Raw genomic sequence first — 54245 nt, 5'->3', positions numbered from 1 at the left:
CCCTGAGTTCAGACTCAGGATGCCGTTGGCGTAGTCGATGGTGCCCAACGTGCCGCTGGCAGTCTTGAGCAGGCCCGCGTCGTCGAAGATCGTGATGCCGTCGGTGCCGATGGTCAGCGACCCCGGCAAACACCCCCCCGGCAGGTTGAACTTGATGCTGGTTGTCCAGGCGTGGCTGGCCGTGTAGCTGACCGGCACCGCGCCCGGCACAGGTAATCCTGCTGCGGCATACGGCGGCACGAAGGAAATGGGTGTCTCGGTTTGCGCGCTCGGCACCAACTGCGTGTAGATCGAGGTGCCCTTGATCGTGAAATCGCCGACTGCGGCGGCTTGCGTCAGCGGCACAACCCCGACGTAGGTTCCGGCGTCGGCCACGACCGTGTCCCTCACCTTGGTGCTGTTAGTGGCGCGGGTGAACGTGCGCGTCGCGGGCGAACCCGTGAAGTCGTAGCGCAGGGCGTCGCTGATATCGACGGTGACGACGCTGGCTTTGTAGTCCTGGTCGTTGTTGTAGGTGAAGGTGCGCTCGACCACCGAAACGGAGGTGGCCCGGATGTACTGCTCCTTCTGCGTGCCCAGACCCTCGTTCTCGATCAAGACCAAGGTCTGCCCGACGTTGGGGACGGTGTCGGTCGTGCGCTGAAAAAGCTGAATGACGCGCTGGCCCGCGATGTGGTTCTCGAACAGGTAGCCCGCCCACTCCGGGCCCTTGTTGAGGTAGGCCTCGATGCGGACTTGTGCCTGCTCGCGCGTGTCGAAAGTCTTCTCGGTGCTGAACAGCGTGACGCTGACCCGGGCATCCTGCGGCGGCTCGGCCACGATCACGTTGGCACCGAAGTAGGTGTCGGTGTCATCGGTCTGCACCGAGACGAAGGACTTGCGCAGGTTGACCCGACCCCCGGCGCGATCCAGCTCGGAGATGTCAGGAAAGATAGCATTGGAGACGCCGTCGGCAATGGTGGTTCCGGTCGGCGCGCCACCGCCCTCAGGCACGTCCGCCATCACAGCGGACTTCAGCAATTTCACGTCGCCGGATTGGATCGGCATGTCAGATCTCCAGGAATCGAAGGGTCAGGCGATAGAAATCGGTGTCGGCACGGGCCGGGATGCCCAGCACCGGCTCGGCTTCGATGGCCGTTTCCGCGTGCCGGAAGGCCACGGTGAAGGAGCGGCCATCTTTGAGGGTCAAGGCAAAGCGGCCAGTGCTATTGCCGACCGGAGTCGCAGCCCAGACGCGCAACTGCTCGACCATGGCGCGCGTGACCCAGGCCATATCGGGCGCGCCCACCAGCGTGATCGGGCGACCGGCCTGCCGTGTGGCGGACTGGATCAGCAAGGCTCCGGTGATGAGGTAGGAGGTGGTCGCCACGGCGGGCGACCACGCGTGCTCATCGCTCCACAGCAAATCGTCGGGCAGCAGCAAGGCCACCTCATCGGCGAGGTTCTTCAGTTGCATCGGAATGGACTCACACCGCCCGGGTTCGGGCAGCGTCAAGAAGTTGTAGAAGGCGCGATTCGTCGCGCGCATCAATAGAGGCATTGACCTTGCGGTCGCCCGAGGACAGTTCCACACGCACCGTGCGGCTGGGCCCGGCATCCGCTGCCAACACGGGGCGTGCCAGACGCGACCCGCTGGGTTGCACCAAGCCGCCCGTGGCGAAGCCCTGAACGCCCGCCAGCGCGCGACCGGCTAGGGCTTGCGCCGGGGCGGACAGGTTGTTGATCGCTTCGAAGAAGCCAGCGCCGTACCGGGACACAGCATCCTTGTTCACGACAAACTCGCCCGGCGTGAGCATCGCCGGGACGGTGTCGGACTTGGCCATGCCACCGCGCCGGTAGAACTCACCCTGGTTCTGCTCCATGTAGTCGATCAGTTCGCGCTCCAGGTCTTTGCCCCAGAGCAGCGGCTGGGCCATCGCCTGCCGCCACGTCTGTTTGATGCGCTCCAGGCTCTGGCGCTCGTTGCCGGTGAGCGTCTTGCGACTGATGAAGTCTTCCAGTGCGCTCCGATCCTGCTGGGCCTGCTTGCCGTAGCCGTCCATCGTCTTGCTGCGCATATCCAGGCTGACCGAAGCACCGTAGTTCCACTGCAGCCAGTTGGTGTACTCGTTCATCCCCTGCAGGCCGAGGTCGATCATCTTCATCGCCTCGACCGCTTCGCGGTTCTTTTTCGGGGTAGTGGGCTTGTTGTCTGAGTTGCCAGCTCCGGAATCACCGTTGCCGGAAGTCAGCACGCGGCCGCCGACGGCAAACCGTGCGACGCCATTGGCCAGCCGCGACAGCGCGCCGCCGCCGTACTTCTGCACCGCTGACTTGCGTATCACAAAGGCCCCGGCGTCCAATGTGCGTGGCACCGTGTCGTGGTGGCCAGAACCGGGAACCGATCCACCGCTCATCCGGGGAAAGGCCGGGGCCACCGCGCCACCGTCGGCGTATCGGCGCACGCCACCACCGACCAGACCGCCGGTGGCATTTGTCTCCACCTTCGTCACGTAGATCGTGTGCGTGCTCGAGGTGTTAGCCCCGTTCAGGCTCATGATCTCGGCGCGGGCCGCATCGGCGTTGGTGCTGACCTGATGGCGGGACTCGGTCTGGATGCGATCCAGCGCCTTGATCATCCCCTCGACATTGGTGATCGCGGCCTGCGCCTTCTCGGTCGCCACCTTCAGTTCGAACTGCGAGTTCTGGTCGGCGTAGATCTTGAGCTTGGCCAGCGCCTCCTTGGCTTTGGACACGTCGGCGTCGACCGGCAGCGTTTTGCCTTCTTTCAGCAGCTGCTCGTACTGCTGCAGCTTCTTCTCGGCCTCCTGCAAGTCGGCCTGAATCTTGAGCAGGTACTCTTTTTCCGCCAGGGCCTTGTCCAGATCGACGATGGCCTTGTCGAAGCGCGTCGTATCGGCGTCCAGCGTGACCTTCAGGCCATCCTTCAACTTGGCCGTGATTTGGTCGATCTGGGTCTCTGTCTGCGTCAGCGTCTGCTGGATCTGCTCGCGAGCAGTCAACGCAGCCTGTGCAGCCGTCTGGTGCGCCTTGGCTTCGGCATCCAGTGTCTTGTTGAGAATCTCCTCTGAATCGCGGATGCGCTGGATGGCCTGATTGACACCGTCCTTGCCCAGAGCAATCTGCGCATCTGCATCTTTGGTCTTCTGGGCCAGTTCGGCGCGCAACGCGTCTGCCTGACGCATCAGGGCTTCGGCCTGCGCGTATTCCTGCTTGCGGTAGGCGTCGCGTGACTGCGATTCCAGCTGGGTGACCTGAGACACCGCCTGCTCCGACTGCTTGCGGGCGTCCTCACCGCGCTTGGCCTCGCTGGTTTGCGAGCTGGCCACCTGTGAGGCCAAGTCCATCGCTTTCTGTGCCAATTGCCGGGCCTGCTCGAACTCACCGTTCGCCAGCGCCTCGCGGGCTTTCTCCTGGTATTCGGCGATCTGGCGCTTGCGATCCTCGGTCGCCTCGAAATCGGTCATGCTCTGGCGACGGATGTCGCGGACACGTTCCTCCGTCGTCATCGAGAGCTGGCGCTTCTCCTCCTCGATGCGCTTTATCTCGGCCAGATGTCGGTTGGCCTCGGCGTTGAGCGCGTCGATGTGCTGCCGATACTCGGCCAGCGCCTGTGTCATCGTCTGGCGCTTGGTGGCCAGGATTTCGCTCTCGACGCGGGTGACGTTGGCGGCGCGTTCGGCCTCGGTCTGCCCATCACGACGCGCCGCCTCGATCTTGGCCCGGGACTCGTCGTCGATCAGTTTCAACGCGTCCGTCGTAGCCTGCCGCCGCAGCGTGGTCTGCTGGGTCAGCGCCTCAGTCAGAAGCTGCGTCGACTTGGTGATCAGCGCGGCTTCGGACTGCTTCGAGAGTTCTAGCGCCGATTGTTCCTGCTGGTAGCGCGCCTTCACAGCCTCGATCTGGCGCTGCAGGTTGGCCTCGACGATGGACGTCAGGCCCTTGTACGCCTCGGCCATCTTGGCCGTGGCGTCGTTGACCGTCTGGTTGGCCTTGCCGACGGCCTGTTCGACCTCACCGAGGCGGGATTTCAGCTTCTCCAAGGCACCGTGGACGGCCTCGATGCCGCGCCCGACCGCTTCCTGGGTGCCCTGACGCACGGCTTCGAGCCGCTTGGCAATCTCTTCCGCAGCCGTCGCCGCCGTGTTCATCGCTCCCTTGGCGGCATCCGCTCCCTTGGTCGCGTCGGCGTACATCTGCGCGAAGATCTGGTTCATCTCCACAAGACGGGCTTCGTGGCGCTTGGTGGCCTGTTCGATGGTGTCGGAGGTGAATACCGCCTTGAATACTTCCCAGCGGTACTGCAACTGCTCGATGCCTTTCATCAGCACCTCGACCATGAAGATGCCCGCCTTGCGGACGATCTCGAATTTCTCCGACAGCCACGTGCCGATCTCCCAGCCGACGAGGAAGGCCCCCAATACGGCGAATGCCGTCTTGAGCACGCCGACGCTGGCCACGGCGGCGGACACCGACAGGTTGGCCGTCGTCCAGGCGGCAGCGGTGGCGCTGGCGGCCGTGACGGCGGCTGCACCGGCGGTCTGCCACGCGGTGATGAGTGCCGGGATCAGGCGGTAGATCAGCACGGCCAGACCGACCTCGGCGATACGCTTCAACCACTGCATCACCGTGTCGAGGTTCTGCGCCAGCCACGTCAGGGCCTCGGCCAGCTTCTTGGTCAGCCCGGTCGATTCGTCGACCCTGTTGATCCACTGCCCGAAAGCGTTGCGCAGCCGCTCGAAGGCTTGGCTCACCGTCTGCGGCAATTGCGCGTACTCGCTGGCCAGCTTGTCCTTCTGGCTCATCAGCGCATTGACCACCACATCGGCAGTCAGGCGGCCTTCCTCGGCCAGCTTGCGCAGCCGCCCGATGGGCACATTCAGTCCATCGGCCAGGGCCTGCGCTAGACGGGGGCTGTTTTCGACGACGGAGTTGAACTCCTCGCCCCGCAACACCCCGGAGGCGAGCGCCTGACCGAACTGCAGCAAGGAGGACTGCGCTTCGGTGGCCGAGGCACCCGACAGGCGCAGCGCCTGCGAGATGCTTTCGGTGATCGTCAGTGCGTCCTTCTGCTCGCCACCCAGCATCCGCACGGCCTGCTGGAGTTTGCCGTAGAGGGTGGCCGTTTCCTGAATCGGCACGCCGATGCGCTGGGCAATGTCGAACAGGGCCGCTTGCGCGGTCGTGAACTCACGCTGGCCCGCCGTCGCCAGCTTCAGGCGCGCGGACATCATGTTCCAGGCGTCGGCGATCTGGACGATCTCCTGCACCTTGCCAGCCGCCCAGTTGATCGACAGGAAGGCCAGCAACTGCGTCTTGGCTGTGGCCACCTGATCGCCGAAGGCCGACATCCCGGCCTTGACCTCGGCCATTCCGGCGGCAGCCTTGGCCCCGGCGGTCTTGGCAGTGGTCGACAGCTCACCGAGACTGCGCTCGGCGGATGTGATGGCGCGTTTGAGCCCGTCGTCGGCCCCTTCGAGCGCGACGAGGATGGAAATTCGCTTGGCCATGAATCAATCCACTGTGCTGATCTGCTTCTCGACCTCGGCCGCCAGACGCGGGATGCGACCCGCGACCAGACGTTCGACGTCGAGGCGCTTCCTGAGCGCGACCTTGGGCACCAGGACGGCGATGGGCACGTCCGCACCGCGCTTGATGCGCTTGATGCCCTCGGCCTTGCGGTAGCGGCGCTTGAAGCCCGCCAGTGGCCGGTCGTGCTCTTTGATGTTCTCGGCCATCAGGACGATGTTCCCCTTTGCGTTCTTGATGAAATAGGCATTGCCGCCGCGCATCAGCTCGGCGATCTGCGCCTTGAAGCGCTTGCGCCCAACCCGTCCGTGCAGCGGGATCAGCATTCGACCGGCGATCAGACCGCCGGTCTCGTGCATCCCCGACCACGGAATGCGCGAACCGACGTAGAGCGCGGGCAGCCGGTTCGGGTCTTTGTCCAGCACCTTGGCAGTGAAGCCCTTGAGGAAGGACTTCTTGACCACGGCCATCTGGCTTGCGACGTGGCTGCGCACGTCCTGCTTGAGTTCGACCGCTTCGCTGGCAATGGCGCGTGCTACCGCCTTCTTGACCTTGTCGCGGAACTCGCCGCCCCACCGCCGCAGTTGCGCCTGGGCGGCGGCGCTATCGATTTGGACGGAAATGCGCATGGTTGTCAGGCACGGTCGCTGGCCTTGTCGGTGAGGCGGTCGAGGGTCTGGTCGAGGTGGCGGGCATCGCCGCGCGTGCCGATGGCAATCACGGACAGCAGCCGCGCATCTCGGGCCGCGTCGGTGCGCGCCGTCGCCGCGACGAAGCCGCGCACCTGCGCCAGGGTGTAGCCGAGGATGTCGGGCAGGCGGTGGCCGCGCTCGATCAGGTGCTGGACGGCATCGAACCAGCCGCCGCTTTCACTGCCGGCGGCAGCTTCACTTGGCCGAACAGACCGTCGAGTTTCGGGATCACCGTCCGGGTAAAAAAATCGGCGTTCACCTTGATCACCTTGGCCGCCAGCAGGATCGCCTCGTCGGCGGCTAGCTCATCGACCCACGCGCGGGGTTTGCCGACCGCGATGGCGATGGCCGACAGCAGGTCGTCGCCACGCTCACCGAACAGCGCCAGCCAGTCGATGTCCGTGGCGGTGAGCTGCTGCATCACCGGCGAGATCGCCCGCAAGAAGCCGGGCATCTGCCCGACCTTCAGCGGTTTGATGGCCAGCGGCTCGCCATCGATGACCAGTTCGATACTTTGTGGAATCAGGGTTTCCAGATCACTCATGGCTCACCCCGATCAGAGCTGCACGATGCGGCCGAACTGGCCCAGCACCGCATCAAATGGCTTGGTGGTGTCGGCCAGCAGCGATCCCTCCAGCTCGAACTTGTTGTACTCGTCCGAGATGAAGGAAATTTCCTTCAGGGGATCGAAGGCCACGCGGTAGAGCTCGACCAGCACCTTGGCATTGCCCTGCGCGGTGTTGATGCCTTCGAGCCGCAGGAAGCGTTCCGGCAGTGCCTGCGTGAAGATGCCGATTTCGGTGGCCACGCCGTAGGCATAGCTGGCCTTGAACGGCGCGGTGAAGCCGGTGGTATCCAGAAACTGGATGGCACCGAAGTCCAGGTCGGCGGTGTAGTTCGTGCCCAAGACCAGGGTCGCGGGCGTGCCGGCAGAGTCCACCACGACGAGGGACGACACCTTCGGGTGGGCCAGGAAGTAGCGGTCGCCGGGGATCGGCGTGGTACCGCCCACCGGCTCGGCGGTGACCGTGCCCGGTGTGCCGACGACGTGGTTGCCGTAGAGGGCCAGCGCAAGGTTCTCCTTTGTGAATTCCTCGATGGTGAGATTCACGGTGGCGGACTTCTGCTTGACCATCCGGTGATCCAGCGAGCGCTGGCCGGTCTGGCTCTCGTAGTGCTCCAGCACGTCGGTCTTGAGGGAGAGCTTCAGTTCGGCGACGTTGCCGGGCGAACGCACTTCGATGGGAAGGCCGTCGATGTCGCGCTTGCCGAGGAAGACGCGGCCTTGAAAACTGGCATAGGTGCTCATTGCTTGGGTTCCTTGCGTTGGAGGGGTTTGGGTTCAGGGTCAGTGATGGGTTCAGGGGCTGGGACGGTCGGCTCCGGCGTGGCGATGCCGTGCGCGATCAGCCAGTCGGCTGATGTGGCGTCGATCTCGATCCGGTCACCGACGCCATACGTCTTGCCCGCGTGGGTATGCGGGCGTGTCAAGACAAGTTGGGTCATAGGGGTCATCCAAGGGTTGAAAGGTCATTGGCCAGCGTCCGGTACGTGATGCGGTAACGCGCCGGGAGAGCCACGGCCACCGCGTCGGCGTCCTCGACTTCCCACTCGCATTCCTGCTCCCGAATGCCGAGCGCCAAGCCACCGAGATTCCCGTCCGCCATCAAGGCAGCGTGGGCAGCGGTGAGCAAGCGGTCGGCCTCGGTTTCGGGGGATTCGGGTGGTACCGACCGCGCGAGCGCGACGACGCGGACAACCAGTTCGCGTGTGACGCGGTCGTTGGCGCGCTCGGCGATGGACTCCGACTCGGGAAACACCGCCAACGCGGGGCATTGCTCGCGGCTGATAGCCACCGTGGGCGAACGGTGCAGCGTGGCTCCGAGTCCCTCGGCCGCAGGACGGGCAGCCGCCATCACCGCCAGCAGAATCCGCTCGCGGATCGAGTTGTCAGCCATAGGGTTACAGCCGGGTCAGCTTGGCGCGGAGTTCGGAACCGTCGCCCACGGCACGGATGTCTCGCACCTGGAAGGTCGCTCCGCCGATCTCGACCACCTCACGCGCAGCGAGCCCCACCAGCGTAGTGGCTGGATAGGTCATCACGTACTCGGTGCTCAGGGTCAGGCCGTCGAGCAAGGTGTCATCAGGCGCGGAAAAGCCGACCTGATGCGTCCGCGACGGCGAGCCATCCGACGGTTGCCAGAGGCATTCCTTCAGCAGCCCAGCGTTCGCGGCCGACGCATAGATCTGCTCGACGAGGTTCATCACGCCACCGTCAGCTTGACCAGCACTCCAGGGCGATGGCACATCGGCAGCGGGTTGGACTGCGTATGCAGGTCGGTGCCCCGGTCGAACTTGCGCGGCTCCTGCTTGGCGTACAGCGGCTGACCTACCGTGTTGACGGTCTCATTGAAATCCGCAGGTGCGAAGTAGGTGCTGAAGGTGTCGATGGTGCCCAGCGGGAAGGCATGGGCTTCGCCAGCGGCGATGAAGCGGCGCGCCGTGCCGCTGGTATCGGTCGCCTGCCCCCGGTACTCCTCGAAGGTAATGCCGCCGTAGGTGAAGCCACGCCGTACGTCGTTGATGAGGATGGCCCCGTTCTGCCAGTTCTCGAAGGCCTTCTCGACCTTGGTGTGACCGGTGAGCGCGGCGAAGAACTCCGGCGAGCACAGGCAATGGACGCCGTTCATGAACTCGCCTTTGAGGTTCTCCTCGATAGTCGCCAGCACCGTGGTGCATTTGGCCTTGACGTTGGTTCCCGCCGTACCCAGCTCGAAGGCCACCGTTTGCTGGGCGATTTCGAAGGCGTCGAACAGGTCATAGAGCACCGAGCCGTCCGCGTCGAGGATCACACCCTTGAGCGCGCCCATGCGCAAGTGCTCCAGCGTGATCGCATGCTTGTTACGCATCGTCTCCAAATGGCGTGCGATCACGCCAGCGACCGTCTCTGTTTCGGTTTCCAAGCCGAAGGCGCGGATGCCTTGCACTTCTTCGGGCAGCACCACGTCGTCGTGCGGGATGTGCGGCACCACGAAAGAGCGCAGCTTGCGCTTGCCTCGCACGCCGACCGTGCCGGGCGAACCCGGTGGCAGCGTGGGCAGCAAATTGAGCACGCCGTTCATTTCCTCGACGACGACCTGGCGCTGGCGCACCGGCTTGGGCGGCATCAGGTTCAGATCTTCCAGACGCCCATAGCGGTTGGGCAGGATGTTGATGGCGGCGGTCAGCGCGGCCATCGAGAAGGCGGGATTGCTGAAGGGGTTGTTCATGGTCAGGCTCCTTGGCGGACGAGCACGCCCAGCGCCTTGAGCTGAGCGATGGCGGTGAGTTTTTCGGCGGTAGTGATGGCATCGGGCCACGCGAGCGCGTGGTGAGCGACGATGGCGTGGCGCGCGACGACAAGACCGTCATCACGGTCGATTGAGGTGGCATCGCAGGCCTGCAGCAGTACACCAGCGGCGACCTGCGTGCCGTCCTCTGCGGACGGGTCGATTTGTTTGAACCTGGCCGTCGCGGTGACGATGCCGACGACCGTGCCCAGCGGCAGGTTCTGACCCGATGCGACCGTGACGCGGTCGCGCGAGTAGAGGTTGGGCGCTTCATACTTGAGCAGGTCGCCCAGGTTCAGGGGTTCAGCGAGAACGGGCATCTCAGATCTCCTTCTTGGTGGATTGCGCGGCGATCCGCTTGGCTGCGTCGATCAGCGGACTGGTGGCCTCAGGGTGCGCGGCATCGGGCGCGATGCGGCTGGTGATCTCGGGACTGGCTTCGGCCTGCGCCGCGAGCAGTTGGCTGCGCACCTTGGCCGGTGAGGACTGGGCTTCGAGGAAGCCAGCGATCAGGTCGGTTCGCCCTGCCAGCGTGCAGGTCTGGGCGATTTCGACGGCGTCGGCCACGCTCAGCGCGGTGGCGGTGGAGGCGGCGGACGGTTGAGGAGAACTGCCAGCAAAATCAGCAAGAGGCCGATCAGGAGCAGCGGGGTCGGTTCGATCATTCATGGAAGACTCCATCTGGTGGTTGCGAAGAAAGCCCGCTTGGCTGGCCGGAGCCACCTGAGTCGGGAGTGAGGAAAGCGATTGCGAGAGCTGGGCGAGCGCGTCGTCGAAACAGCCGACGGCGTCGGCCAAACCGGTGGCGACGGCATCCGGGCCGAAGAAAAGGCCCGCTTCGGTGGCACGAACGGCGTCCGCGTCGAGGCCGCGATGGCGCGCGACGGTCTCGACGAACAGCTCGTAGACGCGATCCACTTCGGCCTTGAGAACCGTGTGCGCGGCGTCGGAGATCGGTTCGTGCGGGTTGAGGTCGTTCTTGCGTTCGCCCGCGAACACGGCTGTGTAACGAACACCGTCCTTGGCATCCTTGACGGATTGATCGATGTGCATGGCGATGACGCCGATCGAGCCGACGCCGCCAGTGCGCGCGACGAACACGCGGGTGGCGGCAGACGCCAGCGCATAGGCTGCAGAGAACGCCATGTCGTTGGCCACGGCCCAGACGGGCTTCACTTGCGACGCCGCGCGGATGCGGTCGGCCAGATCGAACACGCCGCCCGACTCGCCACCCGGGGAGTCGACGTCGAGCAGGATGGCGGCGACCTCCGGGCTGGCGAGCGCGGCGTCCAGTTGCGCGTTGATGCCGGTGTAGCTGGCGAGGCCCGATTCGGCTTCGAGCCCCGATGTGCGGCGTACCAGCGTGCCGTGAATCGGGATGATGGCAATCTTGCCGCTTGGAGGCCCAGGCACACGGGCCGCAGGCGTGTAGCCCACGGGTGCGGCGAGATCGGCGAGGCCGATGCGCGCACCGAGAACGGAGAGGATGACGTCGAGTTTCGGGCGATGGATCGCCAGCGGCACGCCGAACAGGCGCGCCGCCAGATGGGGCAGCACGGTCATGGGAATCCTTCGGAAAGGGCGGTCGGGCGACCGGTCAAGAATGCGGTTGGCCGCCGGTGGCGTCCGGAGCGATGGCGCTGCGATTGGGTTCAGCGCTGCCGCCGTCTTTGGACGTGTAGCGCGGGTCGGAGTCGAAGATCAGGCCAAGGTCGTCGGCGCGCTGGTTGTCGGCGGCGATCTCCCGGTCGACGTCCTCGGCGTCGTAGCCGTTGGCCGAGATTGCTTCCGAGCGGCTCATCAGGCCCGCCCGGATGGCCAGCAGCATTGCCTTGAACTCCTTCTCAGGGTCGACCCACTGCCAGCCCTGTGGAATCCACTTCACCTGCAGGTACTGGCGGCGACGGGCTGGGCCACCACGCGCAAAGCCGGGGGCTTCGATTGCACCGGCGAGCACGGCCTGCTTCATCCACGCGGCCCACACCGGACGGCACATCTGATGCACGAGCACACCGTGCTGCACCATCTCGCAGCGCCGACGGAACTCCAGCATCCCGGCGCGGATAGACGAGTAATTCACGCCTGTCAGGTCGCCGGTCAACTGCTCGTAGGTGACACCAATGGCAGCAGCGACCGCACGGAACTGCGTGCGCAGGAACTCGCCATACGAGCCGCCGACGTCGGCTGGGTCGGAGAACTTGATGTCCTCGCCGGGCTCCAGAATCTGCAAAGTGCCCGGTTCCAGCCCGGCGAGCGCGATTCCATCGCCATCGGCCGCGCCTTCGCCCATCAGGTTGTCCTCGGGGTTCTGCCGTGTCACGAACCCGGCGAACATCGCGGCGGTCTTCTTGCGTACCAGCTCGGCGTCGTCGTACTGGTCGAGTTCGTTGAGCTTGACCAGGGCCCGCGACAACCACGGCTCGCCCCGGATCTGGCCGGGACGCAGGACGCGGAACAGGTGGATGATTTCCTTCGCATCGATGCGCACCGTGTCCATGCCGCCCTGGCCGGACATCGGAGCCAGCCGACCGTCTTCGGGGTGCGAGCGGTACAGGTGGTAAGCGACGCGCCGCCCGAGGCTGTCGAATTCGATGCCAGAGCGCACCACGTTGCCCGAAGGCAGATCTAGGTTGAGGCTGATCGGCAGATGCTCGGGCTCCAGTAACTGAAGCTGCAGAGGAACGACCAGTCCGTCCTCCGGGCGGCGCGGGCGCAGCCGGATCAGGCATTCACCGCCTTCGAGCATCGCGCGACAGGCCAGTGCCTGCAGGCCGTAGAAGTCGGTCTGGCCTGCAGCGTCGGCTTCCTCCGTCCAGTCACGCCACAGCGCCTGCACGTCGGTCTTGAAGCGCTCGTCGGCAGCAAGACTCTGCGGCTTGATGCCGGTACCGACCGCATTGGCGACAAAGGCCTCAATCCCGGCCTGCGCCCAGGCATTGCGCCGGACAAGGTCACGGCTCTTGATACGCAGCTCGGTGTTGGTCGCCAGCATCGCGGCGACAGCCCCGGGATTTCCGGGCATCCACGCTAGCGAGCGGCGGCCACGGCCAGCCGCTTCGTGGATGGGTTGCTGGCCGAACAGGCTGCGGATCTTTGAATACCAGGCCATCAGAACCCCTTCGAGGTCGTGACCCGGATCTGGCGCGGCGCACCCGGCCATAGCCCGGTGGCGGCTGCCTGCTCCAGGATGCCGCGCTTGACTTCGCGGATCGCCGCCTTCAGCTCATCGACCGAGCGGTACTCGACGGTCTTGTCGCCGAAGCTGACGCGGTGTTCGCCCTTGGCGAGCGCTGTCTCCAATGCCTGGAGTTGGGCTTCTGTATAGGCCATCAGCGGTACACCACGAGGTTGATTTCAGAGGAGTCGTCAAACGACGACGCGGCCGTCGCACACGAGACGTCGACGTACTGCGCGGTCTTGAGGTCGGAGCTGGCACGCACCAGGGCCAAGCGCTGCTGGCCGGTGTTGGTGCTGCTACGCGCGAGTGCCGTCCAGCAGTAATTCGTATCCGGCATCGCCACAGCGAAATGCACGCGGTACCGGCCAGCCGCCGTGCGCACCACGCTGGCGACGTTGTGCGCGCTGGCGATCACGACCTGACCGCCCACATAGCCGAAGCTGACCCACACCCGTGCGATGCCGGGATGCGTGGCGTCGATCTTGGTTTTGACCTCGAAGCCGATGCGCGCCGCCAAGGCGGCGATGCTGGACGCAAGACTCATCAGGCCAGCGCCCCGTCGAAGATCACGACGAAGTCGGTATCGGTGTTGCCGACATCACTGGCGGCGACCGCACCGATGTTGGTGCGGGCCTGCAGTTGCTCGGCGACCGTCAGGGTTTGCGCCGCATCGAAGCGCACGCGCAGATTGACGGCACTCAGAATCGCATCCAGACCGCTGGTGCCGTTCTGCAGCAGTTGCTGGATTTCCACCAGAGTGTCGTAGGCGGCATCAGCACCACCCAGAATGTCGGCCTTGAGCGCGTCCAGCAGCGACACGATCTTGTTCGACGAGTAGGTGCTGGTGGTGGCGATCTGGTTGTCGTCGATGGCCATCGCAGACAAGACCGCCGCCTTGAGCTCGTTGATGGCGACGACCAGACTCGACTTGTCGTTGGTGGACAGGCTGGCCAGACTGCCTGCCGTCGCGCGGACGTCGTTGAACTCCTGGGCAACCCGGATGACCAGGCTCTCGATACGGGTGGCAAGACTCATGAAAACTCCTCTGAAAATCAGGACAACCAGCGGCTCTTGATGACGCGCCGCCGTGGTGGGGTTGCAGAAACAGAGAGGCCACCGCGTTGGGTGGCCTCATCTGGGTCGAATGCTTGAATCGGGGGCGGCTCATCCGGCGGCCGTTCCATCCCGAGTTGCCGCTCCAATTCGCGCCAGTGGCGTTCCTCGAAGCGATCCAGGCCCGCCGCCGATGCGGCCGCGCGGGCGTACACGTAGCAGTCGAGCGCTTCATTGCGCTCGCGCATCTTTTGCCACTCGCGCACCGGGAAGCCGTTGCGGTCGCGGCGGGTAATCAACTGTTCGGCGCAGAGCTGCTGGATGAACTCCGCGTCGATCTTGGGCAGGTGGACGAACCCCGTCGGGTAGACGGTGGTCACGCCGTCCTCGCTGACGTCCGCGCCCTTGCGCAGGTTGTTGTAGAACTCCAGCTTGGCGATGCCGACCGCCACCGAGAACACCTTGATGCCCCGGCGCAGCTTCTTGCCGCCTTGCGAAACATCGATGGCCGTCGGCGTGCCGATCAGGGCTGCGCCGCGCGGCACCCCCTTGACCGGCATCACGCGCGGGTCACGGCAGCCACGCACGAAGGCGTAGGCCTCCTGCGTCGCAAAGCCGGTGTCCAGGGCGAAACGGGCCAGCGGCATCGCCGCACCCGAGGCGTGCGTCCAGTTTTCGGCCAGCAGCTCAGCGAGCCGCTTCCACACCGCGTCGCGGGCGGTGTCACCCATCAGCACCCTGTGCTCCACCAGCCAAGACTCCTTGCCGCGCCCGAAGGCCCAGATAGACGCCTCGATGCGATCCTTCTGCACGTCGGCAGCGCCCACCAGGAGCAGCCCACCCGGCGGCACCGTGCCGACGCGGTAATCCTCACGGCGCTCGACCAGCCGTTGCCAATCGGGCGCTTCGCCTTCCTCGACCCAGGTCTCGCCCAGTTCGGTGTTCTTGAAGGTCTTGATGGCGGCCGCCGACCCCGATTCCTTGTTGACGGAGCTTTCCCACGCAGCGGCGATGTCACGCCATCTGCGCCGAGATGCGCGCGGGCCAGTTCAGCCACGCATCGCGCTCGGAGCGCGCCAGCTTGAAAACGTGGGCGATGGCCTGCGGTCGATCCACCAACTCGCCCTTCAGTCTGGCCAGACGCACCTTGTTGGTCTGCGCCTTGACCACCTCATTGACCGTGCGCGCCTGAAGCAAGGACGCACCGCCAGCGGGCAAGGCCGCAGGCCCGTCGCCACTGCCCTCCGGCACGGCAGCCTTCACCGCCTTGGCGCGCGTTCCAGTCTTGGGCGCATCGGAGTTACGCGCCCACTCGCGGTCAGCACGGTCGGCATCAATGGTGCCATCAGCCTCCGGCGTGATCCGACCTGCGCGAATGGCCTTGTGAACTGCGGTGTCGGTCACACCACGGTGACGGGCGTAAGCGCGAATCGAGATGCCCATTTTGAGAACCGGTTTCCCCTTCAATCATTTGTTCGTCATTCACTCGAAATCAGCTTGGCTTCTCTCTGGAACAGCGCGTTCATACGGACGTCATCAACACCATCGAAGGAAGCAGCAATGAGCAAGCTCGAACAACTCCTGACCCAGATCGCGCAAAGCAAGCTGGGCATCGAAACCCTGGAAACCCGCAAGTCCGACGGCCTCGATTTCCACGACGTGGCGGTCTGGTGCCTGCGCGACGCCCTCGAGGCCGCGTTCAACGCGGGTGTCGAGCAGGGCCGCAAGGCGGCGAACTCGGACAAGGCCAACAACTGACAAGAACCTGCGAAGCAAAGCAGATAGCGCTTGGCTTCACTCCCGAACAGCGCGTTCATCACGTCACCCCATCAACCCCTTACACATGGAGAAGCAAATGACCACCACCCAACTGACCCCGGCGCAGCACGCGATCCTGGCCTACGCCCTCGAACACACCGGCGGCAAGATCGACTGGTTCCCCGACAACATCAAAGGCGGCGCACGCAAGAAGGTGCTCGACGGCCTGTTCAACCGCGCCCTGGTCACCTCCGACGGCACCCACTGGTTCGTGGCCGCCGAGGGCTACGACGCGATGGGGCGCGCCCGGCCTGCGCCTGCGCCCTTGGAGGCAGACCCCGAAATCGAGGCCACCGTCGCGGCCGCAGAGGCCTCGTGGGCCAAGGAGCGCGCGGAGGCCAAGCCCCGCACCAGGGAGAACAGCAAGCAGGCCACCGTGATCCAGATGCTGCAGCGCCCCGAGGGCGCAACCGTGCAGCAGATCTGCCAGACCACCGGCTGGCAGGCGCACACGGTGCGCGGCACCTTTGCCGGGGCCTTCAAGAAGAAGCTCGGCCTGACCATCGTCTCGGACAAGGCCCAAGGTGGCGAGCGGGTCTACCGGATCGCCTGATCAGAAAGATCGAGAAAGAGGCGAAGAACAGCTTGGCTTCTCAATCGAACAGCGCGTTACTACGGGTGTCGCAACGATCAACCCCAAGGAGCCAGAGATGAACACCAACCAGCAAATGCCCGCCACCCAGAACGATGCCTGGGGCTTTTGGGGCACGATGAACGAACACGCCAGCGCAGCGTGGCCCTTGGCGATGACCGCCATCTCGGACGCCACCAGCCAGCCCCTCGAATCAGTCCGGGTCTTCCTCGACAGCCGCCACGGACGCCACTTCGCCGACGACGTCCGCAACCAACAGCACGCGGGCCACGCCCTGGCAGACGCCATCAACGCCGCCACCCAGCTGTGGATGGGCTGGACGATTGGACGCCTGACCAGCAAGCAATACGGCATCCCGCGCGACTTGCCTTACCTGACGGGCTTCGTGATTCATTGCGAGATCGCAGAAGAGTCGCTCGCCGCCTGATCATCGAACAGCGCGCCATCCGACTCACGGGTGGCTTGCTTGCCAGTCCATTCCTGCCAGCGGCGCACGATCACGTCCGCGTACTTCGGGTCGAGCTCGATCAGCCGTGCCAGCCGACCTGACTTCTCGGCGGCGATCAGCGTCGTGCCGGAGCCGCCGAACGGGTCGAGCACCACGTTGCCAGGGCGGCTTGAATTGCGGATCGCGCGTTCGACCAACTCGACCGGCTTCATCGTCGGGTGCAGGTCGTTCTTCTGCGGCTTCTTGATGTTCCAGACGTCGCCCTGGTCGCGGTCGCCGCACCAGTGACGCTGCGCGCCCTCGGGCCATCCGTACAGGATCGGCTCGTACTGGCGCTGGTAGTCGGCCCGGCCCAGCGTGAAGGTGTTCTTGGCCCAGATGATGAACGTCGACCACTTGCCACCGGCGGCGCGGAATGCGGCTTGCATCACGTCGAGTTCGCTGGACGACATCGCCACGTAGATACCGCCCCGGCAATGCGCGATGGTCGGCGTCAGCGCCGCCAGCAGGAAGTCGTAGAAGCCGTCGCCGAGGTTGTCGTTCAGGATCGCGCGATCCTTGCCACGCATCTTGTCCTTGGCGCTGTTGGCGTAATTCACGTTGTACGGCGGGTCAGTGAAGACCATGTCCACCTGCTCGCCATCGAGAAGCCTGTCGTAGCTTTCGGCCACGGTGGAGTCGCCGCACAGCAGCCGGTGGCCACCAAGCGACCAGACATCACCCGGACGAGAAATGGGCGTCTCCGACAACTCGGGCACGGCATCGTCATCGGTTTCGCCTTCGCCATCCGGCTCATCGCCCGCCATCAATTCGGCCAGCGCATCGGCATCGAAGCCGGTCAGCGACACATCAAAGTCGTCGTCCTGCAGTGATGCGATCTCGATGCGCAGCATCGCGTCGTCCCAGCCCGCGTTTTCGGCAATGCGGTTGTCTGCAATCACCAGTGCCCGGCGCTGAGTCGGGCTGAGATGGTCGAGCACGACCACCGGCACCACTTCCAGACCGAGCTTGTGAGCGGCGGCAAGCCGTCCGTGCCCGGCGACGATCACACCGTCGCTACCGGCGAGGATCGGATTGGTGAATCCGAACTCGGCAATCGACGCGGCGATCTGCGCCACCTGATCGTCCGAGTGGGTGCGCGCGTTGCGGGCATAGGGCAGCAGCTTGGCGGTCGGCCACTGTTCGATCTTGTCGGCAAACCAGGAGGCGGTCATTGCTCGGCCTCCGTGGTGGCCAGACGTTCATTGACCACCTCGTCGAAGGACTGGCCTGTCGCCAGCAGCATCACGGGCACGCCGGGGTGGTTCTGCTGGAAGCGCTTGATGGCAACATCCACGTACTGCGGCGCGATCTCCACGCTGCGGCACACACGACCCGTGCGCTGCGCGGCCAGCATCGTGGTGCCGCTGCCACCAAAGGGCTCGAACACAACGTCGCCAGTGTCCGAGTAGGCATCGATCACGAATTCCGGCAGCGCCACCGGGAACACGGCCGGGTGGTCGATGTCCTGACCGATCTTGCCCTTGTGGCGCATCACGCGGATCACCGAGTCGGGAATCCGGGTGTCCTGTGTCGGCTGGCCCTTGTGCGTCCAGCCGCCGACTTCGCCGTCCTTGCCGCGCATGGCCGTGGACGACCCGTCGGCGCGCAGGTGCGACTCCTGGCCCGCGTGCTTGCAGGGCACGATCTTGTTGGGCTTGCGGCTGGCTCGGTTGAAGTGAAAGACGAACTCGAAACTCGGCGCGAACCGACCCGCCCAGTCCCCGGGCATCCCAGGCCCTTGATCCCAGACGTACCAAGCGAAGCGCCGCCAGCCCTGCGTTCGCATCCAGCCAAGCCACGCATCCCAATACGGAATGACTTCGTTGTCTCGGTGGATCAGCCCGAGGTTGACCAGCACCTGCCCGTCGTCGGCCATCGGCACGTTGGCAAACACGCCGCGCATCAGGCCATCCCAATCCTTGACACCGCCGCTGGTGTAGTCACGCTGGTTGCCGTAGGGCGGCGAGGTGAAGCACAGCCGGGCCGCATCGCCCTGCATCAGCGAGGCGACGACCGTTGGTTCGGTGGCGTCGCCACAGATCAGACGGTGGGGCCCGATGGCCCAGACATCGCCGGTTCGGGACACCGACACCACAGGGGCATCCGGCACATCGTCAGCAGCGTCCGGCTCGTCGGCATCTGCCTCCTGGTCGGCGTCATCGGTTTCCACGTCGTCAGCGAGCAAGGCCTCGATCTCGGCATCCTCGAAGCCGGTCAACGCGAGGTCGTACCCGGCCTCAGACAACTCGGCTATCTCCAGCGCCAGCATCTCCTCGTTCCAACCGGCGTCGAGGGCCAGCCGGTTGTCGGAGATGACGTAGGCACGCTTCTGTGTGGGCGAGAGGTGTGCCAGTTCGATGACCGGCACCTGATCCAGCCCGAGCTTGCGCGCGGCGGCCAGACGACCGTGGCCCGCGATGATGCCGTTGTCGCCGTCCACCAGCACCGGATTCGTCCAACCGTACTCGACGATGCTGGCGGCGATCTTGGCCACCTGCTCATCCGTGTGCGTGCGCGGATTGCGGGCGTAGGGGATCAGCGCCTCGACCTTGCGGTACTCGACGTTGAGCGTGTTCAGAATCGGTTCCTCAAATAGAAAGCCCGCCGACGGAAAACCGTGGGCGGGCTCGTGATGGATGCGGACTGGGGCGGGTGCAAACTGCAAACCCTGCAAACCTTGGTTTGCAGTCGGACGCTAGGCGAATGCCGCGCTCGCGCCCCCCGCATTGCGATTGGGGAAGGAAGGACCCCTTTTGCCTGGGTGCTGGCTGAGCCGTCCCTTTAGGTCACACACCTCGTGCGACCATAGCCGTCACTGTATGCCCAAACGACCGGATATGTTGCAAGGGCAAAAGCCGCTCTGCTCCGCTGATTGACGCTGATTGCCGACCACGCGCGCCAAATCACGCCAAAACCCTACGCCGTGACCACGCCGTTGAGCTGGTCGGCGACCATCTGCAAGGCACGCTGCCAACGCCGCCATGCCGTCGTGCGGTCGCAGGCGAAGCGGATGGTGATGTCGCGCCAGCCGTAGCGCTTGGCCCGCATCCACACGAGGTGGCGCTGCTCGACCTCTAGCCACTGCACCCAGCGCATCGTCTCCAGCATCCGGTCGATGGCTTCTGGGCTGGGAGGGAAAGGGCGAAAGTCCTTCTCGTCCGCAGCGAATGACTCCCACTCCTTGCGCACGATCACGGGCCACGTGTTGAAGTAGCCCTGCACCCGGACGGGCGGGAGGCGTCGTCCAGTGCTGGCAGCCTCCTCGAAGCGAGCCGCCACATCCTCCATCGTCCATGCGGTTCGACGGTCAACCATGATGGACGCTTCCCTGTCCGTAGAGACGTTCACCGATGCGCCGCACGAACTCGCGCTCGATGAAGTCGAGGCGATCATCCGAGGCGTTGATCACGAGGATGTGCTGGTAGCGCCAGCCCCGTTGCTTCATCGCTTCGAGATCGGACGGCTCGGGCTGGATGCGGCCCAATGGGCAGCGATAGGTTGGCGCGGGGACCTTCATCTCACACCTCCTGTCCGAGATCGTGGTGCGCGATGGCCCAGTGCAGAAGCGCCAGCGCGTCGGCTTCGTTGTCGTCGCCGAGCTTGTGGCCGCGCGCGCTCATGGCCGCGATCACCTCGTCCTTGCTTGCGTTTCCCTTGCCGGTGGCGTGCTTCTTGATGGTGCCGACCGGCACGCCCTGGTATGGAATCTGGTGGTGCTCGCACCACGCCGTGAGCGTGGCGAGGAAGCCGCCGTAGGCGTGCGCCGCGTCGGTCGAGACGTGACGCCGAACCTCCTCGAAGTGCAGCGTATCAATGCCATCGGCCACGGTCTTTAGTTCCGTGAGCCATCGCTTGAAGCGCAGGAATCGCATGCCGCCGCCTTCGAAGCGTTGCGGACGGAAGCACTCGCTGCCGCTGGTGACACTGCCGTCGCTGCCGCGCAGCGCCCAGCCGGTGGTGGTGCCCAAGTCGAGGGCGAGGATGGTCGTGATCATGATTGAAGTCCTGGTTTCGGTTCGGACTGACGCATCGGACGGATCACATCGAAACTTCCATGGGGTGTGCGCACGCGCACACGCGCGGGAGGAGTTACGACGTAGTCCGTCAAATCCGTCAGTCGGGTGTGTCTGCATGGCGGTCAGTTGTCGGCGTATGGGGTGTAGGCGGGCGTGGGCGGGTGCTTGAGGCCCACACCACGAAAACCACGCAGACCCGTCGAGTTGCGCCACTTCTCGACGCCACGGGTGATGAGCAGATCGGAGAACCGTTTCTGCGAGCCTATGAACTCGCCAGCGGAGTCCGCCCATTGCTTCCAGTCGTTGAACAGTTCGGCGGTCAGCGACTTGGCGTTGACCTCGCACACGCAGCGTTCGTCGAGCCAGCGACCCAGTGCATCCTCGGCCTCGAAATACTCCTCGGTCGCTTCGAGCACCTGCTGCGGCGGATCGAGCCGACCCAGACGCTGCCAGTCCAGACAGCCCTGTACCGCCCACGCCAAGACGCCGTCGCGTTCGGCCAGCAGCTTCTGCTGCAGATGCTTGTCGCGGCGCTCAGCTGGTACGGTGATCGTGAACGGGATCAAGTGCAGCCGCCGCTTCATCGCCTCGTCGATGTTGCGAATGGCGGGCTTGTGGTTGCCCGCCACGACGAGCTTGAACTGCGGGAAGAACTCGAAGAAGTCCTGCCGCATGAAGCGCGCGGAGATCTTGTCGCCACCGGTGAGATTCTTGACCTTGGATTCGGCCCAGCGACGCCCTTGCTCCGTCTCGATGGCGGACACGAAGCGTGCACCGCGCAGGCCTGCCATGTCGGTCGGGTGCCGGTCGGTGCGCGTTTCCATGAAGGTGTCCATCGGCGCGTTGGTCGCGTAATCGCCGAGGATCGTGGCCAGCGTGTTGACGAACACCGACTTGCCGTTAGCGCCCGTGCCGTAAAGGAAGAACAACGCATGCTCCTGCGTCGAGCCGGTGAGCGTGTAGCCGGACATCCGTTGCAGGTAGGCCTGCAGCTCGGCATCACCGCCAGTGATCTCGACGAGGAACTGCCGCCAGGTCGGACAGTCGCCTCCCGGCGTAGCTGTGGTGATCTTGGTCATCCGGTCAGCGCGATCGTGCGGGCGCTGCCTGCCTGTCTTGAGATCGACCACGCCGCCTGCCGTGTTGAGCAGCCACGGGTCGGCGTCCCATTCGGCGGTGGTTGCCGCATGCCTGCGATCCGCGCGCGCCAGCCGTTCCACACCTCCGACCGTGCCGGAGGTGGCGAGCTTGGCGGCGATCTTCGGGTTGTCGGCGTGGACGGCGGCGTGGCGGCAGACGCTGCGGATCAGGTCGGTGGCCGCCAGCGTGTCCTCGGTGCGCCAGCGGTGGCCATCCCACACCAGCCAGCGGCCCCACGCAGCCACGTAGCGCCAGTCGCGGTGGTAGCGCCGGGTGAAGGCCAGCGCCAACGCATCCTCGGTGCCCCACACCGATTCGTCGTTGCTAACGACCGGTTCGGCGTCCTCGTCGATGTCGTGCATCTGGAGGCGCGGGCCGTGGGCGAGGAAGGACGCGACGTCGAAACCCTCGGCCACAGCGTCCGCCGCATCCCAGCCGTCCGCTGCCTCCTCGGGCGGGTACAGGACGTGGCAAGTCTTCGCGCCCGCCGACAGGATGGCCTGCGCCGCTTGCGTCGCGTACTCCCAACCCGGCTTGTCGCGGTCAGGCCAGATGAGCACAGCCTTGCCCGACAGCGGAGACCAGTCGGTTTTCTCCACCGGTGCGTTCGCACCGTGCATCGCCGTGGTGGCGACGATGCCGGTGTCGATCAACGACTGCGCGCATTTTTCTCCCTCGACCAAGACCACTTGTGCGGCCCCGGTTACGCCCGGCTGGTTGTAGAGCGGGCGCGGATCGGGAGGAGCCATCTTGCGGCGGCGAGCGTCCCACGGGCGGAATTCCTTCTTGCGGCCGGGCGGGTCGTAGCGGTAGACGACGGCGATCAGCTTGCCGGAGGCGTCGAGGTAATCCCACTTCGCGGTAGCCGGGCCGAGATCATCGACGGGTGGCACCGATTTCGATTTGCGTGCCGGTGCCGCAGGTGCGCGGCCAACCAGTTCGGTCGCAGCGTCGAGCACACGTGGGAAGTCGGCATGCGCATCAAGGCCCAGGTGCACGGCGATCAGCGCAAAGATGTCACCGCCGTCGCCGGAGGCGCGATCGGTCCACAAGCCCGCCTTGCCTCCGTCGAGCACGATCTCAAGGCTGTCGCCGGGACTGCCGAGCACGTCGCCGACGAGGAATTTTCCGCCCCGTTTCTTGCCTGCGGGGAACAGCGTGGCCAGCACCGCCTCCAGTCGGGCGAGCAGTTCGGCGCGGATCGCTTCGCGTTCGGCGTCGAGGTCGCGAGTAAGGGGGGGTGGCGTGTCGTTGAAATCAAGCATCCGCGACCTCCTCACCGGATACTTGCTGCGCGACGATCCACGCCTCCAGTTCGTTGGGCTTGAAGCGAACGAGCTTGCCGACACGGTAGTGCGGAATGCGGCGCTGCTGGCGTTCCTTGGCCTGCGAGAGCCAGTACGACGGCAGGTTGAACATCAGCGCGGCTTGGCGCGCGTCGATCAATTGCTCGCCGAGCACCTGATTCAAGGGTGTGCGGTTCATGTCGTTGTTCTCCAGCAGCGGTCTTGCCACGCGCACATCCGGCACTCGAAGTGGGTCGAGGCACTGAAGGCGCGCGGCAGAAGCTCTCCCGCCTCGGTGGCCGTGATGACTTTCGCCGCCCGATCTGACATGCGCTGCGCCAGCGCCGCGTCAAAGGGCACGGCCTCGGTGTAGATCTCCATCGTGTCGGCGTTGAGCGCCGTAAAAATCGCCGGATGCTCGTGCAGTTCGAGATAGGCTTGGTAGATCGCCACTTGCGCGGCGTAGACGGGCTTGGCCACGGCGAGGCGGTTTTTCTCCAGCTCGCGCCAGGACTTGTTGCCCAGGCACTTGTTCTCCCAGAGCGCGGGACAGGCGAAGCCCTCCGGCCCACCGACGATGACGCCGTCGATGTGGCCCTGCAGGCGGCCATCAGCCACCGAGAAGCCGAACTGCTCGCCATCGGCGTTGCGGGTGCGCAGGTCGAAGCCCGCGTCCCGCAGCCACGCGACCATGCAGTCCTCCATGACATGACCGCGCTCGAAGATGCGCAGCATCCGGCCCGGGGTGTCGCGCCCGTGGTCGGTGGGTGCCTTGGCGTACTCGAACTGCAGCGCGCGCTCGCAGGCCACGCCGAGACGGGATGCACCGAGGTACTGGCGCTCGGACTGGCGGGCGCGGGCCTGCTGCATCCCTGTGTCGACCAGGGCGGTGACCTGGCCCGAGATGCTCGATGTGGAATTGAAGTCGATCATGGCTTCCTCCCCTTCGGCTCTTCCCAAGGCAGGTCGTCCTCCATATCGGCGAACGGATTGGCAGTACTCGGCGTCATGGGATCAGGCGTGGGCGTCATGCCGCGCACCGGCGGATACTTGCTTGCCTCGTGGTGCGCGACCATCGCGTCCGTCCAGCAGGTGACGATGGCGTCGATCACCTGCAGCGCCTCGGCTTCGGAGTAGTCGCCCAGCGGCTTGGTAAAGCCGATCTCGCCCGCCGCCTCGCCGAAGGCCTTAAGGCACGCCTTCATAGCGGCCAGTTCGACATCAGACGGATCGATCATGGCGACCTCCTTGATGTCGACACGACCTTCCTTGACCCGCAGCCAGTTGCCATACATCGCGTGAAACGCGTTCTGGCAGCGTTGCGAGCAGAACACCCAGTCGATGGGATAGCGCCGGGGATTTCCGACACCGTGACGGTTGTCGGTGTGGCCGAATCCCCGGGCCTGTCGTTTGCAGACCCAGCATTTCATTGCTCCCTCACTGAGCCCAGGACGGTTTGCCCGTCACTGGCGCGCGTTGCGGGGTGGGAGCTGCGTAGGCAGGCGCCGCTTGCGCCGGAGCGCCGGAGGTGCCACCACCCGGATTGGCCTTCGGCACGCCTTTCAACTTGGCGTAGTCGGGGTGGTCGGGCTCGACTGCCAGCTTGACCACGTTGCGGTCTTGGCCCTTGGCGTCCTTCTCGATGTCGACGCGCGCCAAGAACTCCAGGCCATCCAGTTCGGCGAAGCCATTGATACGGCGCGCGGCGGCGGCCTGTGGGCTGTTGTCCTGCGGGTGGACGTTGCGGGCGCTGTTGAGCGCAGCGCGGATGAAGCTGCGCCCCATCTGGCCCCAGGTCGGGCCCTTCTTGGAGAGCAGGCCGATGTTCGACCACATCTTTCGTTTGGCATGGTCGCCAGCGGTGACCACGAATTCGGCGGCCAGATAGATGGAACCGGTCTCGAAGGACTCGGTGGCGTAGCCGCCGCCCCAGCCTCGCGCGGGATCGTCGTAGCCACCGGGCTTGATGGTCATGCGCACCGCGACAGTGGTGCCCTTGGGGATCAGATCGAAGCCGGATTGCTGGGCGTCGGCGTCGTTGAAGTCATTCCATGCGGTCATTGCGATTACTCCTGAGATTCGGTCTGTGCGGGGGCGGTCGAGGCGGCGGGCATGGCAGATGCGCCCGCGCACTTGGCGATCAGCGCGCCGAGATGCGGCGGCTCCAGCAGGTCGAGGCGACCGCTGCGGTCTTTGGCCGGAAAGCCGTAGGGATTGACGGTGTGCGTGACGAAGGCGCGGTAGGCGCTGCCGTCCTCGGCCTTGATCTCGGCCAGCGTCACGACCTCGTCGACGATGCCGGGCAGCTCCAGGCTGGTCTTGCTGCCTTCGATCTGCGGCACGAACACCTTGCGGTTGTAGTCATCGAGGCGTTCGTCGAGGATGGCCACGAACACCACGTTCTTGCCGCGTGCGTGCTGCAGGTGGGTCAACGCGGCGATCATTTCCTGGCCAAGCAGTCCGTAGGCCGCGCGCAGATCGGGTTTGCCGGAGCGGTCGCTGGTTGCACCGGGCTGTGTCTTGCACCACGCGAAGCACTGGCGCGACAACTGCGTGATCGAGTCGAGGAAGAAGGTCCGGTAGCGGTCGAGCTGCGTCGCGTCGCCGAACTTCTCGATGACGTGGTCGTAGTGCGCCTGCGAGAAGGCTGACTCCGGCGGCAGCGACTTGTCCGGGCCCGCGAGGAACACGAAGAAGTCGCGGCTCTCGGGCCACGATGCCGGTCGGATGGTGTCGCCCGGCCAGTCGGCCACTGCCAAGTCCCCGGCCTCGATGTCGAGGAAAAGCGTGGTGGCAGGATCGAGGTCTTTGAGCCGGGTGGTCTTGCCGATGCCGGACTTGCCGAGCATCAGCAGCTTGACGCCCTTGCGCTCGGCCATGCGCTGCTTCGCGGAGATGATGGGGAGGCTCATCACGCGGCCTCCTTCAACTGCTCGGCGACGGCGGGATTCCAGAGAATCTGGTAGCCACTGTGGCCGTTGCGCGAGTACGGCATAGCCTCGGCCCACGCCTCACCGGCCTCGGTCAGCTCCCATTCGTCGCGCTCGTTGCGGAACTGAAAGCCGCCTGCCGCCAGCATCTGGTTCGTGGCCTTCGCCGAGCGGTTGAGCAGTTTGCCGAGCTGCGTGGCGTTCAGGGCGCAGATCGGTTCGTTGGCCGATGGCAGCGCGCGGCGCAGCACCTCGGTGGTGATGCCCGTGTTCTCCTGAATGCAGGTCAGCGTCGCCGCCGCCGCGATGCCCGGTTTCACGCCCGGCACCTTCGCCACGGCCTTACCGATCAGCAGGATCGCGGAAACCCGGTCGTGGGTCGGCGCGGGCAAGGTCGCCAGTGCGCCGGGCACGGTGTAGCCGCCGGTCTTGCGGATCGCGGGCAGCACCTCGCTGGTCACCCAGCGCTTGAAACGCTTGGCGGCGTCCTTGGTACTGCCGAGGATCAGGGCGTAGAGGCCCGATTCGTTGACGTGGTTCTGGCGCTGACGGCCACCCGCCGTGAGGGTCTCCAGTTTCTGGAGATCCTCGGCATCGACGTGCGTCTTGATCGCCTGAGACGGATTGCCCATTTCCAGGGCATCGCAGACATCGGTGGCGTTGAACCACGGCTGCCCCTGATCATCGACCTGGACGCGCACGGCGTGCGCTTCGAACTGGAAGGGAATGATCGCGCTCATGATCAGCCCTCCCACGACACGTCGGCGATGCGGTCCGCCCCACGCGCGGCGCGCTTGCGCACCTCCGTGTGGAGTTCTTCCAGCGCGGTACGGCGGCGGCCGAGCGCCAGCGATTCCGCGTTGGCCGTCTGGATGGCGAAGGCCAGTTCGTCGACCGTGGCGGCATCGAGCGGGACAACGACGTCCTGGCCGTCCGCGCGGCGATACCGGATTTCGTCGGGAAGGTGTTCACCGTAGATGGACGGCAGCTGCTGGCGCAGCGAGGCGATGAGATTGGTGCTCATGGTCATTACTCCGAATCAAGGGAAAGGGTGAAAGACGGCTTGCCGGAATCCACGGTGCGGGCGGCGGCGAACTGCTGTTGCAGCGCCGGGGGCCAATTCGTGAAGCGGGATTCGGAGACGGACAGCTTGATGTCGAGGTAGCCCTCGACCTTCTCGCCCGAAGCCACGATGCGCTCGGCGATTTCGGACAGTTGCTTCTGATCCCAGCTGACCTTCTTGGGCAGCTCGAACTTGAGGTGCAGCGGGCCATCGCTGATGTGGGCGGCACCGAAGTCGCGGCCGGATTCACGCAGCGCCGTGCGCGCCTGCTCGCCGTAGGCGGCGTCGAGCGCCGCGTCGAACTTGGTGCGCGTCTTCTTGAGCCAGTCGAGGGCCTCGTCGAGGTTCCTGTCGATCTCGGCCTTCTGCGTGGCGGGCAGTGCGGCCAACTGGCCGATGGACATCGCGGCGATGTCGGCGGGAAAGAGGGTGATGTCGTTCATGGCATCGCTCCTCAGACCGCCGCGCGCTCGGACGTCGAGTCGTGCAGCGCCTCGCGCTCGAACTGGATGACCGCGTCTACGGGGTAGCCGACGCGCTTCGACAGCTTCAGGTAGCGCGGGCCGCGACCTTCGCTGCGCCAGCGCTGCAAAGTCTTGGGGCTGACGCCCCAACGTTGCGCGAGCTCGTTTTCGTTGAGCACCCGGCGATCACCGGGTGACATGGTGTTGATCGCCTGCTGGGGCGACCGGGGAATGCTGCTGGTTGGTGTCTGCATGGAATGCTCCTGTGACGTTGTTGGGGAACAGATGTCATTCCAAACTCCGGGTGGCGAACCTTTAAGGGACGCAATGGCGAACCACGCGGAAACTTCGGGTTCGCCAATCCGCCAGCTCCCGCCCAAAAGCAGACGGCGAGCACATGGCTCGCCGTCATCGGGGAAGTCGGGGATGAAAGGGTCAGGCGTCGGGGAAGCCGAGCAGCCGACGCTGCTCGCCCCAGTCGCGCGGCAGCAGGTCTTCGCGGCCACGCAGCGTGTGTAGGTTCAGCTGCCGGGGCTGGCGACCTTCGAAAATTGCCTCGACGATGTCCGGGGCCAGCATGGTCATCCGGAGCACCTCGGCCGCCCAACCCGGTTCCAGTTTCAGCGCTCGTGCAAGATCCGAGGTTGTCGGATAGGTGCCGTCGTCGATCAGCCGCTTCCAGTAGAACGCCTTGCCGAGCGTCTTGATCATCGGTACGTCGAAGCCGCCCGTCGCAGCGGCGGCGTCGGGCGTGGGCGGAATCAGCAACTTGCGGTTCTGGCGGCGCTTGATGGTCAGCGGCACCAGCGTGACGCGCTGCCCATCGCTGACATAGCTGCGGGCATCGACTCCGACCTCGATGTGGACTGTGCGTTTGCGCGGGTTCACCGAGGTGGTCATGCCAGTGCCTCCTCAGGGTGCTCACGGGCTTCCTCGACCAGCGGATGCGCGCTGATGTCGGCACGGAACCCAATCCAACCGTCCTCGCGCCAGACGATATCCAGTCCATGCCCGTGCAACTGCACCCGCTCGATCAGCAGTCGTGTGATGCGTTGCTGTTCGGCGGGGAATAACTGCGCCCACACGTCGCCGATGCGCTGCATCGCCACCACCACCTGCGCTTCGTCGAGCGTGCTACCTGCGGGGTGCTGCTGGCAGGCTCGCCAGACCGCGATCAGTATCTGGGGAGCCGAGAGTGCCGCGTGGATTTGCGCCAGCACCGCGTTCTCGATTTCGGCGGCGGGCACATGACCCACGTCCGGCGTACCGGGCGACAGGCTCGCGCCCGCGTTTCGCCGCTTGTGCAGGTACGGGACGTAGTAGCGGTATTGCCGTCCGTTCTTCTTCTTGACGAAGGAGTGCAGCATGCGTTGCCCGTCGGGCGCGAACAGCAGACCCGCCAGCAGTGCCGGATGCTTGGCGGCGTGCTCGCGTGGCGCTTGCTTGCGTCGTTCGATGAAGGCATATACAGCGTCCCATAGGGCCGGGGCGACGATGGCCTCGTGCTGACCCGGATACCACTGCTCGTTGTGAGAAATTTCGCCGAGGTAGATACGGTTGCGCAGCATCGTGAAGAGGTACTGCTGGTCGATGGTGCGGCCCGAGCGTTCGCGCCCGGTCTGCGTCACCCACGCCTTGGTGGTGTGGCCTTCGATGACCAGTTCGCGCACGAGCCGCGCCGCCGAGCCATGCTCGCCGTAGCGCCTGAATATGTCGCGCACCAATGCCGCCTCGCGTTCGTTGACGACGAGCTTGCGCTCGACCACGTCATAGCCCAGGGGCGGCACGCCGCCCATCCACATGCCCTTGGCCTTGCTGGCGGCGATCTTGTCGCGGATGCGCTCGCCGGTGACTTCGCGCTCGAACTGTGCGAAGGACAGCAGGATGTTGAGCGTCAGCCGTCCCATCGAGGTCGTGGTGTTGAACTGCTGTGTGACCGAGACGAAGGACACGCCGTTGCGGTCGAACACCTCCACCAGCTTGGCGAAATCTGGCAGGCTGCGTGTGAGGCGGTCGATCTTGTAGACGACCACGGTGTCGATCTTCCCGGCTTCGATGTCGACCATCAGGCGGCGCAAGGCGGGACGATCCATGTTGCCGCCGGAGTAGCCGCCATCGTCGTAGCCGTCGCCGACGGCGATCCAGCCTTCGTGCCGTTGGCTGGCGATGAAGGCGAGGCCTGCGTCGCGCTGGGCTTCGAGACTGTTGTATTCCTGATCCAGCCCTTCGTCGGTGGATTTGCGGGTGTAGACGGCGCAGCGCTTCTTCGGCGTGATGCTTTGGCTGCCCGAGGGCAGCGGATTGGCGCGCGGCGACCTCATGCCATCACCTTCTTCGATGCCGGCGACTTGAGGCCGAAGAACACAGGGCCCGACCAGTGGCTGCCCGTGATGTGGCCCGCAATCGCGGACAGGCTCTTGAAGCGTTGCCCTTGGTATTCGAAATCGTTCGAGCCGCGCACCAGCACGCGATGCTCGACGTCGTCGTAGATGCGCGTGAGGATGGTGCCGGGCAGCAGGCGCTGGCTGTCGCTGCGCAGTTGCTTGGGCAGTATGCCGGTTTCGCCGACTTCCTCGAGCTTCTTGCGCAGCGAGGGTCTCAGGCCACCGAAGGCACGTTCCTGAATCCTGTAGGCCAGTCGGCTCTCCAGCCAAGTGCGATGGTGATGGCCGGGGCGCTCATCAAAATGGTCATCCCAGAGCGCCCAGAGGTCGTCCATCGAAAGATGGGGAAGAGCCGCGACACGTGCGGCGACCGAGGTAGTGGATGGTTGTGCGTGTGCCGTCATGGGCGAACTCCTTTGTTGTGATCGGGGTTCGCATTCACGCGCTGTTGGCCGGGGAAGCCAAGGCGAACGCACTCGCTGTTTTCGATAGTGTCGCGCGACGGACGCGCGCGCAGGCGCAGGAGTGCAGCGGCCAGCAGGTCGGCGATTTCCTGCTGCGCGTGTCGAGGGAGGTCAGACGGCGGGAAAATGGAAATGGGTTCGATTTCTGTCATGGCAAGCGTTCCGATGGAAAACGCTGCTCATGCTAGAAACCGAGGGCACTTCGCGTAACGTGATTTAGCGGGAGTGCGCGGGTTCGGCGCAGTCCGGGTTGGTCTGCAAATCAGTGGCTGCGGATAGCCTTGATGATCGACTGGACCTTCACTGCCAGAATTGCCTTCGACTCGGCGTGATGTTCAATCAAAATTCCGGCAAGCCTGGGTGTGAACTGAGCAGACGGTGAAAGCGATTGCAGGTCGATTCGCCCAAGGTCAACCAGAACCCCACCGCTAGCTCCGTGGGGAGTGATTGAATCCGTAGTCTCGCCAGTGAAGGCTTTCGATTTTTTTGCGAACTTCAACAGCAAGTGCATGTCTTGAGAAGCTCCGACAGCGTCGAAAACTTTCGCGTCCGTGTGAGTAGTGGAGCTGTAGGCCCATGCCTTTCCACGCACATGAGTTCCGGTGACGGAAATCGGCTTCGGCTTATTGCGTGATGCCGGATATCCCAAGGCCATGAAGCATCTTCCATCCAGAGATCCTCTGTTTTGGGAGATGTCATTGGCATCTATGAACGCATCGACGCCGAGACGATTGGAAAAATCATCGGGCAACTCCATGAATGCGAAGTCAAATTTGTCATCGGCTCTGCCTGATGCTGGGGCCTTCGTTACTCCTGCTATTCCCGTGATCTGTTCCAGCGCATTGCTGCCAGCCACATACAGGGTGGATTGCTGATTCAAGTCGAGAACGTGGGCGGCAGTGACGAAATACCGCTTGCCATCGACGCGAAACAAGAACGAGCTGCCGATCGCTTCAGCGGTACCCGATACCGTGGCCCAGTAGACAGGACGAACTGAGGGAAAGAATCTGGCCTGCGCTTGGCCGGTTCTTTCCTTGATCCAAGCGCGCACCGCTTCGCCTTGAGAAATGATCAATCCTGTCACCGTCGGTCGTCCAAGGGCCGTAGCATCAGCGAACCGGCAACTGCCCGTTCGACGCGAACTGATCAAAGCTGTCGAAGCTGTCCTCGTCCTGCCACGACCGATCCCATGAGCGCGGCTCGGCGCTTTCGAGCAGGAGCAGCGTGAGGACACGATCACGCGCGCCGAAGGTGTGCTTGAACTCACGCAGATTCATGTGCTGCGCTTCCTCGGGGCACCAGATCGCAGCAGACATCTCTGTGCCGTCCCATTCTTGCGCGATGCTGGCGTCAGCGGCCAGCGTGCCCGGCATTGGTTCCGCCGGATCGCCGTTGCGTCGAATGCGCGCCCGCGTTCTCCTCGCGCTGCTGCTGCGCCACTCGTACTTCACGTAGCCGTTGTCCCAGTAGACAAGGATGGCGCGTTCCGTCGTGAACTTGATGTAGCGGATGCACAGCGCCTCCAGCGAGACTTGGAAACGCTTGGCGATGTCGCCGAGGACACGAAAGTCGATGCGTTGGTTGGAAATACACGCGCGCAGCAGATCGCCGGGCATCAGCAAATTGCTGGCAAAGTCATCGGCTTCCCGTTCGATGTCGCGGAGCGTATCGATGCCGGTGTGGACGCTTTGCTTGTCGCAGTTGAAGTTCTGCTGCTGACCGCGATGCAGGATGAAGTGGCCCAGCTCGTGGGCGATGGTGAAGCGTTGACGTTCGGGACGCGATTTGCCGTTGTAGGCGATGCCCCACACCTTGTGGTCACTGGGATCGCGCGCCAGCATCCCCTCGAAGGCATCGTCGTTGAATTGCACCGGTTCCCTGATCTCCCGAACGCCGGTGCCGTAGGGCGTGCTCGGCAGCATCTGCCGGACGACTTCCAGATCGATAGCGTCAGGCACGCCCTCGTCGCGGTACCACGCCCGCAGCCACTTGATGACGTGGCTGGCGGCAATCGAACCTGTGAGGGCCTGCGCTGCGCTCAATCTTCATTCCCCGCTCTTGCGCGAAAACATGATCTTCAGGACGTCTTGATAGTGCTTCTTCTCTTCCTCGGTCATCCCCGCGTACTCGCGGAAGAAGGCCACGTCCTCTGGGCTGGCCTGGGGAACCTGCTGGATGGGTTCGCCCATCACGTCCTCCATCGTCACGCCCAGCACCTTGGCGATGGCCTGAATCCGTTCTGCGGACGGGCGCTGCCCGTCTTTCATTTCCAGTTCCCAGATGTACGCCTTGGTGCAGCCAACCGCGTCGGCGACCTGCTGCAGGGTCAACTTCTTCGCCTCGCGCAAGCGTCGCAGGCGTGCTCCGAACGCCGAAGCCATGGCGATGCTCCTTTGGAAAACAGTCAGTGAATGAAATCAAGACCGACAGTATAGCCACGAGATACATAAAAGGTCTAGATGTGCCCCGTTGATTGACAAGCGGAAATCCGAGGTTCAGAATCGCACCTGTATCTCGTGGCTTTACTTTCATGGGATTCATGTTCAGTAACCTGTCGCTGGCCCGTGCAGCCCGTACATCGGTCGCAGACCTCCGACGCCGATCCAGAAAGGACGAACAAGATGAAGAAAACCTTTGTCGACGTGATGCTCGAGCTGCCGGTGGATGCCACGCTGCGCGACTTCCTGACCTCACATGGCCTGCCCGTGCCGGATGGGTTCGCGTGGGACGACACGCCGGAGACCAGCCAGTTCTTGGTGGAGGCGGTCAAGGTCTGGCCGGACACCGCCGCCCGAGACCAGATGACCGCCAACCTCATGGCCAGTGTCCAGTTGGGCGACGCGGCGGGCAAGCAGGCGATGTTCGAGGCCGTGGTGGCTGACGGTGCCGCGCTGGCGGGCCTGACGCTCTGCAGCAGCGACGTCCATCGCTCGTTCTGGCTGTACGTCAACCACCCGGCGCTGTTCGAGCGCGCCTACGACTTCAGCTTTTGGGAGCATCACGGGCAGCAAACCCAGCAATACGATCTGGGCCTGAAGCACCAGCCGAACGGTTCGGACACCAACCTGGCCGCGCTGCGCCACGCCATCTCGGCGTTCTACAAGCGCGAAATGCAGTGCGGCGACAGCAGCGTGGCGCATCTGGTCGAACGCAGCCCCGGCGTGTTCCTGCTCACCGTCCACGTCAAGGACATGGCCATGCTGCGGCTGGAGTTCGAAGGCTCGGCCCTGAAGCGCCGCGTCGGCAATCCCAACATCCACATGGTGCTGGAGTACGCCAAGACCACCGGCGTCGTGCGCACGCTGGTGCGCGGCGGCCAGAAGTACCAGCAGATGCTGGTCGAGGCCTTCGCCGAGCATGTGCTGGGCGTCAAGGCGAGCGCGAGCCGCATCAAGTCGCCGACCTTGGATTTGTCGATGCTGCGCACCGGCTTCGACGTGCCGGAGGCGTTCGAGGATGGTTTCTCGATGGTGCAACTCAAGGCGCTCACGCTCCTTAGCCCCGACACCGCACTGAAGATCGAATGCACCGCGATGCAGTCCAGCCAGCAACGCTCGGTACACGAGCTGCTGAAGGAGAAGCTGCCCGGCCCGCTGGAAGGCCAGTGGGCGGTGACGGCGGCACAGGTCAATCTCTACTATCCGCCCGAGCCGGGCCGCACGCGCGCCAAGGTGGTCACCATCGAAGTGACCAGCAAGGGGCGTCTGAACCTGCACAAGTTCGACGCCAAGGTGCAGGCGCAGTTGGAAGGCTATCTGGTCGCGGTGGGCATCTTGCAGAAGGGCCAGACTCTGAGCGCGCAGGAGATGCCGCCGGAAGCGGACGCGATCAGTTCGACGTCGGTGTTCGAGGATTGATCGGTGGCGGCGCATGACGCTTGGGCCTTGATCTGCCGCCTGTTCGCGGGCGGCTCGCCGGTGCTGCGCACCACGCTGTCGCCGCGTGACGTTGCTGTGCTGCCCGTCCTCGGCAAGGCGGTCAAGCCAACGGTCGTGGATCAGTCGTTCGTGCTCTGTCCGCACTGCCAGCAGCATCGGGTGCAGGTCTGGGGCGACGGGCGTGGCGGACGGATGTGCCGTTGCCCGGACTGCGGGCCGGTAACCGTCGAGGCAGCCGATGGTGTGGCGTTGGCCTTGGACGAGGACTGGCTGCGCACGAAGATGCGCGTCGCGCTCGGCATCGAAAGCCGGGACGGTATCGATGTCCTCGGCGACGGCGTGTGGCGGCTCGGCGATGCCCGGCGGTCGCCCGTCCTACTGTCCCGCGACCTGACGCGGGTGCTGCAAGAACCGGCGCTGCTGGAGCGGGTCCGCGTTGCCGGTGGCGATGTCCGGGTGGTCACGCCGAGGCCGCGAACGACGCGCGGAGCGCCATTCGGCGCGGGCGTGGAATGGCTGGCGCTGGAAGAACGCTTCACGTTCTATGGTGGCGGGATTACGTTCATCGCCGCGCCGCCGTCCACGATTCCAGCGGTCGTCGATCCGGCCAAACCCGTCAATGGGCCGTTCTCGGCGGACTTCAAGTGGGCGACGCTGCCGGACGGCGATGGCACGCCGATTCGATTCACCGACGGTCAGGCCAAAGTGTTCGAGGCGCTGTGGTCGTTCAAGGGCGAAGCCACAACGGCGGACCGGATCATGCAACGCGCGGGCTTGGACAGCGCCAAGCCGAGTGACCTGTTCAAGATCAAGTCGAAGGACAAAGGCAAGCCAGAACCTGTGGCGCAGCACGCGGCCTACGGCGCGCTCGTGGCCACGCAGCAACGCGCAGGGTTGTATTCGATGCCGTGCGCGGCGGGCGCGTTGGCGTCCTCCCCACACCAGACATCAGGAAAGGGGGAGACCTTCATGGCATGAGTTCCATCCCTGAAGCGCCAAGGCTCGCGCCGACTTCAAGAGCCTGCCCTTTTCAATTTTTGGAGCATTTGCAATGAGCAGAAAAAACCAATGGGTCGTACCCGTCAACGGCGGTGAACAGTGGGGTGTGCGTGGTGAAGGCAACGACCGCCTCACCTCCGTCCACGACACGCAGCAACAGGCGATTGACCGCGCGCGGGACATCGCCATCAACCAACAGAGCGAGATGCTCATCCAAGGGCGTGACGGCCAGATCCGTGAGCGCAACAGCTACGGTCATGATCCGTTCCCGCCCAAGGGCTGACGTTGGGGCTGGCCTCGCGGGTTTGCACGGGCAGTGTGGAGCAGCAAACCCGCGAGCCAACCATTCCCATCGGCACATGCACAAGCCATTGACGAAGAAGGCCGCCTGCGTGTGCCACTGCGAAGAAGTTGGCGCAGGTTTCGAGAGAAGATAGGGCGGAAGAGGGGCGAACTGGGCGCGTCATGCCGCCCATGCCCGACACGGTTGGCACACGCAGAACGGCCCGGAAGCCCGCGTGGTGTGCGGAAGCTGCAAATGAAAACGCCCAACCGAGAACGGTTGGGCGCTGAATTTTGGTGGAGCGGAGGAGGATCGAACTCCCGACCTTCGCATTGCGAACGCGACGCTCTCCCAGCTGAGCTACCGCCCCACGTGAGCGGCGCATATTAGCAGCGGTGGGTGGTGGTGCCAAGCCCTCCGATGATGATTCAGCCGGGCAGCAGAGCGGGCAGGCGCTCGTGCAGCACCTCGCGGCGCCAGCCGTCGAGGAAGTCCGGCCACTGCCGGGTGACCACGTAGTCCTCCAGCACCTTGCGCGGGCAGAGCAGGCCGGCGGGCAGGTCGAGCGCGGCGGCGGTGGTGTCGATGAGGGTTTTCATGGTGCCCAGCGCCTGCTTGGCCGCGCCTTGCGGGTGGGCGGGAATGGGCGCGGTGGCGGCGATGTCGTCTTCGCCGATGGGCGCGGCGAGCAGGGCGAACAGCTCGCTGCGCTGGGCGCTGCGCAGGGCGCGTTGGCCGCGTGCGCGTTGTTCGAGTTCGGCGAGGCTGGTGGGCGGTTCGTGGGCAAGGCTGAGCGCGAGAGCATCGTCCAGCAGCCAGGGGCGCGGGCGGTTCAGCGTGCGTGCGCTGCGGTCGCGCCAGCGGAGGATGCGGCGCAGCCGGGCTTGTTGCGCGCTCGCCCACTCGGCGGCGCCGCGCAGGGCGCGTTGCGGTTGCGGGTCGCCGTCGCGATGGCTGGCGCGCTGCTTGAGGCGGGCGCAGTCTTCGGCGAACCAGTCGAAGCGGTCGCGCTGGCGCAGGCGTGCGGTGAGCTGCTGGTGGATGGATTCGAGGTAGACCACGTCGAGCGTGGCGTAGCTGCGCTGTGAGGCGGTGAGCGGGCGCTGCATCCAGTCCGAACGCGTCTCGCCCTTGTCCAGCTCGTCGCCGCACAGCTCCAGCACCAGCGCGCGGTAGCTGATGCCCAGCCCCATGCCGGCGAAGGCGGCGGCGATCTGGGTGTCGAACAACGTGCCGGGGCCGTCGGGCAGGAAGGGGGCGAGGGTTTCCAGGTCTTCGCCGGCGCTGTGCATCACGGTGACGGTTCCGCCGGCGCCCAGCACGGGCTGCAGGGCATCGTCGATGGCGAAGGCCAGCGGGTCGACCAGCGCATGGCGGCCGGCACAGCCCAGCTGCAGCAGGGCCAACTGCGGGTGGAAAGTGTCGCGGCGCATGAACTCGGTATCCAGACCCACCACGGCGCTGGCCGGTGTCGCGCGCAGCCAGCCGTCGAGTGTGGCGCGGTCGGTGATCCAGTCGGCGGTGGTGTCGGGCAAGGGCATGCGGTTTCCTCGATAATCGGCGGGCGTGGATTGCCCTGTGTTACTTGGTGCCATAAGGTGACCGCGCACGATAACAGGCCGATCAGGGAACGCCCAAGCATGCCCAGCAATGCCACGCTGCAACGCCAACGCATGCTGGGCGGCATGATCGGCATCGCGCTGCTGGCGTTTGGGCTGGGGTATCACTTTTTTCCTGGCCTGTTCCATGCGGCGCCGGTCGAGGCGGTGCGGCCGGATGGGGTGGTGCCGGTGGTGGCCGTGCCCGGCAGTGTGCCGGCAGCCGCTACGGTGGCCGACGAGGAGCGCAACGCCGGGCCGCCGTTGACGCTCGCGCCCACCGCGGTGATGGCTGCGCGGTTGAGTCGTGAACATGCCCAGTTGCCCCGGCAGCTGACGCCCGATCCGCCGAAGTTGCGGGTGCTGCTGGAGCGTGCGGGCAAGGCGCTCGCCGCCGGCCGTCTCGATGGCGACAAGGACGGCGCCGTCGCGCTGTATCTGCAGGCGGCGAAGGAGAAACCCGACAGCCGGCGCGCGGCGCAGGGCGTGATCGACGTGCGTGCGCGGCTGGTGGTGCAGGCCGGGCGCGAGATCGCGCTGGGCAATGCCGAGGAGGCCAGCGCGCAGCTGGCCTTGCTGCGCCGGTTGCCTGGCAGCGCGGACGAACTGGCACGGCTTGCGGCGGGCTTGCAGACGCTGGATGCGGTGCGCCCCCTCTTGGCCAGGGCCGCCGGCTTGCTGCGCAGGGGCAGGGCCGATCAGCCGGTGGGTGGCAGTGCGCTGGACGTCTATCGCCAAGTGCAGCAGCTCGATCCGCAAAACGCCGTGGCCGAGCAGGGCATCCTCGATGTGCAGCACGCAGTGCTGGATCGCGCGCTGGCGGCGGTGGCGAAGAACGACTTCGCCACGGCGGAAAAGGTGCTGGCAGAGGCGCGGGCGATCCGTCCCGGCGCGCAGCAGTTGCATGAGGTGCGCCAGCGCGTGGAGGGCATGCGCACGGCGCGCGCGCAGGGCGTGCTGGCGCAGGCGCAGTCGGCGCTGGACGCGGGCAACCTCGCGCTGGCGCAGCAATTGGCCGCGCAGGCGCGCGGCATCGATGCCGCGCTTCCTGGCCTGGCGGTGTTCGCGGTGGATCTGGCTGACGCCCGGCTCTACGCCGGTCACAAGCCCGGCCAGGTGTTCAGCGACCGCTACATCGATCTGCCGGGGCAGGCACCGGCGATGGTGGTGCTGCCGGTGGGCAACTTCGTGATGGGTGCGGCGGCGAACGATGACGCGCGCCATCCAGCCGAGCTGCCGGCGCACCCGGTCGGCTTCGCGCAGGGTTTCGCGATGTCGCGCGGCACCATCACGGTGGGCCAGTTCCGCGAGTTCGTGCGCGCCAGCGGCTACGTGCCCGACGCGGTGAAAAACGGCGGCGCCAGTGTCTACGACGAGCGCACCGGCGCGATGCGCGACGACGCGCGCGCCACCTGGCAGGACGACTACGCCGGCCGCCGCGCCGCCGATAACCTGCCGGTGGTCAATGTCTCCTGGCGCGACGCCAAGGCCTATGCCGACTGGCTGGCCAAGCACACCGGCCAGGCCTATCGCCTGCCCAGCGAAGCCGAGTTCGCCTATGCGCTGCGTGCCGGTACTGTCACGCGCTATTGGTGGGGCGATGGCGTGCCCAGGGGCAAGCTGGAGAACCTCACCGGCGCGAGGGATCGCTCGCCCAGCGGCCGGCACTGGAGCCATGCCTTCCGCGATTACGGCGATGGCTACTGGGGCCCCGCGCCGACGATGAGTTTCGGGCCCAATCCCTTCGGCCTCTACGACATGGGCGGCAACGTCTCCGAATGGATGGCCGATTGCTGGCACGACAACTACGTCCACGCACCGCTGGACGGCAGCGCCTGGCTGAACCCTGGTTGCGGCACGCGCGTGCTGCGTGGTGGTTCCTGGGGCAGTTCGCCCGAACAGGCCCGCTCGGCGTGGCGGCAGGGCATCGATGCCGGCGTGCGCAGCGGACGCGTGGGTTTCCGCGTGGTGCGCGAGTTGTGATCGCGCCGCAGCGCATCATCGTTTCTGCGGTTTTTTTCGCTTCCGCGTGCGCCACAGCCGAAAAAATCGCGTAGATTGTGCGGGCCGCATGGCCGTCGCCTCATTGGAGGCGGCGCCTTCTTCACTACGATGGATGCCCATGGCCACCAAGACCACTGCCAAGAAAGCCCCTGCCAAGGCCGCCAAGCCGGCGCCGAAGGCTCCCGCCGCCGTCAAGCCGATCAGCGACGCGCTGAGCAAGTCCGGCCTGATCGCCCACATCGCGCAGAGTGCCGGCGTCGAAGCCAAGCACGTCAAGGCCGTGCTCGCCTCGCTCGAAGGCGTCGTGCTCGGTTCGCTGCACAAGAAGGGCGTCGGCCAGTTCACCCTGCCGGGCCTGTTCAAGGTCAACGCGGTGAAGGTGCCGGCCAAGCCCAAGCGCACCGGCATCAACCCGTTCACCAAGCAGGAGCAGGTGTTCGCCGCCAAGCCTGCCAGCGTCAAGGTGAAGGTGCGCCCGCTGAAGAAGCTCAAGGACGCCGCGCTGTAAGTCGCGCGCCTTCGCCAGCAGCACACACAAGGGCCGCGCATGCGGCCCTTGTTCGTTCTTGTCGATGGACAAGCCGCTGCGACAACGGCGGCATCGACAGCCGCACGCAGCGGCGCCACAATCGGCCGGCAACAACTCCGAAGGCGCCGCGCCTGCGTTTCTGCTGAAACATGGCACGGCGCCCGTGATCTGTGGATCACCGGGCGAACGGGGAAACGCGTTCGTCTCCCGACCTTGGAAAGGAGCACATCGCATGACCCCGCTGGCCGATCGTTACGGCCGCCGCTTTCCCTATTTGCGGCTGTCGGTCACCCCCGTCTGCAACTTCCGTTGCAGCTACTGCCTGCCGCATGGCTACCAGGCCGAGGCGGGCGCGGCCGGCCCCTTGTCGCTGGACGAGATCACCCGTCTGCTGCACGGCTTCGCCACGCTGGGCATGCACAAGCTGCGCCTCACCGGCGGCGAGCCCAGCGTGCGGCGCGACCTCAGCGGGGTGCTGCGCACCGCGTCCGCCGTGCCCAGCGTCGTCAAACTCGCGATGACCACCAACGGCACGCTGCTGTCGCGCCGCCTGCACGAATGGATGGACGCGGGGCTGAACGCCATCAACGTCAGCGTGGACAGCCTCGACCGCGCGGCGTTCGCGCGCATCACCGGCCACGACCGGCTGGACGACATCCTGCACGGCGTGGCCATGGCGCTGGATGCCGGGCTGCCCACCAAGCTCAACGCCGTGCTGCTGCGCGGCGTCAATGACCAGGAACTGCCGCGCTGGCTGGATTACCTGCGCGAGCACGCCGTGGGCCTGCGCTTCATCGAGCTGATGCAGACCGGCGACAACCTCGATTTCTTCCGCCAGCACCATGTGCGCGCGCAGACGCTGGAAGACCAACTGCGCGAGAGCGGTTGGCAGGCGCTGCCGCGCGCGCTCGATGCCGGTCCCGCGCGCGAATATGCGCACCCCGACTACGCCGGCCGCATCGGCATCATCGCGCCGTATTCCAAAGACTTCTGCGCCGGCTGCAACCGCCTGCGCGTCACCGCCACCGGCGACCTGCGGCTGTGCCTGTTCGGCGACTTCGGCATTCCGCTGCGCAAGTACCTGCAGCGCGACGATCAACTGGACGACCTGGTGCACGCCATCGGCGGCCAGATCGGCCGCAAGGAACAGGGCCACTTCCTGCACCAGGGCCACACCGGCATCACACCCCATCTCGCATCCACCGGAGGCTGATCCATGAGCGAGCGCGGCGACAGCGCGACCTTCCACATGGCCGACGTGCGCGCCAAGCGCATCACCGCGCGGCGCGCCGTGGCGGTGGGTGAACTGCTGGCTGGCGATGCCTTTGACGCCATCGTGCAGCGCCGCCTGCCCAAGGGCGACGCGATGGGCATGGCCGAGGTGGCCGGACTGCAAGGCGCGAAGAACGCCGCACAACTGATGCCGCTATGCCATCCGCTGGCGCTGGAATACGCCGAGCTGCGCTGCGTGCCAGTGCCCGAGCGGCGCGCCATCCGCGTCTATTGCGAAGCCGCCGCCATCGCGCGTACCGGCGTGGAGATGGAGGCGCTGGCCGGCGCCAGCGCGGCCCTGCTCACGCTCTACGACCTCACCAAGCCGGTAGAGCCGGCGCTGGCCATAGTCGGCGTGCGGCTGCTGTTCAAGGAAGGCGGCAAGAAGGGTTTGTGGTTCCACCCCGACGGCATCACCGACGAAGAGCGCGAGCACTACCGCCCGCGCGCGCTGCCTCGTCTGGACGGTGTGCCGGCCGCCGTCATCACGCTCAGCGACCGCGCCAGTCGTGGCGATTACGAAGACCGCTCCGGCCCGCTGCTGGTGGAACGCCTGCGCGCGCTGGGTGCGGAGGTCGGCCCCGCCGAGGTGCGCACCGACGAGGCCGCGCCGCTGGCCGCGCGCCTGCGCGAATTCGCGGTGGCCGGCATTCGCCTGGCGCTGTGCACCGGCGGCACCGGGCTCGCGCCGCGCGACGTCACGCCCGAGGCGCTGGCGCTGCTGGGTGCGCGCGTGGTGCCCGGCATCGGCGAGCTGTTCCGCAGCGAAAGCAGCCAGCACACGCCGCTGGCCTGGCTCAGCCGCGCCGAGGCGGTGCAGCTGGGCGACATGCTGGTGATCGCGTTGCCCGGCAGCAGCAAGGCGGTGGCGCAGGGCATGGAGATCCTCGCCCCCATCCTCGCCCACGCGCTGGCGATGATGGCCGGGGAGTGCCACGCATGAGCCACGCGCTGCTCGATCCTGCCGATGCGCTGCGGTTGATCCTGGCCGAATGCGTGGCGCTGGGCGCCGAAGATGTGGCGCTCGATGCGGCGATGGGTCGCGTGCTGGCCGCGGCGGTCATCGCGCCCGAAGCCTTGCCGCCCTTCGACAATGCCGCGATGGACGGCTATGCGCTGGCCGGCGGCAGCGAGCCTTTGCCCGCCGGCAGCGAATGGCCGATCGAGGGCGAGCAGGCCGCTGGCGACGGCATCGCGCGAGGTGGCGCCGGCGCCATCAGCATCATGACCGGCGCGCGTGTGCCCGACGGGCTGGATCGCGTGATCGCGGTGGAGCAGACCGAGCGCCTGGACGCGCCGCCGCGCGTGCGCCTGAAGGCCGCCGTGGCGCCGGGCGAGAACCTGCGCCGCGCCGGCTCCGACGTGGCGCAGGGCGATGTCGTGCTCGCCGCTGGCGGCGTGCTGGCGCCCAACCACCTGATGCTGCTCGCCGCACTGGGCGTGGCGCGCGTGCGCGTGGCGGCGCGGCCGCGCGTGGCCGTGCTGTGCACCGGCCGTGAGCTGGTGGACGAGCTGGGCGCCGCGCTGGCGCCGGGGCAGATCCGCAACTCCAACGGGCCGTATCTGGCCGCGCAGCTGCCGCGCTCGGGCGCCGAGCTGGTGCACCGCGAAACGGTGGGCGATGCGGTGGAGCCCTTCCTCGCGGCGGTGGCGCGTGCGCGTGAGTCCGGCGCGCGCGTACTGATCTCCACCGGTGCGGTGTCGATGGGCCAGTACGACTTCGTGCCGGCGGCGCTGGAACGCCTCGGCGCGCGCGTGATCTTCCACAAGCTGGCGATCCGCCCCGGCAAGCCGCTGCTGTTCGCGCGGCTGCCCGACGGCACGCTGTTCTTCGGCCTGCCGGGCAACCCCATCGCGGTGGCCGTGGGCCTGCGTTTCTTCGTCGAGCCGGCGCTGCGCGCGATGCTCGGCCTGCCGGGCGAGCTGCCGTGGCGCCTGCCGTTGGCGGCGGCTTTCAGCAAGAAGCCGCGCCTGCGTTTTCACCTGAAGGCCCGCGTGGCGGTGGATGCGCAGGGCCGGCTTAGCGCCCAGGTGCTGGACGGGCAGGAGTCCTACCGCATCCGCTCGCTGGCCGCCGCCAATGCCTGGGTGGTGATTCCGGCGGAGGCGGACGCCTTGCCCGCCGGCAGTCTGGTGGAGGTCTACGGGCTCGGCCATCTGGCCAGCCCGGACATGAACGGGAGCGCGGCATGAGCACACGCATCAACTTGTTCGGCGCGCTGCGCGAGGCCGATCCCCGCGGTTACGTGGAACTGGAGCTGCCCGCCGGCAGCACGGTCGCCGGCTTGCGCGAGGCGCTGGTGGCACATCTGGCCGCGCACGCGCCAGCGGTGTCCGCTGGTCTGGTGCGCCGCTGCGCCTTCGCCACCGACGATGAAATCCTGCACAACCATCGCATCGTGCCCGAGGGCGTGGCGCTGGCCGTGTTGCCACCGGTAAGTGGAGGTTGAGATGGACGGCCTGCATGTCGCCGTGGTGGAACGCGAGCTGGCCACGCTGGACGTGGCCGCCGCGCTGGATTTCGTGACCGATCCGCGCTTCGGCGGCATCGCCACCTTCATCGGGCGGGTGCGCGACCATAACGTGGGGCGTCGTGTCACCGGCATCAGCTACGACCTGTTCGTGCCCTTGGCGCTGAACCAGTTCCGCGCCATCGGTGAGCGCGCCCTGGTGGATGTGGGCGCGCCGCTGAAACTGTGGATCGCGCATGCCAGGGGCCGGCTGGCCATCGGCGACCCCGCCGTGGTGGTGGCCGCCGGCACGCCGCACCGCGACGAGGCCTTCCGCGCCTGCCGGCTCGCCATCGAGGCGGTGAAGCACGAGGCGCCGATCTGGAAGCAGGAGCATTACGTGGACGGCGACAGCGCCTGGAGCGAGGGCTGTTCGCTGTGCGAGGAAGACCGCGCCCATACGCATGCCGCGCATGGCCACGGTCACTGAAAACCGGCCCTGCCTCGGCGTGCTGCTGGCTGGCGGCCAGTCCCGCCGCATGGGCTGCGACAAGGCGCTGCTGGACTGGCACGGCCAGCCGTTGATCGAACGCCAGCTGGCGATCCTGCGCGAGTCCGGTGTGGACGGCCTGCGTGTGAGCGGCGAACGCCCCACGCACGGCGGCACGGCCGATGTGCAGCCGCAGCTCGGCCCACTGGGCGGCCTGGCCAGCGTGGCGGCGACGCTGACCGGCACGCCCGATCTCCTGGTGATACCGGTGGACATGCCGCGCCTTTCCAGTGGCTTGCTGCGGCGGCTGCGCTGCGAAAACCCATCGGCGCGCAGCCTGCGCCTGGCCGGCCATGTGCTGCCGTGGCGCGTGCGACTGGATGCGGCCTGCCGCATCGCGCTGGCCGCGCTGCTGGCCAGTGACGAGCCGCGTCGGCGCTCGCTGCACGGCGTGCAGGAGGTGCTGTGCACCGCGGAGTTGGCGCTTACGCTGGACGAAGTGGCGCAACTGATCGATTGCAACACCCCCGAACGATGGAGCGAGGCGAACCGATGAAAGTGCAACAGCAAGGGCAGTCGCTGCGCCTGCGCATCGACGAGGCGGAACTGGCGCGGCTGCTCGCCGGCGAGGTAGTGGAGAACGCCACCCGCTGGCCCGACGGCCGCGTGCAGGCGCAGCGTGTGGTGCTGGCCGCCGCCACCGCCTGGCAGCGCAGCGACGATGGCTGGTACGTGCAACTGATGGATGCCGAGGTGCGTGCGCTGGCGTCGCGCCTGCCCAGCCGCGATGGGCTGAGCTTTGCGCTGCATGGCCTCGACCTGAGTTTCGACGTGGACGTGCGCGACAGCGCGCGCCGGATGAAGGAGAGCAAGGCATGAGCCCATCATGGTTCGCCGGTAGGAGCGCGCTGGCGCGCGATGAGGTTTTTTGCCGGTGGACCCACCGCGCGCCGGCGCGCTCCTGCGGGGAAACGGGGCATGTCTTGAGGCGTCTGCTTGCCGGGCTTGCCTTGCTGCTGTGCACCGTCGTCGCGCAGGCCGCCGACATGCCGGTGCTGCGGGTGGCCTACGCCGGTTCCATGGGCGTGCTGCTGGATCGCGACGTTGGCCCGGCCTTCGCCAGGGCGCATGGCGTGGAGTACCAGGGCATGGGCCAGGGCTCCTATGCGCTGGCGCGGCTGATCGCCGGCCGGCAGCTGCAGGCCGACGTGTTCGTGGCGATCACGCCCGGCCCGGTCAAGGTCTTGCAGCAGGCTGGCCTGGTGGACTTTGCGGTGCCGGTGGCCAGCACGCGGATGGTGGTGATCTATAGCCCGAAAAGCCGGTTTGCCGCCGATTTCAAGGCTGCGGCGGCCGGACGGGAGGCCTGGTATGAGGTGCTGCGCGCGCCGGGCCTGCGCTTCGGCCGCACCGATCCGGCGATCGATCCGCAGGGCGCCAACGCCTTGCTCGCCCTGCAGCTCGCCGCGCGCTATTACCGCCAGCCCGGGCTGGTGAAGCAGGTGGCGGGCGATTGGCAGAACCCACCGCAGCTGTTTGCCGAAACCTCGCTGATGTCGCGCCTGGAGGCCGGCCAGATCGATGCCACCATCGGTTACGCCAGCGCCGCGTTCTCGCACCAGCTGCCCATCGTCGACCTGCCGGCCGAGATCGATCTGGCGCAGCCGGCGCTGCAGGCCACGTGGTATGCCAAGGCCGGTTTCACCCTGGCCAGCGGCAAGCGGATCGAGGCGCAGCCGCTGGTGTTCTATGCGAGCGTGCCGAAGGATGCGCAACAGCCTGAGCTGGGCCGCGCCTTCGTGGACTTCCTGCAGGACAAGCAGGGCCGGGCGCTGCTGCGCGAGCGCGGCTACGACCCGCCGCGTGGCGATGCGCTGTGACGCGATCGCGGCTCACCGCCGGCGTGGCGGCGCTCGCGCTGCTGCTGCTGGCCGCGCCCTTCGCCGGCCTGGTGATTGCCACCGACTGGCGGCATTTCGGCTTCGCCCATGGCGACGGCGGCGCGGTCATGGTGTCGCTTTCGCTGAGCCTGGTCGCGCTGGGTCTGATCGTGATGCTGGGCACGCCGCTGGCCTGGTGGCTGGCGCGTCACCGCGTGCGCGGGCAGTGGCTGATCGATGCGCTGCTGCTGCTTGCCCTGCTCACGCCGCCGCTCGCCATGGGCCTGCTGCTGGCCGCCTTGTACGGCCCCTACGGCGCGGCCGGCAGCCTGCTGGCGCGCGCGGGGCTGGTGCTCACCAATTCCGCGCCGGCCTTCGTGATGGCGCAGTGCTACGCCGCGCTGCCGTATTACGTGCTGGCCGCGCGTGCGGCCTTCGAGGGCGTGCCGCGCGAACTTGAGCAGATCGCGCTCACGCTGGGCCACTCGCCCGCGCGCTGCTTCTTCCGGGTCAGCCTGCCGCTGGCGAAGCTCGGCCTGGCGGCGGCGGTGGCGCTGGCCTGGGTGCGTGCACTGGGCGAGTTCGGCGTGGTGCTGATCGTGGCCTATTACCCGCAGGGCATCCCGGTGAAGCTGTGGACGAACCTGCAGGACTACGGCCTGTCGGCGGTGTATCCGCTGTTGTGGGTGTTCTTCCTGGTCGCCTTGCCGCTGCCGCTGGGGCTGGGTCTGGCGGTGCGCCGGAGGCTGGCCTGATGCGCATCGATTACCGCATCGTGCGCCCCATCGCGCTGTCGGCCAGCTTCGACGTGGAAGGCTTCACCGTGCTGCTCGGCGCCAGCGGCGAGGGCAAGACCCTGCTCCTGCGCGCCATCGCCGGCCTGCTTCCCGCGCAGGGCGAACCCTTCAACGGCCTGCCGCCGCAGCGGCGTGCGGTGGGCTACTTGCCGCAGGGGCATGCACTGTTCCCGCATTTGAACGCGTGGCAGAACGTGGCTTTCGCGCTCAACGGCCCGCGGCGCCGCATGGAGGCGATGGCGTGGCTGGCGCGGGTGGGCCTGGCCGAGCTGGCCGAACGCTGGCCGGCGCAGCTTTCCGGTGGGCAGCAGCAGCGCGTGGCGCTGGCCCGCGCGCTGGCGCGTCAGCCGCAACTGCTGCTGCTGGATGAGCCCACCTCCGCGCTCGACCCCGCCACCCGCGACGACGTGCTGGCCGAGCTCATCGCCGAAGTACGCGCCGCCGGCATCCCGGCGCTGGCGGTGAGCCACGACCCTGCGCTGGCGGCGGTGGCCGATCGCCTGGTGCTGTTGCACGAGCGGCGCATCGTGCAGGCGGGTACGCCGGCCGCGATCCACGCGCAGCCAGCCAGCGGCGCGGTGGCACGCTTGCTGGGTTGGCGCAACGTCTTGCGTGGCCGCCTCGAAGGCCGCCCGGGCGCGCAGGTTTTGCACTGGAGCGAGGCCGGGGTGCGGCTGCCGGTGCTGACGTCGCTGCCCGATGGCGCGGTGGTGGATTGGCATGTCGCGCCTGCGGCGGTGGCGTGGCATGCGGTGGACGCGGCGGCGGACGGCGCCATCGACGCGCAGGTCGAGTTGCGGCAAATGCACGCACACGGCGGTTACGCCGGCTTGCGCTGCGGTGCGGCGCGGTTGTGGGCCAGTTGGCCCGATGGCGGCGCGCAAGGCATCGTGCGGCTGGCGCTGCCGGCTTCGGCGATCCGCTGCTGGCCGGTGTGAGGCGCCTTCGTCACCTCGACTTTACGCGGGGGCGGCGATGGTTGGCGGTGGCGATCCGGTGCCGGGTGCGACAGAGTGTCCACGGCGTTTGACGATGGACAAATGGTCGGCGCCATGGGCCAAGTAGGATGCGCCAAGCTGCTTCAGCCCTATCGACGAGCCAGTGGAGACGAGCACGATGCGTGTCGCCTACCGAGTATTGTTCGCCAGTACGTTCGCCTTCGTGGTGTGCTTCGCCGTATGGATGATGTTCGGTGTATTGGGCATACCGATACGCAAGGAACTGGGTCTGAACGCCACCGAGTTCGGCCTGCTCACCGCCACGCCGGTGCTCTCCGGTGCCGCGCTGCGGCTGCCGCTGGGTATCTGGACCGACCGCTACGGCGGGCGCCTGGTGATGACGGTGCTGCTGTTGGCCTGCGCGCTGCCGGTGTGGCTGGTGGGTTATGCGCGCGAGCTGTGGCAGTTCCTCGCCATCGGTTTTGCCCTGGGTGCCGTGGGCGCGTCCTTTGCGGTGGGCACGCCGTACGTGGCGCGCTTCTTTCCCGCCTCGCGGCGCGGCTTCGCCATGGGTGTGTTCGGCGCCGGCACCTCGGGCGCGGCGCTCAACCTGTTCGTGACGCCGGCGCTGGTGGCGCACTGGGGCTGGCGCGCGGTGCCGCCGATCTATGCGGTGGCGCTGCTGGCCACGGCGGGACTGTTCTGGCTGCTGTCCGCGCCCGATCCGGTCGTGGGCGCGGGCGGCAAGGCACCCGCGGGGCTGGGCGCGCAGCTGCGCGTGCTGCGTGATCCGCGGGTGTGGAAGTATTGCCAGTACTACTCGCTGACCTTCGGCGGCTTCACCGCGCTGTCGTTGTGGATGCCGCAGTATTTCATCGGTGAATACGGGGTGGCGATCGGCGCGGCGGCGGCGCTGGCCGCGAGCTTCTCGCTGCCGGCCGGCGTCCTGCGCGCGCTGGGCGGCGCCCTGTCGGACAAGTTCGGCGCGCATGCCACCACGTGGTGGGTGCTGTGGGTGGCGTGGATCGCGCTGTTTCTGCTCTCCTACCCGCAGACCCAGCTGACGGTGCACACCATCCGTGGTCCGGCGGCCTTCGACATCGGCCTGTCGCTGTGGTTCTTCGTGCCGCTGTTGTTCGTGCTGGGCGTGGCGCTGGCCTTCGGCATGGCCTCCACCTTCAAATACCTGGGCGACGATTTTCCCGACAACCTCGGCGTGGTCACCGGCATTGTCGGCCTCGCTGGCGGCATAGGCGGTTTCCTGTTGCCGATCCTGTGGGGCGCGCTGCTCGATGTGCTCGGCATCCGCTCCAGCGCCTTCATGCTGCTGTACGGTATCGTCTGGGTATCGCTGATCCTGATTTATTTCACCGAGGCGCGCCGCGTGGATTTCCACGGCGTCGAGGCCGCGCGCTGACCTGCTGTCGCCTTCCCACCAAGCCACCCACCCGGGAGTTACACCATGGGCCACTTTCTGGAACGTCTCCGTTATTTCCAACGCCCCCGGCAGCCGTTTTCGGAGGGCTGGGGCGAGGTGCGCACCGAAGCACGGCAGTGGGAAGACGGCTACCGCAACCGCTGGTCGCACGACAAGGTGGTGCGCTCCACCCATGGCGTGAACTGCACCGGCTCGTGCAGCTGGAAGATCCACGTCAAGCAGGGCGTGGTGACCTGGGAGACGCAGCAGACCGACTACCCGCGCACACGCCCGGGCATGCCCAACCACGAGCCGCGCGGCTGCTCGCGCGGCGCGTCGTATTCCTGGTACCTGTACAGCGCGAACCGGCTGAAGTACCCAATGATCCGCGGCCGCCTGCTCAAGCACTGGCGCAAGCTGCGCGAGACGATGGCGCCGGTGGAGGCCTGGGCGGCGCTGATGGCCGAGCCGGGCATGAAGGACTACAAGGCCAGCCGCGGCCTCGGTGGCTTCGTGCGCGTGAAGTGGGACGAGGCGCTGGACATGGTGGCCGCGGCCAACGTGCACACGGTGAAGGTGCACGGCCCGGACCGCGTCACCGGCTTCTCGCCGATCCCGGCGATGTCGATGGTGTCCTACGCCTCCGGTGCGCGCTACCTCAGCCTGATCGGCGGCACCTTGCTGTCGTTCTACGACTGGTACTGCGACCTGCCGCCCTCCAGCCCGCAGACCTGGGGTGAGCAGACCGACGTGCCCGAGTCGGCCGACTGGTACAACTCCGGCTACCTGATCGCCTGGGGCTCGAACGTGCCGCAGACGCGCACGCCCGACGCGCACTTCTTCGTCGAGGCGCGCTACAACGGCACCCAGGTGGTGGCGGTGACGCCGGACTATTCCGAGGTCGCCAAACTCTCCGACCTGTGGCTGCATCCCAAGCAGGGCACCGATGCCGCGCTCGCCATGGCGATGGGCCACGTGATCCTCAAGGAGTTCTTCCTCGACCGCCAGGCCGAGTACTTCCAGGACTACTGCCGCAAGTACACCGACCTGCCGCTGCTGGTCACCCTGCGCAAGGACGGTGCGCGCTGGGTGCCCGACCGCTACCTGCGCGCCAGCGATTTCGACGGCGCACTGGGCAGCCCCGACCATGCCGAGTGGAAAACCGTGGGCTTCGACGTCGACGGCGCGCCAGTGGTGCCGCAGGGTTCCATCGGTTTCCGCTGGCCGGGCAAGGCGGACAGCCCCGACCACGGCAAGTGGAACCTGGAACAGAAGACCCCCGACGGCCGCGAGATCACGCTGGCGCTGACCCAGCTCGACCGCCGCGACGAGGTCTGCGCGGTGGCCTTCCCGTACTTCGGCGGCACCGAGCATCCCAACTTCCCGCACAACGTGCAGCAGGGTGGCGACGTGCTGCTGCGCCACGTGCCCACGCGCAAGCTGGCCACCAGGGATGGCGAGGTGATGGTGGCCACCGCCTTCGACCTGCTGTGCGCGCACTACGGCCTGGATCGTGGCCTGGGCGGCGAGGTGGCGACGAGCTACGAGGACGACATCGCCTACACCCCGGCCTGGCAGGAGTCCATCACCGGCGTGCCGGCCAAGCATGCGATCTCGGTGGCGCGCGGTTTTGCCGACAACGCGGAGAAGACCAAGGGCCGCTCCATGGTCATCATCGGTGCCGGCATGAACCACTGGTACCACCAGGACATGAACTACCGCAGCATCATCAATTTCCTGATGCTGTGCGGCACCGTGGGCGTCTCCGGCGGTGGCTGGTCGCACTACGTGGGCCAGGAAAAACTGCGCCCGCAGACCGGTTGGACGGCGCTGGCCTTCGCGCTGGACTGGGTGCGCCCGCCGCGGCAGATGGCCGGCACCACGTTCTTCTACGTGCACTCCGACCAGTGGCGCTACGAGAAGGTGGAGGTGGGCGAGCTGCTCTCGCCGCTGGCCGACCCCAAGCGTCACGGCCGCAGCCTGATCGACTGCAACGTGCGCGCCCAGCGCATGGGCTGGACGCCGTCCGCGCCGCAGCTCAACCGCAACCCGCTGCAGGTGGCGCGTGATGCCGCCGCCGCCGGCCTGAGCGCGCAGGACTACGTGGTGCAGTCGCTCAAGGACGGCTCGCTGCAGATGGCCAGCGAGGATCCGGACAACCCGGTCAACTTCCCGCGCAACCTGTTCATCTGGCGCTCCAACCTGTTCGGCTCCTCCGGCAAGGGCCACGAGTATTTCCTCAAGCACTTCCTCGGCACCCGCTGCGGCATCCAGGGCAAGGACCTGGGCGAGGAAGGCGCCGCCAAGCCGGAGGAAGTGGTGTGGCGCGAACCCGCACCCGAGGGCAAGCTCGACCTGGTGGTGACGCTGGACTTCCGCATGTCCACTTCCTGCCTGTATTCGGACGTGGTGCTGCCCACCGCCTCCTGGTACGAGAAGAACGACCTCAACACCTCCGACATGCACCCCTTCATCCACCCGCTGTCGGCGGCGGTGGACCCGGTGTTTGAGTCGAAGAGCGACTGGGAGATCTTCAAGGCCGTGGCCAAGCGCTTCTCCGAGTTGTCGGTGGGCAAGCTCGGCGTGGAACAGGACGTGGTGCTCACGCCCATCATGCACGACACCCCGGCCGAGCTGGCCCAGCCCTTCGGCGCGCAGGACTGGAAGAAGGGCGAGTGCGAGCTGGTGCCCGGCGTCTCCGCCTCCAACATCGCGCAGGTGGAACGCGACTACCCGGCGACCTACGCGCGCTACACCGCGCTCGGCCCCTTGCTGGACAAGCTCGGCAACGGCGGCAAGGGCATCGGCTGGAACACCGAGCACGAGGTGGCCGGCTTGGCCGCGCTCAACTACACGGTGGAGGACGGCCCGGCCAAGGGGCGCCCACGCATCATGAGCGACATCGATGCGGCCGAGACCGTGCTCTACCTCGCGCCCGAAACCAACGGCGAGGTGGCGGTGAAGGCGTGGGCGGCGCTGTCGAAGATCACTGGCCGCGACCACACCCACCTGGCCAGGCCGCGCGAGGACGAGAAGATCCGCTTCCGCGACATCCAGGCGCAGCCGCGCAAGATCATCTCCTCGCCCACCTGGAGCGGCATCGAGAGCGAGCACGTCAGCTACAACGCCGGCTGGACCAACGTCAACGAGCTGATCCCCTGGCGCACCATCTCCGGCCGCCAGCAGTTCTACCAGGATCACGACTGGATGCGCGACTACGGCGAGGCGCTGGCGCTGTACCGTCCACCGATCGACACCCGTACGGTGACGCCGGTGGCCGGCAAGAAGGGCAACGGCCACCCCGAGATGGTGCTGAACTTCATCACCCCGCACCAGAAATGGGGCATCCACAGCACCTACACCGACAACCTGCTGATGCTCACGCTCTCGCGTGGCGGGCCCATCGTGTGGATTTCGGAAACCGACGCGAAATCGGTGGGCATCGTCGACAACGACTGGATCGAGGTCTACAACGCCAACGGCGCGCTCACCGCGCGCGCGGTGGTCAGCCAGCGCGTCAACTCGGGCATGTGCCTGATGTACCACGCGCAGGAGAAGATCGTGAACGTGCCAGGGTCGGAGGTCACCGGCATGCGCGGCGGCATCCACAACTCGGTCACCCGCACCGTGCTCAAGCCCACCCACATGGTGGGTGGCTACGCGCAGCTGTCCTGGGGCTTCAACTACTACGGCACCGTGGGCGCCAACCGCGACGAGTTCGTGATCGTGCGCAAGATGGCCAAGGTGGACTGGATGGATCGCGTGCAGCACCAGGCGCGCGAAGACGAACTCAACACCAAGCTGGCCTGAGGAATCGACGATGAAAGTTCGCGCACAGATCGCGATGGTGCTGAACCTGGACAAGTGCATCGGCTGCCACACCTGTTCGGTCACCTGCAAGAACGTCTGGACCTCGCGCAAGGGCATGGAGTACGCGTGGTTCAACAACGTCGAAACCAAGCCCGGCATCGGCTATCCCAAGGACTGGGAGAACCAGGAACGCTGGAAGGGCGGCTGGGTGCGCAAGCCCAACGGCAAACTGGTGCCCAAGCAGGGCGGCCGTTTCGCCGTGCTGGCCAAGCTGTTCGCCAACCCGGCGATGCCGCAGATCGACGACTACTACGAGCCTTTCACCTTCGACTACGAGAACCTGCAGACTGCGCCGGAGCTGCCCACCGCGCCGGTGGCGCGGCCGATCTCGCTGATCACCGGCCGCACCATGGAGAAGGTGGAGTGGGGCCCGAACTGGGAGGAAATCCTCGGCGGCGAATTCGCCAAGCGCAGCGCCGACTACAACTTCGAGGCCGTGCAGAAGGACATCTACGGCCAGTTTGAAAACACCTTCATGATGTACCTGCCGCGCCTGTGCGAGCACTGCCTCAACCCCACCTGCGTGGCCTCGTGCCCGTCCGGCTCGATCTACAAACGCGAGGAGGACGGCATCGTCCTGATCGACCAGGACAAGTGCCGCGGCTGGCGCATGTGCGTCTCTGGCTGCCCGTACAAGAAGATCTACTACAACTGGGTGAGCGGCAAGGCGGAAAAGTGCACCTTCTGCTACCCGCGCATCGAGGCCGGCCTGCCCACCGTATGCTCGGAAACCTGCGTGGGCCGCATCCGCTACCTCGGCGTGATCCTGTACGACGCCGACCGCATCAGCGAGGCCGCCGCCACGCCGAACCCGCAGGATCTCTACCAGGCCCAGCTCGACGTCTTCCTCGACCCGAATGATCCGGAAGTGCAGCGCCAGGCGCTGGCCGATGGCATCCCGGCGGCGTGGCTGGAATCGGCCAAGCACTCGCCCACCTACAAGATGGCGGTGGAGTGGAAGATCGCCTTCCCGCTGCATCCCGAGTACCGCACCCTGCCCATGGTCTGGTACGTGCCGCCGCTGTCGCCGATCCAGTCGCATGCCAACTCCGGCCAGGTCGGTGCCACCGAGCACGGCCTGCCCGACGTGGACTCGCTGCGCATCCCGGTGCGCTACCTCGCCAACCTGCTCACCGGCGGCAACGAGGCGCCGGTCACCGGCGCGCTCAAGCGCCTGCTGGCGATGCGCGCGTGGTTCCGCGCCAAGCAGCTTGGCATGCCGCAGGACAAGGCCATGCTCGATTCGGTGGGCCTCACCCCCGCCACCGCCGAGGCCATGCACCGCTACCTCGCCATCGCCAACTATGAAGACCGCTTCGTGATCCCCACCGCGCACCGCGAGGAGGCCGACAACGCCTACCAGATCCGCGGCGGCTGCGGCTTCACCTTCGGCAACGGCTGCGACGGCATCG

The 54245-nt window shown here is 66.3% G+C and carries 63 protein-coding genes, 1 tRNA gene and 1 riboswitch (2 of these 65 running past the window's edge); of the genes, 21 read left to right on the top strand and 43 right to left on the bottom strand.

All coding sequences use genetic code 11. The features are described from left to right. The 19 genes in view from AC3WQA_RS04855 to AC3WQA_RS04765 are tightly spaced (at most 50 nt apart) and all read right to left on the bottom strand, a layout consistent with a single transcriptional unit that may run on beyond the window. Window positions 1-1047, bottom strand: the 5' end (the start) of a protein-coding gene (locus AC3WQA_RS04855; protein ID WP_492673956.1) for a hypothetical protein. Its footprint begins 2526 nt before the window's first position; 1047 of the gene's 3573 nt are visible here — the first part of the coding sequence; its start codon is at window positions 1045-1047; the stop codon falls past the left edge of the window. Between the two features lies 1 nt (window position 1048). Further along, the gene (locus tag AC3WQA_RS04850) at window positions 1049-1456 is read right to left on the bottom strand and encodes a hypothetical protein (RefSeq protein WP_492673955.1); all 408 of its coding nucleotides are present in this window, start codon (window positions 1454-1456) and stop codon (window positions 1049-1051) included. A 10-nt stretch (window positions 1457-1466) separates the two neighbouring features. Next, entirely contained in the window at window positions 1467-5510 is a 4044-nt protein-coding gene (locus tag AC3WQA_RS04845; RefSeq protein ID WP_492673954.1) for a tape measure protein, read from the bottom strand. Window positions 5511-5513: 3 nt separating this feature from the next. Next, window positions 5514-6158, bottom strand: coding sequence for a DUF6441 family protein (locus AC3WQA_RS04840; protein WP_492673953.1), 645 nt, complete (start codon window positions 6156-6158; stop codon window positions 5514-5516). A 5-nt stretch (window positions 6159-6163) separates the two neighbouring features. Further along, complete coding sequence (locus tag AC3WQA_RS04835; RefSeq protein WP_492673952.1) at window positions 6164-6313, bottom strand: hypothetical protein; 150 nt, start codon at window positions 6311-6313, stop codon at window positions 6164-6166. Window positions 6314-6363: 50 nt separating this feature from the next. Continuing rightward, window positions 6364-6765 (bottom strand): DUF6631 family protein, encoded by a 402-nt coding sequence (locus tag AC3WQA_RS04830; RefSeq protein ID WP_492673951.1) that lies wholly within the window; start codon window positions 6763-6765, stop codon window positions 6364-6366. 12 nt (window positions 6766-6777) lie between these two features. Continuing rightward, window positions 6778-7530, bottom strand: coding sequence for a phage tail tube protein (locus AC3WQA_RS04825; protein ID WP_492673950.1), 753 nt, complete (start codon window positions 7528-7530; stop codon window positions 6778-6780). Continuing rightward, on the bottom strand, window positions 7527-7727 hold the full coding sequence (locus tag AC3WQA_RS04820) for a DUF7210 family protein (protein WP_492673949.1): 201 nt from the start codon (window positions 7725-7727) through the stop codon (window positions 7527-7529). Before AC3WQA_RS04820 ends, AC3WQA_RS04825 begins: the two co-directional genes overlap by 4 nt. Window positions 7728-7732: 5 nt before the next feature. Beyond that, window positions 7733-8179: a hypothetical protein gene (locus AC3WQA_RS04815; protein WP_492673948.1), complete on the bottom strand. Its 447-nt coding sequence runs from the start codon at window positions 8177-8179 to the stop codon at window positions 7733-7735. 4 nt (window positions 8180-8183) lie between these two features. Further along, entirely contained in the window at window positions 8184-8486 is a 303-nt protein-coding gene (locus AC3WQA_RS04810; protein ID WP_492673947.1) for a head-tail joining protein, read from the bottom strand. Next, window positions 8486-9490 (bottom strand): major capsid protein, encoded by a 1005-nt coding sequence (locus AC3WQA_RS04805; protein WP_492673946.1) that lies wholly within the window; start codon window positions 9488-9490, stop codon window positions 8486-8488. Before AC3WQA_RS04805 ends, AC3WQA_RS04810 begins: the two co-directional genes overlap by 1 nt. A gap of 2 nt (window positions 9491-9492) precedes the next feature. Then, on the bottom strand, window positions 9493-9870 hold the full coding sequence (locus tag AC3WQA_RS04800; RefSeq protein WP_492673945.1) for a head decoration protein: 378 nt from the start codon (window positions 9868-9870) through the stop codon (window positions 9493-9495). Window position 9871: 1 nt separating this feature from the next. After that, window positions 9872-11113, bottom strand: a complete 1242-nt coding sequence (locus AC3WQA_RS04795) for a S49 family peptidase (RefSeq protein WP_492673944.1) — start codon at window positions 11111-11113, stop codon at window positions 9872-9874. A gap of 34 nt (window positions 11114-11147) precedes the next feature. Beyond that, window positions 11148-12659, bottom strand: coding sequence for a phage portal protein (locus tag AC3WQA_RS04790; RefSeq protein WP_492673943.1), 1512 nt, complete (start codon window positions 12657-12659; stop codon window positions 11148-11150). Continuing rightward, the gene (locus tag AC3WQA_RS04785; protein WP_146463160.1) at window positions 12659-12880 is read right to left on the bottom strand and encodes a phage head-tail joining protein; all 222 of its coding nucleotides are present in this window, start codon (window positions 12878-12880) and stop codon (window positions 12659-12661) included. Before AC3WQA_RS04785 ends, AC3WQA_RS04790 begins: the two co-directional genes overlap by 1 nt. Beyond that, window positions 12880-13272 (bottom strand): hypothetical protein, encoded by a 393-nt coding sequence (locus AC3WQA_RS04780; protein ID WP_492673942.1) that lies wholly within the window; start codon window positions 13270-13272, stop codon window positions 12880-12882. Before AC3WQA_RS04780 ends, AC3WQA_RS04785 begins: the two co-directional genes overlap by 1 nt. Beyond that, complete coding sequence (locus AC3WQA_RS04775; protein WP_492673941.1) at window positions 13272-13763, bottom strand: hypothetical protein; 492 nt, start codon at window positions 13761-13763, stop codon at window positions 13272-13274. Before AC3WQA_RS04775 ends, AC3WQA_RS04780 begins: the two co-directional genes overlap by 1 nt. A gap of 17 nt (window positions 13764-13780) precedes the next feature. Beyond that, entirely contained in the window at window positions 13781-14794 is a 1014-nt protein-coding gene (locus AC3WQA_RS04770) for a terminase gpA endonuclease subunit (protein WP_492676318.1), read from the bottom strand. Between the two features lies 1 nt (window position 14795). Next, the gene (locus tag AC3WQA_RS04765; RefSeq protein WP_492673940.1) at window positions 14796-15224 is read right to left on the bottom strand and encodes an elements of external origin; all 429 of its coding nucleotides are present in this window, start codon (window positions 15222-15224) and stop codon (window positions 14796-14798) included. A 117-nt stretch (window positions 15225-15341) separates the two neighbouring features. Between AC3WQA_RS04765 and AC3WQA_RS04760 the strand changes: the two genes are divergently transcribed. The 3 genes from AC3WQA_RS04760 to AC3WQA_RS04750 all read left to right on the top strand — a co-directional run bounded on the left by AC3WQA_RS04760 (window position 15342) and on the right by AC3WQA_RS04750 (window position 16618). After that, window positions 15342-15539, top strand: coding sequence for a DUF6900 domain-containing protein (locus AC3WQA_RS04760; RefSeq protein ID WP_492673939.1), 198 nt, complete (start codon window positions 15342-15344; stop codon window positions 15537-15539). A gap of 97 nt (window positions 15540-15636) precedes the next feature. Continuing rightward, window positions 15637-16152, top strand: coding sequence for a DUF3489 domain-containing protein (locus tag AC3WQA_RS04755; RefSeq protein WP_492673938.1), 516 nt, complete (start codon window positions 15637-15639; stop codon window positions 16150-16152). A 97-nt stretch (window positions 16153-16249) separates the two neighbouring features. Then, window positions 16250-16618, top strand: a complete 369-nt coding sequence (locus AC3WQA_RS04750; protein WP_492673937.1) for a hypothetical protein — start codon at window positions 16250-16252, stop codon at window positions 16616-16618. Here AC3WQA_RS04750 and AC3WQA_RS04745 read toward each other — a convergent pair. The 22 genes from AC3WQA_RS04745 to AC3WQA_RS04640 form a co-directional block, all read right to left on the bottom strand. Next, window positions 16582-17853 carry a site-specific DNA-methyltransferase gene (locus AC3WQA_RS04745; protein WP_492673936.1) on the bottom strand — a complete coding sequence of 424 codons (1272 nt, stop codon included), beginning with the start codon at window positions 17851-17853 and terminating at the stop codon, window positions 16582-16584. The genes AC3WQA_RS04750 and AC3WQA_RS04745 overlap by 37 nt on opposite strands. After that, window positions 17850-19346, bottom strand: a complete 1497-nt coding sequence (locus tag AC3WQA_RS04740) for a site-specific DNA-methyltransferase (protein WP_492673935.1) — start codon at window positions 19344-19346, stop codon at window positions 17850-17852. The genes AC3WQA_RS04745 and AC3WQA_RS04740 overlap by 4 nt, the downstream gene beginning before the upstream one ends. Before the next feature lie 251 nt (window positions 19347-19597). After that, window positions 19598-19996, bottom strand: a complete 399-nt coding sequence (locus tag AC3WQA_RS04735) for a DUF6362 family protein (RefSeq protein ID WP_492673934.1) — start codon at window positions 19994-19996, stop codon at window positions 19598-19600. Then, the gene (locus tag AC3WQA_RS04730; protein ID WP_492673933.1) at window positions 19989-20198 is read right to left on the bottom strand and encodes a hypothetical protein; all 210 of its coding nucleotides are present in this window, start codon (window positions 20196-20198) and stop codon (window positions 19989-19991) included. Before AC3WQA_RS04730 ends, AC3WQA_RS04735 begins: the two co-directional genes overlap by 8 nt. A 1-nt stretch (window position 20199) precedes the next feature. Continuing rightward, the gene (locus AC3WQA_RS04725) at window positions 20200-20676 is read right to left on the bottom strand and encodes a crossover junction endodeoxyribonuclease RuvC (RefSeq protein ID WP_492673932.1); all 477 of its coding nucleotides are present in this window, start codon (window positions 20674-20676) and stop codon (window positions 20200-20202) included. 143 nt (window positions 20677-20819) lie between these two features. Further along, window positions 20820-23186, bottom strand: a complete 2367-nt coding sequence (locus AC3WQA_RS04720) for a phage/plasmid primase, P4 family (RefSeq protein WP_492673931.1) — start codon at window positions 23184-23186, stop codon at window positions 20820-20822. Further along, window positions 23095-23352 (bottom strand): hypothetical protein, encoded by a 258-nt coding sequence (locus tag AC3WQA_RS04715; protein WP_492673930.1) that lies wholly within the window; start codon window positions 23350-23352, stop codon window positions 23095-23097. Before AC3WQA_RS04715 ends, AC3WQA_RS04720 begins: the two co-directional genes overlap by 92 nt. Next, window positions 23319-24056 (bottom strand): hypothetical protein, encoded by a 738-nt coding sequence (locus AC3WQA_RS04710; protein WP_492673929.1) that lies wholly within the window; start codon window positions 24054-24056, stop codon window positions 23319-23321. The genes AC3WQA_RS04715 and AC3WQA_RS04710 overlap by 34 nt, the downstream gene beginning before the upstream one ends. Next, window positions 24053-24553 carry a DUF6511 domain-containing protein gene (locus tag AC3WQA_RS04705; protein ID WP_492673928.1) on the bottom strand — a complete coding sequence of 167 codons (501 nt, stop codon included), beginning with the start codon at window positions 24551-24553 and terminating at the stop codon, window positions 24053-24055. The genes AC3WQA_RS04710 and AC3WQA_RS04705 overlap by 4 nt, the downstream gene beginning before the upstream one ends. A 7-nt stretch (window positions 24554-24560) precedes the next feature. Further along, window positions 24561-25184 carry a hypothetical protein gene (locus AC3WQA_RS04700; RefSeq protein WP_492673927.1) on the bottom strand — a complete coding sequence of 208 codons (624 nt, stop codon included), beginning with the start codon at window positions 25182-25184 and terminating at the stop codon, window positions 24561-24563. Window positions 25185-25189: 5 nt separating this feature from the next. Next, entirely contained in the window at window positions 25190-26035 is an 846-nt protein-coding gene (locus tag AC3WQA_RS04695; RefSeq protein WP_492673926.1) for an ATP-binding protein, read from the bottom strand. Then, window positions 26035-26754 carry a BRO-N domain-containing protein gene (locus AC3WQA_RS04690; RefSeq protein WP_492673925.1) on the bottom strand — a complete coding sequence of 240 codons (720 nt, stop codon included), beginning with the start codon at window positions 26752-26754 and terminating at the stop codon, window positions 26035-26037. Before AC3WQA_RS04690 ends, AC3WQA_RS04695 begins: the two co-directional genes overlap by 1 nt. A gap of 41 nt (window positions 26755-26795) precedes the next feature. After that, window positions 26796-27077: a hypothetical protein gene (locus AC3WQA_RS04685; RefSeq protein ID WP_015914475.1), complete on the bottom strand. Its 282-nt coding sequence runs from the start codon at window positions 27075-27077 to the stop codon at window positions 26796-26798. Window positions 27078-27082: 5 nt separating this feature from the next. Continuing rightward, the gene (locus AC3WQA_RS04680) at window positions 27083-27559 is read right to left on the bottom strand and encodes a hypothetical protein (RefSeq protein WP_492673924.1); all 477 of its coding nucleotides are present in this window, start codon (window positions 27557-27559) and stop codon (window positions 27083-27085) included. Window positions 27560-27570: 11 nt separating this feature from the next. Further along, window positions 27571-27834 carry a helix-turn-helix transcriptional regulator gene (locus AC3WQA_RS04675; RefSeq protein WP_492673923.1) on the bottom strand — a complete coding sequence of 88 codons (264 nt, stop codon included), beginning with the start codon at window positions 27832-27834 and terminating at the stop codon, window positions 27571-27573. 181 nt (window positions 27835-28015) lie between these two features. After that, the gene (locus tag AC3WQA_RS04670) at window positions 28016-28480 is read right to left on the bottom strand and encodes a hypothetical protein (RefSeq protein WP_492673922.1); all 465 of its coding nucleotides are present in this window, start codon (window positions 28478-28480) and stop codon (window positions 28016-28018) included. Then, a complete protein-coding gene (locus tag AC3WQA_RS04665; protein ID WP_492673921.1) occupies window positions 28477-29901 on the bottom strand; it encodes a recombinase family protein in 1425 nt (474 codons plus the stop codon). The genes AC3WQA_RS04670 and AC3WQA_RS04665 overlap by 4 nt, the downstream gene beginning before the upstream one ends. Continuing rightward, window positions 29898-30368, bottom strand: coding sequence for a DUF2924 domain-containing protein (locus tag AC3WQA_RS04660; RefSeq protein WP_492673920.1), 471 nt, complete (start codon window positions 30366-30368; stop codon window positions 29898-29900). The genes AC3WQA_RS04665 and AC3WQA_RS04660 overlap by 4 nt, the downstream gene beginning before the upstream one ends. Then, window positions 30365-30580 carry a hypothetical protein gene (locus AC3WQA_RS04655; protein ID WP_492673919.1) on the bottom strand — a complete coding sequence of 72 codons (216 nt, stop codon included), beginning with the start codon at window positions 30578-30580 and terminating at the stop codon, window positions 30365-30367. The genes AC3WQA_RS04660 and AC3WQA_RS04655 overlap by 4 nt, the downstream gene beginning before the upstream one ends. Before the next feature lie 110 nt (window positions 30581-30690). After that, complete coding sequence (locus tag AC3WQA_RS04650) at window positions 30691-31503, bottom strand: S1 family serine peptidase (protein WP_492673918.1); 813 nt, start codon at window positions 31501-31503, stop codon at window positions 30691-30693. A 34-nt stretch (window positions 31504-31537) separates the two neighbouring features. Continuing rightward, entirely contained in the window at window positions 31538-32470 is a 933-nt protein-coding gene (locus tag AC3WQA_RS04645; RefSeq protein WP_492673917.1) for an ImmA/IrrE family metallo-endopeptidase, read from the bottom strand. A 3-nt stretch (window positions 32471-32473) separates the two neighbouring features. Next, window positions 32474-32809, bottom strand: coding sequence for a helix-turn-helix domain-containing protein (locus tag AC3WQA_RS04640; RefSeq protein ID WP_492673916.1), 336 nt, complete (start codon window positions 32807-32809; stop codon window positions 32474-32476). Between the two features lie 240 nt (window positions 32810-33049). Here AC3WQA_RS04640 and AC3WQA_RS04635 point away from each other — a divergent pair, with 240 nt between their 5' ends. The 3 genes from AC3WQA_RS04635 (at window position 33050) to AC3WQA_RS04625 (ending at window position 35588) form a co-directional block, all read left to right on the top strand. Beyond that, the gene (locus AC3WQA_RS04635; protein ID WP_492673915.1) at window positions 33050-34285 is read left to right on the top strand and encodes a hypothetical protein; all 1236 of its coding nucleotides are present in this window, start codon (window positions 33050-33052) and stop codon (window positions 34283-34285) included. A 27-nt stretch (window positions 34286-34312) separates the two neighbouring features. Next, complete coding sequence (locus AC3WQA_RS04630) at window positions 34313-35284, top strand: hypothetical protein (protein ID WP_492673914.1); 972 nt, start codon at window positions 34313-34315, stop codon at window positions 35282-35284. Window positions 35285-35357: 73 nt separating this feature from the next. Further along, entirely contained in the window at window positions 35358-35588 is a 231-nt protein-coding gene (locus AC3WQA_RS04625; RefSeq protein ID WP_492673913.1) for a DUF2188 domain-containing protein, read from the top strand. A gap of 294 nt (window positions 35589-35882) precedes the next feature. On the opposite strand, the gene AC3WQA_RS04620 is transcribed toward AC3WQA_RS04625, so the two are convergent. Next, a tRNA-Ala gene (locus AC3WQA_RS04620) sits at window positions 35883-35958 on the bottom strand. Window positions 35959-36016: 58 nt separating this feature from the next. Continuing rightward, window positions 36017-37129: a ribonuclease D gene (locus AC3WQA_RS04615; protein ID WP_492673912.1), complete on the bottom strand. Its 1113-nt coding sequence runs from the start codon at window positions 37127-37129 to the stop codon at window positions 36017-36019. A 99-nt stretch (window positions 37130-37228) separates the two neighbouring features. Between AC3WQA_RS04615 and AC3WQA_RS04610 the strand changes: the two genes are divergently transcribed. The 15 genes from AC3WQA_RS04610 to narH all read left to right on the top strand — a co-directional run. After that, window positions 37229-39169 (top strand): SUMF1/EgtB/PvdO family nonheme iron enzyme, encoded by a 1941-nt coding sequence (locus AC3WQA_RS04610; RefSeq protein ID WP_492673911.1) that lies wholly within the window; start codon window positions 37229-37231, stop codon window positions 39167-39169. A 139-nt stretch (window positions 39170-39308) separates the two neighbouring features. Continuing rightward, window positions 39309-39698 carry an HU family DNA-binding protein gene (locus tag AC3WQA_RS04605; RefSeq protein WP_492673910.1) on the top strand — a complete coding sequence of 130 codons (390 nt, stop codon included), beginning with the start codon at window positions 39309-39311 and terminating at the stop codon, window positions 39696-39698. Between the two features lie 123 nt (window positions 39699-39821). Next, window positions 39822-39959: riboswitch (molybdenum cofactor riboswitch) on the top strand. Beyond that, window positions 39952-40932 (top strand): GTP 3',8-cyclase MoaA, encoded by a 981-nt coding sequence (moaA, locus tag AC3WQA_RS04600; RefSeq protein WP_492673909.1) that lies wholly within the window; start codon window positions 39952-39954, stop codon window positions 40930-40932. Its footprint overlaps the riboswitch before it by 8 nt. 3 nt (window positions 40933-40935) lie before the next feature. Further along, window positions 40936-41934 (top strand): bifunctional molybdenum cofactor biosynthesis protein MoaC/MoaB, encoded by a 999-nt coding sequence (gene moaCB, locus AC3WQA_RS04595; protein ID WP_492673908.1) that lies wholly within the window; start codon window positions 40936-40938, stop codon window positions 41932-41934. Between the two features lie 8 nt (window positions 41935-41942). Further along, the gene (locus tag AC3WQA_RS04590; RefSeq protein ID WP_492676317.1) at window positions 41943-43184 is read left to right on the top strand and encodes a molybdopterin molybdotransferase MoeA; all 1242 of its coding nucleotides are present in this window, start codon (window positions 41943-41945) and stop codon (window positions 43182-43184) included. Then, window positions 43181-43441: a MoaD/ThiS family protein gene (locus AC3WQA_RS04585; protein WP_492673907.1), complete on the top strand. Its 261-nt coding sequence runs from the start codon at window positions 43181-43183 to the stop codon at window positions 43439-43441. Before AC3WQA_RS04590 ends, AC3WQA_RS04585 begins: the two co-directional genes overlap by 4 nt. A gap of 1 nt (window position 43442) precedes the next feature. Next, entirely contained in the window at window positions 43443-43931 is a 489-nt protein-coding gene (locus AC3WQA_RS04580) for a molybdenum cofactor biosynthesis protein MoaE (protein WP_492673906.1), read from the top strand. Next, window positions 43915-44487 (top strand): molybdenum cofactor guanylyltransferase, encoded by a 573-nt coding sequence (gene mobA / locus AC3WQA_RS04575; protein ID WP_492673905.1) that lies wholly within the window; start codon window positions 43915-43917, stop codon window positions 44485-44487. Before AC3WQA_RS04580 ends, mobA begins: the two co-directional genes overlap by 17 nt. Next, window positions 44484-44810, top strand: coding sequence for a hypothetical protein (locus tag AC3WQA_RS04570; protein WP_492673904.1), 327 nt, complete (start codon window positions 44484-44486; stop codon window positions 44808-44810). The genes mobA and AC3WQA_RS04570 overlap by 4 nt, the downstream gene beginning before the upstream one ends. A gap of 104 nt (window positions 44811-44914) precedes the next feature. After that, window positions 44915-45811, top strand: coding sequence for an extracellular solute-binding protein (locus AC3WQA_RS04565; protein ID WP_492673903.1), 897 nt, complete (start codon window positions 44915-44917; stop codon window positions 45809-45811). Beyond that, on the top strand, window positions 45808-46566 hold the full coding sequence (locus AC3WQA_RS04560) for an ABC transporter permease subunit (RefSeq protein ID WP_492673902.1): 759 nt from the start codon (window positions 45808-45810) through the stop codon (window positions 46564-46566). The genes AC3WQA_RS04565 and AC3WQA_RS04560 overlap by 4 nt, the downstream gene beginning before the upstream one ends. Further along, window positions 46566-47546, top strand: coding sequence for an ABC transporter ATP-binding protein (locus tag AC3WQA_RS04555; protein WP_492673901.1), 981 nt, complete (start codon window positions 46566-46568; stop codon window positions 47544-47546). Before AC3WQA_RS04560 ends, AC3WQA_RS04555 begins: the two co-directional genes overlap by 1 nt. Window positions 47547-47724: 178 nt before the next feature. Beyond that, window positions 47725-48963: an MFS transporter gene (locus AC3WQA_RS04550; RefSeq protein WP_492673900.1), complete on the top strand. Its 1239-nt coding sequence runs from the start codon at window positions 47725-47727 to the stop codon at window positions 48961-48963. A 45-nt stretch (window positions 48964-49008) separates the two neighbouring features. Further along, on the top strand, window positions 49009-52773 hold the full coding sequence (locus AC3WQA_RS04545; protein ID WP_492673899.1) for a nitrate reductase subunit alpha: 3765 nt from the start codon (window positions 49009-49011) through the stop codon (window positions 52771-52773). 10 nt (window positions 52774-52783) lie between these two features. Next, window positions 52784-54245, top strand: the 5' portion of a protein-coding gene (gene narH, locus AC3WQA_RS04540) for a nitrate reductase subunit beta (RefSeq protein WP_492673898.1). The gene runs 80 nt beyond the window's last position; only the first 1462 of its 1542 coding nucleotides appear in the window; the start codon lies at window positions 52784-52786; its stop codon lies beyond the right edge, outside the window.

It is taken from the genome of Rhodanobacter sp. FW106-PBR-R2A-2-24 (genome assembly GCF_058789615.1).
This window is presented reverse-complemented; position numbering and strand designations above follow the sequence as displayed.

What these genes read in the sequence shown, in the direction of transcription:
- AC3WQA_RS04850 (WP_492673955.1), bottom strand. Translation starts at nt 1,456, where the DNA reads ATGCAACTGAAGAACCTCGCCGATGAGGTGGCCTTGCTGCTGCCCGAC.
- AC3WQA_RS04845 (WP_492673954.1), bottom strand. Translation starts at nt 5,510, where the DNA reads ATGGCCAAGCGAATTTCCATCCTCGTCGCGCTCGAAGGGGCCGACGAC.
- AC3WQA_RS04840 (WP_492673953.1), bottom strand. Translation starts at nt 6,158, where the DNA reads ATGCGCATTTCCGTCCAAATCGATAGCGCCGCCGCCCAGGCGCAACTG.
- AC3WQA_RS04830 (WP_492673951.1), bottom strand. Translation starts at nt 6,765, where the DNA reads ATGAGTGATCTGGAAACCCTGATTCCACAAAGTATCGAACTGGTCATC.
- AC3WQA_RS04825 (WP_492673950.1), bottom strand. Translation starts at nt 7,530, where the DNA reads ATGAGCACCTATGCCAGTTTTCAAGGCCGCGTCTTCCTCGGCAAGCGC.
- AC3WQA_RS04820 (WP_492673949.1), bottom strand. Translation starts at nt 7,727, where the DNA reads ATGACCCAACTTGTCTTGACACGCCCGCATACCCACGCGGGCAAGACG.
- AC3WQA_RS04815 (WP_492673948.1), bottom strand. Translation starts at nt 8,179, where the DNA reads ATGGCTGACAACTCGATCCGCGAGCGGATTCTGCTGGCGGTGATGGCG.
- AC3WQA_RS04810 (WP_492673947.1), bottom strand. Translation starts at nt 8,486, where the DNA reads ATGAACCTCGTCGAGCAGATCTATGCGTCGGCCGCGAACGCTGGGCTG.
- AC3WQA_RS04805 (WP_492673946.1), bottom strand. Translation starts at nt 9,490, where the DNA reads ATGAACAACCCCTTCAGCAATCCCGCCTTCTCGATGGCCGCGCTGACC.
- AC3WQA_RS04800 (WP_492673945.1), bottom strand. Translation starts at nt 9,870, where the DNA reads ATGCCCGTTCTCGCTGAACCCCTGAACCTGGGCGACCTGCTCAAGTAT.
- AC3WQA_RS04795 (WP_492673944.1), bottom strand. Translation starts at nt 11,113, where the DNA reads ATGACCGTGCTGCCCCATCTGGCGGCGCGCCTGTTCGGCGTGCCGCTG.
- AC3WQA_RS04790 (WP_492673943.1), bottom strand. Translation starts at nt 12,659, where the DNA reads ATGGCCTGGTATTCAAAGATCCGCAGCCTGTTCGGCCAGCAACCCATC.
- AC3WQA_RS04785 (WP_146463160.1), bottom strand. Translation starts at nt 12,880, where the DNA reads ATGGCCTATACAGAAGCCCAACTCCAGGCATTGGAGACAGCGCTCGCC.
- AC3WQA_RS04780 (WP_492673942.1), bottom strand. Translation starts at nt 13,272, where the DNA reads ATGAGTCTTGCGTCCAGCATCGCCGCCTTGGCGGCGCGCATCGGCTTC.
- AC3WQA_RS04775 (WP_492673941.1), bottom strand. Translation starts at nt 13,763, where the DNA reads ATGAGTCTTGCCACCCGTATCGAGAGCCTGGTCATCCGGGTTGCCCAG.
- AC3WQA_RS04765 (WP_492673940.1), bottom strand. Translation starts at nt 15,224, where the DNA reads ATGGGCATCTCGATTCGCGCTTACGCCCGTCACCGTGGTGTGACCGAC.
- AC3WQA_RS04760 (WP_492673939.1), top strand. Translation starts at nt 15,342, where the DNA reads ATGAGCAAGCTCGAACAACTCCTGACCCAGATCGCGCAAAGCAAGCTG.
- AC3WQA_RS04755 (WP_492673938.1), top strand. Translation starts at nt 15,637, where the DNA reads ATGACCACCACCCAACTGACCCCGGCGCAGCACGCGATCCTGGCCTAC.
- AC3WQA_RS04750 (WP_492673937.1), top strand. Translation starts at nt 16,250, where the DNA reads ATGAACACCAACCAGCAAATGCCCGCCACCCAGAACGATGCCTGGGGC.
- AC3WQA_RS04745 (WP_492673936.1), bottom strand. Translation starts at nt 17,853, where the DNA reads ATGACCGCCTCCTGGTTTGCCGACAAGATCGAACAGTGGCCGACCGCC.
- AC3WQA_RS04735 (WP_492673934.1), bottom strand. Translation starts at nt 19,996, where the DNA reads ATGGTTGACCGTCGAACCGCATGGACGATGGAGGATGTGGCGGCTCGC.
- AC3WQA_RS04730 (WP_492673933.1), bottom strand. Translation starts at nt 20,198, where the DNA reads ATGAAGGTCCCCGCGCCAACCTATCGCTGCCCATTGGGCCGCATCCAG.
- AC3WQA_RS04725 (WP_492673932.1), bottom strand. Translation starts at nt 20,676, where the DNA reads ATGATCACGACCATCCTCGCCCTCGACTTGGGCACCACCACCGGCTGG.
- AC3WQA_RS04710 (WP_492673929.1), bottom strand. Translation starts at nt 24,056, where the DNA reads ATGATCGACTTCAATTCCACATCGAGCATCTCGGGCCAGGTCACCGCC.
- AC3WQA_RS04705 (WP_492673928.1), bottom strand. Translation starts at nt 24,553, where the DNA reads ATGAAATGCTGGGTCTGCAAACGACAGGCCCGGGGATTCGGCCACACC.
- AC3WQA_RS04700 (WP_492673927.1), bottom strand. Translation starts at nt 25,184, where the DNA reads ATGACCGCATGGAATGACTTCAACGACGCCGACGCCCAGCAATCCGGC.
- AC3WQA_RS04695 (WP_492673926.1), bottom strand. Translation starts at nt 26,035, where the DNA reads ATGAGCCTCCCCATCATCTCCGCGAAGCAGCGCATGGCCGAGCGCAAG.
- AC3WQA_RS04685 (WP_015914475.1), bottom strand. Translation starts at nt 27,077, where the DNA reads ATGAGCACCAATCTCATCGCCTCGCTGCGCCAGCAGCTGCCGTCCATC.
- AC3WQA_RS04680 (WP_492673924.1), bottom strand. Translation starts at nt 27,559, where the DNA reads ATGAACGACATCACCCTCTTTCCCGCCGACATCGCCGCGATGTCCATC.
- AC3WQA_RS04675 (WP_492673923.1), bottom strand. Translation starts at nt 27,834, where the DNA reads ATGCAGACACCAACCAGCAGCATTCCCCGGTCGCCCCAGCAGGCGATC.
- AC3WQA_RS04670 (WP_492673922.1), bottom strand. Translation starts at nt 28,480, where the DNA reads ATGACCACCTCGGTGAACCCGCGCAAACGCACAGTCCACATCGAGGTC.
- AC3WQA_RS04665 (WP_492673921.1), bottom strand. Translation starts at nt 29,901, where the DNA reads ATGAGGTCGCCGCGCGCCAATCCGCTGCCCTCGGGCAGCCAAAGCATC.
- AC3WQA_RS04660 (WP_492673920.1), bottom strand. Translation starts at nt 30,368, where the DNA reads ATGACGGCACACGCACAACCATCCACTACCTCGGTCGCCGCACGTGTC.
- AC3WQA_RS04655 (WP_492673919.1), bottom strand. Translation starts at nt 30,580, where the DNA reads ATGACAGAAATCGAACCCATTTCCATTTTCCCGCCGTCTGACCTCCCT.
- AC3WQA_RS04640 (WP_492673916.1), bottom strand. Translation starts at nt 32,809, where the DNA reads ATGGCTTCGGCGTTCGGAGCACGCCTGCGACGCTTGCGCGAGGCGAAG.
- AC3WQA_RS04635 (WP_492673915.1), top strand. Translation starts at nt 33,050, where the DNA reads ATGAAGAAAACCTTTGTCGACGTGATGCTCGAGCTGCCGGTGGATGCC.
- AC3WQA_RS04625 (WP_492673913.1), top strand. Translation starts at nt 35,358, where the DNA reads ATGAGCAGAAAAAACCAATGGGTCGTACCCGTCAACGGCGGTGAACAG.
- AC3WQA_RS04615 (WP_492673912.1), bottom strand. Translation starts at nt 37,129, where the DNA reads ATGCCCTTGCCCGACACCACCGCCGACTGGATCACCGACCGCGCCACA.
- AC3WQA_RS04610 (WP_492673911.1), top strand. Translation starts at nt 37,229, where the DNA reads ATGCCCAGCAATGCCACGCTGCAACGCCAACGCATGCTGGGCGGCATG.
- AC3WQA_RS04605 (WP_492673910.1), top strand. Translation starts at nt 39,309, where the DNA reads ATGGCCACCAAGACCACTGCCAAGAAAGCCCCTGCCAAGGCCGCCAAG.
- moaA (WP_492673909.1), top strand. Translation starts at nt 39,952, where the DNA reads ATGACCCCGCTGGCCGATCGTTACGGCCGCCGCTTTCCCTATTTGCGG.
- moaCB (WP_492673908.1), top strand. Translation starts at nt 40,936, where the DNA reads ATGAGCGAGCGCGGCGACAGCGCGACCTTCCACATGGCCGACGTGCGC.
- AC3WQA_RS04585 (WP_492673907.1), top strand. Translation starts at nt 43,181, where the DNA reads ATGAGCACACGCATCAACTTGTTCGGCGCGCTGCGCGAGGCCGATCCC.
- AC3WQA_RS04580 (WP_492673906.1), top strand. Translation starts at nt 43,443, where the DNA reads ATGGACGGCCTGCATGTCGCCGTGGTGGAACGCGAGCTGGCCACGCTG.
- mobA (WP_492673905.1), top strand. Translation starts at nt 43,915, where the DNA reads ATGGCCACGGTCACTGAAAACCGGCCCTGCCTCGGCGTGCTGCTGGCT.
- AC3WQA_RS04570 (WP_492673904.1), top strand. Translation starts at nt 44,484, where the DNA reads ATGAAAGTGCAACAGCAAGGGCAGTCGCTGCGCCTGCGCATCGACGAG.
- AC3WQA_RS04555 (WP_492673901.1), top strand. Translation starts at nt 46,566, where the DNA reads ATGCGCATCGATTACCGCATCGTGCGCCCCATCGCGCTGTCGGCCAGC.
- AC3WQA_RS04550 (WP_492673900.1), top strand. Translation starts at nt 47,725, where the DNA reads ATGCGTGTCGCCTACCGAGTATTGTTCGCCAGTACGTTCGCCTTCGTG.
- AC3WQA_RS04545 (WP_492673899.1), top strand. Translation starts at nt 49,009, where the DNA reads ATGGGCCACTTTCTGGAACGTCTCCGTTATTTCCAACGCCCCCGGCAG.